Source organism: Capnocytophaga sputigena (genome assembly GCF_900446695.1).
Classification (GTDB): Bacteria; Bacteroidota; Bacteroidia; order Flavobacteriales; family Flavobacteriaceae; genus Capnocytophaga; species Capnocytophaga sputigena.
This window is the reverse complement of record NZ_UAVP01000003.1, coordinates 115344-173014: the sequence shown is the minus strand read 5'-3', so window position 1 is coordinate 173014 and position 57671 is coordinate 115344. Positions and strand designations below refer to the sequence as shown.

At 35.1% G+C, this 57671-nt stretch carries 62 protein-coding genes and 5 tRNA genes (2 of these 67 cut by a window edge); 42 read left to right on the top strand and 25 right to left on the bottom strand.

Annotated elements, in window-relative coordinates:
- From DR017_RS00985 to DR017_RS00945, 9 genes are all read left to right on the top strand, one after another.
- Positions 1–357, top strand: partial view of a DKNYY domain-containing protein gene (locus tag DR017_RS00985; RefSeq protein ID WP_002681214.1) — the 3' portion only. It extends 1308 nt beyond the left edge of the window; 357 of the gene's 1665 nt are visible here — the last part of the coding sequence; its start codon lies off the left edge, out of view; it ends in the stop codon at positions 355–357.
- Between the two features lie 99 nt (positions 358–456).
- A complete protein-coding gene (gene lpdA / locus DR017_RS00980; protein ID WP_002681140.1) occupies positions 457–1854 on the top strand; it encodes a dihydrolipoyl dehydrogenase in 1398 nt (465 codons plus the stop codon).
- Between the two features lie 82 nt (positions 1855–1936).
- Entirely contained in the window at positions 1937–2638 is a 702-nt protein-coding gene (locus tag DR017_RS00975) for a hypothetical protein (protein ID WP_002681123.1), read from the top strand.
- A gap of 175 nt (positions 2639–2813) precedes the next feature.
- Positions 2814–2897 (top strand) — tRNA-Ser (locus DR017_RS00970).
- Between the two features lie 30 nt (positions 2898–2927).
- Positions 2928–3002: transfer RNA gene (locus tag DR017_RS00965), tRNA-Pro, on the top strand.
- A gap of 64 nt (positions 3003–3066) precedes the next feature.
- A tRNA-Arg gene (locus tag DR017_RS00960) sits at positions 3067–3140 on the top strand.
- A gap of 167 nt (positions 3141–3307) precedes the next feature.
- On the top strand, positions 3308–4240 hold the full coding sequence (locus DR017_RS00955; protein ID WP_172458393.1) for a phospholipase A: 933 nt from the start codon (positions 3308–3310) through the stop codon (positions 4238–4240).
- Positions 4241–4380: 140 nt separating this feature from the next.
- Positions 4381–4998 (top strand): TetR/AcrR family transcriptional regulator, encoded by a 618-nt coding sequence (locus tag DR017_RS00950; protein WP_002681163.1) that lies wholly within the window; start codon positions 4381–4383, stop codon positions 4996–4998.
- Between the two features lie 39 nt (positions 4999–5037).
- Positions 5038–6384: a TolC family protein gene (locus DR017_RS00945; protein WP_002681158.1), complete on the top strand. Its 1347-nt coding sequence runs from the start codon at positions 5038–5040 to the stop codon at positions 6382–6384.
- 74 nt (positions 6385–6458) lie between these two features.
- On the opposite strand, the gene DR017_RS00940 is transcribed toward DR017_RS00945, so the two are convergent.
- The 3 genes from DR017_RS00940 to DR017_RS00930 are packed head-to-tail and all read right to left on the bottom strand — an operon-like array spanning position 6459 to position 8587.
- The gene (locus tag DR017_RS00940) at positions 6459–6902 is read right to left on the bottom strand and encodes a retropepsin-like aspartic protease (RefSeq protein ID WP_002681146.1); all 444 of its coding nucleotides are present in this window, start codon (positions 6900–6902) and stop codon (positions 6459–6461) included.
- Complete coding sequence (locus DR017_RS00935; RefSeq protein ID WP_002681226.1) at positions 6887–7960, bottom strand: mannose-1-phosphate guanylyltransferase; 1074 nt, start codon at positions 7958–7960, stop codon at positions 6887–6889. Before DR017_RS00935 ends, DR017_RS00940 begins: the two co-directional genes overlap by 16 nt.
- A 27-nt stretch (positions 7961–7987) precedes the next feature.
- The gene (locus DR017_RS00930; RefSeq protein WP_002681131.1) at positions 7988–8587 is read right to left on the bottom strand and encodes a SprT-like domain-containing protein; all 600 of its coding nucleotides are present in this window, start codon (positions 8585–8587) and stop codon (positions 7988–7990) included.
- Positions 8588–8700: 113 nt separating this feature from the next.
- On the opposite strand from DR017_RS00930, the gene DR017_RS00925 reads away from it, so the two are divergent.
- Complete coding sequence (locus tag DR017_RS00925; protein WP_002681224.1) at positions 8701–9210, top strand: hypothetical protein; 510 nt, start codon at positions 8701–8703, stop codon at positions 9208–9210.
- 40 nt (positions 9211–9250) lie between these two features.
- Here the strand turns inward: DR017_RS00925 and DR017_RS00920 are convergent, their stop codons facing one another.
- Positions 9251–10225, bottom strand: a complete 975-nt coding sequence (locus DR017_RS00920) for a deoxyhypusine synthase family protein (protein WP_002681113.1) — start codon at positions 10223–10225, stop codon at positions 9251–9253.
- A 222-nt stretch (positions 10226–10447) separates the two neighbouring features.
- On the opposite strand from DR017_RS00920, the gene rho reads away from it, so the two are divergent.
- Together rho and DR017_RS00910 are read left to right on the top strand one after the other, a co-directional pair.
- Positions 10448–12124 carry a transcription termination factor Rho gene (gene rho, locus DR017_RS00915; RefSeq protein WP_002681125.1) on the top strand — a complete coding sequence of 559 codons (1677 nt, stop codon included), beginning with the start codon at positions 10448–10450 and terminating at the stop codon, positions 12122–12124.
- A 157-nt stretch (positions 12125–12281) separates the two neighbouring features.
- Positions 12282–12366: transfer RNA gene (locus DR017_RS00910), tRNA-Ser, on the top strand.
- 65 nt (positions 12367–12431) lie between these two features.
- On the opposite strand, the gene DR017_RS00905 is transcribed toward DR017_RS00910, so the two are convergent.
- Together DR017_RS00905 and DR017_RS00900 are read right to left on the bottom strand one after the other, a co-directional pair.
- Positions 12432–13199 carry a hypothetical protein gene (locus tag DR017_RS00905; RefSeq protein WP_002679000.1) on the bottom strand — a complete coding sequence of 256 codons (768 nt, stop codon included), beginning with the start codon at positions 13197–13199 and terminating at the stop codon, positions 12432–12434.
- Positions 13196–13621, bottom strand: a complete 426-nt coding sequence (locus tag DR017_RS00900; RefSeq protein WP_002679092.1) for a hypothetical protein — start codon at positions 13619–13621, stop codon at positions 13196–13198. Before DR017_RS00900 ends, DR017_RS00905 begins: the two co-directional genes overlap by 4 nt.
- Positions 13622–13720: 99 nt before the next feature.
- Between DR017_RS00900 and bshA the strand changes: the two genes are divergently transcribed.
- The 21 genes from bshA (at position 13721) to DR017_RS00795 (ending at position 34038) form a co-directional block, all read left to right on the top strand.
- On the top strand, positions 13721–14845 hold the full coding sequence (gene bshA / locus DR017_RS00895) for an N-acetyl-alpha-D-glucosaminyl L-malate synthase BshA (RefSeq protein WP_002678930.1): 1125 nt from the start codon (positions 13721–13723) through the stop codon (positions 14843–14845).
- 6 nt (positions 14846–14851) lie between these two features.
- Positions 14852–15766 carry an NTF2 fold immunity protein gene (locus DR017_RS00890; RefSeq protein WP_002679091.1) on the top strand — a complete coding sequence of 305 codons (915 nt, stop codon included), beginning with the start codon at positions 14852–14854 and terminating at the stop codon, positions 15764–15766.
- Positions 15767–15768: 2 nt separating this feature from the next.
- Positions 15769–16332 carry a DUF1697 domain-containing protein gene (locus DR017_RS00885; protein ID WP_002679090.1) on the top strand — a complete coding sequence of 188 codons (564 nt, stop codon included), beginning with the start codon at positions 15769–15771 and terminating at the stop codon, positions 16330–16332.
- Positions 16329–16664, top strand: a complete 336-nt coding sequence (locus tag DR017_RS00880) for a hypothetical protein (protein ID WP_002679204.1) — start codon at positions 16329–16331, stop codon at positions 16662–16664. The genes DR017_RS00885 and DR017_RS00880 overlap by 4 nt, the downstream gene beginning before the upstream one ends.
- An 18-nt stretch (positions 16665–16682) precedes the next feature.
- On the top strand, positions 16683–17411 hold the full coding sequence (locus DR017_RS00875; protein ID WP_002679031.1) for a class I SAM-dependent methyltransferase: 729 nt from the start codon (positions 16683–16685) through the stop codon (positions 17409–17411).
- Positions 17408–17851 (top strand): hypothetical protein, encoded by a 444-nt coding sequence (locus DR017_RS00870; RefSeq protein ID WP_002678940.1) that lies wholly within the window; start codon positions 17408–17410, stop codon positions 17849–17851. The genes DR017_RS00875 and DR017_RS00870 overlap by 4 nt, the downstream gene beginning before the upstream one ends.
- A complete protein-coding gene (locus DR017_RS00865) occupies positions 17852–18784 on the top strand; it encodes a leucine-rich repeat domain-containing protein (protein ID WP_002679157.1) in 933 nt (310 codons plus the stop codon).
- A complete protein-coding gene (locus tag DR017_RS00860; RefSeq protein WP_002679053.1) occupies positions 18781–19329 on the top strand; it encodes a hypothetical protein in 549 nt (182 codons plus the stop codon). The genes DR017_RS00865 and DR017_RS00860 overlap by 4 nt, the downstream gene beginning before the upstream one ends.
- A 122-nt stretch (positions 19330–19451) precedes the next feature.
- Positions 19452–19793: a 30S ribosomal protein S6 gene (gene rpsF, locus DR017_RS00855; RefSeq protein ID WP_002679068.1), complete on the top strand. Its 342-nt coding sequence runs from the start codon at positions 19452–19454 to the stop codon at positions 19791–19793.
- A 4-nt stretch (positions 19794–19797) separates the two neighbouring features.
- Entirely contained in the window at positions 19798–20076 is a 279-nt protein-coding gene (gene rpsR, locus DR017_RS00850) for a 30S ribosomal protein S18 (RefSeq protein ID WP_002671374.1), read from the top strand.
- Positions 20077–20094: 18 nt separating this feature from the next.
- Positions 20095–20622, top strand: coding sequence for a 50S ribosomal protein L9 (gene rplI, locus DR017_RS00845; protein ID WP_002679071.1), 528 nt, complete (start codon positions 20095–20097; stop codon positions 20620–20622).
- Positions 20623–20777: 155 nt separating this feature from the next.
- A complete protein-coding gene (locus tag DR017_RS00840) occupies positions 20778–23528 on the top strand; it encodes a hypothetical protein (RefSeq protein ID WP_002679025.1) in 2751 nt (916 codons plus the stop codon).
- 21 nt (positions 23529–23549) lie between these two features.
- Complete coding sequence (locus tag DR017_RS00835; RefSeq protein WP_002679085.1) at positions 23550–24116, top strand: NfeD family protein; 567 nt, start codon at positions 23550–23552, stop codon at positions 24114–24116.
- Between the two features lie 54 nt (positions 24117–24170).
- On the top strand, positions 24171–26849 hold the full coding sequence (locus DR017_RS00830; protein ID WP_002678924.1) for an AsmA family protein: 2679 nt from the start codon (positions 24171–24173) through the stop codon (positions 26847–26849).
- 23 nt (positions 26850–26872) lie between these two features.
- Entirely contained in the window at positions 26873–27619 is a 747-nt protein-coding gene (gene gpmA, locus DR017_RS00825) for a 2,3-diphosphoglycerate-dependent phosphoglycerate mutase (protein ID WP_002679206.1), read from the top strand.
- A 449-nt stretch (positions 27620–28068) separates the two neighbouring features.
- Positions 28069–29460 carry a type III PLP-dependent enzyme domain-containing protein gene (locus tag DR017_RS00820; RefSeq protein WP_002678986.1) on the top strand — a complete coding sequence of 464 codons (1392 nt, stop codon included), beginning with the start codon at positions 28069–28071 and terminating at the stop codon, positions 29458–29460.
- Between the two features lie 84 nt (positions 29461–29544).
- Positions 29545–30492: a DUF4421 family protein gene (locus DR017_RS00815; protein WP_002679022.1), complete on the top strand. Its 948-nt coding sequence runs from the start codon at positions 29545–29547 to the stop codon at positions 30490–30492.
- A gap of 172 nt (positions 30493–30664) precedes the next feature.
- Entirely contained in the window at positions 30665–31921 is a 1257-nt protein-coding gene (locus tag DR017_RS00810) for a tetratricopeptide repeat protein (protein ID WP_040361137.1), read from the top strand.
- Positions 31922–32015: 94 nt separating this feature from the next.
- Positions 32016–32768 (top strand): tRNA pseudouridine(38-40) synthase TruA, encoded by a 753-nt coding sequence (truA, locus tag DR017_RS00805; protein WP_002678982.1) that lies wholly within the window; start codon positions 32016–32018, stop codon positions 32766–32768.
- Between the two features lie 61 nt (positions 32769–32829).
- The gene (locus tag DR017_RS00800) at positions 32830–33354 is read left to right on the top strand and encodes a tetratricopeptide repeat protein (protein ID WP_002678966.1); all 525 of its coding nucleotides are present in this window, start codon (positions 32830–32832) and stop codon (positions 33352–33354) included.
- A gap of 111 nt (positions 33355–33465) precedes the next feature.
- The gene (locus DR017_RS00795; RefSeq protein WP_002679093.1) at positions 33466–34038 is read left to right on the top strand and encodes a DUF3109 family protein; all 573 of its coding nucleotides are present in this window, start codon (positions 33466–33468) and stop codon (positions 34036–34038) included.
- Positions 34039–34129: 91 nt separating this feature from the next.
- Here the strand turns inward: DR017_RS00795 and DR017_RS00790 are convergent.
- From DR017_RS00790 to pyrE, 11 genes are all read right to left on the bottom strand, one after another.
- Positions 34130–34203: transfer RNA gene (locus DR017_RS00790), tRNA-Met, on the bottom strand.
- Positions 34204–34332: 129 nt separating this feature from the next.
- On the bottom strand, positions 34333–35211 hold the full coding sequence (locus DR017_RS00785; protein WP_002678946.1) for a CPBP family intramembrane glutamic endopeptidase: 879 nt from the start codon (positions 35209–35211) through the stop codon (positions 34333–34335).
- Positions 35212–35220: 9 nt separating this feature from the next.
- Positions 35221–37290 (bottom strand): alpha-L-fucosidase, encoded by a 2070-nt coding sequence (locus tag DR017_RS00780; RefSeq protein ID WP_002679088.1) that lies wholly within the window; start codon positions 37288–37290, stop codon positions 35221–35223.
- A gap of 22 nt (positions 37291–37312) precedes the next feature.
- Positions 37313–38401 carry a CapA family protein gene (locus tag DR017_RS00775; protein ID WP_002678991.1) on the bottom strand — a complete coding sequence of 363 codons (1089 nt, stop codon included), beginning with the start codon at positions 38399–38401 and terminating at the stop codon, positions 37313–37315.
- A complete protein-coding gene (locus DR017_RS00770; protein ID WP_002679001.1) occupies positions 38398–39537 on the bottom strand; it encodes an AAA family ATPase in 1140 nt (379 codons plus the stop codon). Before DR017_RS00770 ends, DR017_RS00775 begins: the two co-directional genes overlap by 4 nt.
- A 151-nt stretch (positions 39538–39688) precedes the next feature.
- Positions 39689–40474: a Bax inhibitor-1/YccA family protein gene (locus DR017_RS00765; RefSeq protein WP_002679138.1), complete on the bottom strand. Its 786-nt coding sequence runs from the start codon at positions 40472–40474 to the stop codon at positions 39689–39691.
- 107 nt (positions 40475–40581) lie between these two features.
- Positions 40582–41649 carry a class II fructose-bisphosphate aldolase gene (gene fbaA, locus DR017_RS00760; RefSeq protein ID WP_002678943.1) on the bottom strand — a complete coding sequence of 356 codons (1068 nt, stop codon included), beginning with the start codon at positions 41647–41649 and terminating at the stop codon, positions 40582–40584.
- A 76-nt stretch (positions 41650–41725) separates the two neighbouring features.
- Complete coding sequence (aroC, locus tag DR017_RS00755) at positions 41726–42784, bottom strand: chorismate synthase (RefSeq protein ID WP_002679140.1); 1059 nt, start codon at positions 42782–42784, stop codon at positions 41726–41728.
- On the bottom strand, positions 42784–43176 hold the full coding sequence (locus DR017_RS00750; protein WP_002678944.1) for a hypothetical protein: 393 nt from the start codon (positions 43174–43176) through the stop codon (positions 42784–42786). Before DR017_RS00750 ends, aroC begins: the two co-directional genes overlap by 1 nt.
- Before the next feature lie 42 nt (positions 43177–43218).
- On the bottom strand, positions 43219–43995 hold the full coding sequence (locus DR017_RS00745; protein WP_002679107.1) for a DUF695 domain-containing protein: 777 nt from the start codon (positions 43993–43995) through the stop codon (positions 43219–43221).
- A gap of 25 nt (positions 43996–44020) precedes the next feature.
- On the bottom strand, positions 44021–44662 hold the full coding sequence (gene pyrE / locus DR017_RS00740) for an orotate phosphoribosyltransferase (RefSeq protein WP_002678999.1): 642 nt from the start codon (positions 44660–44662) through the stop codon (positions 44021–44023).
- A gap of 6 nt (positions 44663–44668) precedes the next feature.
- Between pyrE and DR017_RS00735 the strand changes: the two genes are divergently transcribed.
- The 4 genes from DR017_RS00735 to DR017_RS00720 are packed head-to-tail and all read left to right on the top strand — an operon-like array spanning position 44669 to position 46684.
- On the top strand, positions 44669–45277 hold the full coding sequence (locus tag DR017_RS00735) for an NUDIX hydrolase (protein WP_002679148.1): 609 nt from the start codon (positions 44669–44671) through the stop codon (positions 45275–45277).
- Positions 45258–45686, top strand: a complete 429-nt coding sequence (locus tag DR017_RS00730; protein WP_002678997.1) for a hypothetical protein — start codon at positions 45258–45260, stop codon at positions 45684–45686. The genes DR017_RS00735 and DR017_RS00730 overlap by 20 nt, the downstream gene beginning before the upstream one ends.
- Entirely contained in the window at positions 45683–46057 is a 375-nt protein-coding gene (gene crcB, locus DR017_RS00725; protein ID WP_002678937.1) for a fluoride efflux transporter CrcB, read from the top strand. The genes DR017_RS00730 and crcB overlap by 4 nt, the downstream gene beginning before the upstream one ends.
- Before the next feature lie 12 nt (positions 46058–46069).
- Positions 46070–46684 carry a DUF4230 domain-containing protein gene (locus DR017_RS00720; protein ID WP_002679023.1) on the top strand — a complete coding sequence of 205 codons (615 nt, stop codon included), beginning with the start codon at positions 46070–46072 and terminating at the stop codon, positions 46682–46684.
- Between the two features lie 16 nt (positions 46685–46700).
- Here DR017_RS00720 and DR017_RS00715 read toward each other — a convergent pair whose 3' ends face one another.
- Positions 46701–47360 carry a class I SAM-dependent methyltransferase gene (locus DR017_RS00715; RefSeq protein ID WP_002679128.1) on the bottom strand — a complete coding sequence of 220 codons (660 nt, stop codon included), beginning with the start codon at positions 47358–47360 and terminating at the stop codon, positions 46701–46703.
- Positions 47361–47504: 144 nt separating this feature from the next.
- Between DR017_RS00715 and DR017_RS00710 the strand changes: the two genes are divergently transcribed.
- Both DR017_RS00710 and DR017_RS00705 read left to right on the top strand, forming a co-directional pair.
- Positions 47505–48251, top strand: coding sequence for an electron transfer flavoprotein subunit beta/FixA family protein (locus DR017_RS00710; RefSeq protein ID WP_002678950.1), 747 nt, complete (start codon positions 47505–47507; stop codon positions 48249–48251).
- A gap of 6 nt (positions 48252–48257) precedes the next feature.
- Positions 48258–49208 carry an electron transfer flavoprotein subunit alpha/FixB family protein gene (locus DR017_RS00705; protein ID WP_002679145.1) on the top strand — a complete coding sequence of 317 codons (951 nt, stop codon included), beginning with the start codon at positions 48258–48260 and terminating at the stop codon, positions 49206–49208.
- A gap of 80 nt (positions 49209–49288) precedes the next feature.
- Here DR017_RS00705 and mnmE read toward each other — a convergent pair whose 3' ends face one another.
- Positions 49289–50704, bottom strand: coding sequence for a tRNA uridine-5-carboxymethylaminomethyl(34) synthesis GTPase MnmE (mnmE, locus tag DR017_RS00700; RefSeq protein ID WP_002679083.1), 1416 nt, complete (start codon positions 50702–50704; stop codon positions 49289–49291).
- Positions 50705–50945: 241 nt separating this feature from the next.
- Between mnmE and rplS the strand changes: the two genes are divergently transcribed.
- The 3 genes from rplS to DR017_RS00685 all read left to right on the top strand — a co-directional run bounded on the left by rplS (position 50946) and on the right by DR017_RS00685 (position 53184).
- Positions 50946–51293 carry a 50S ribosomal protein L19 gene (gene rplS, locus DR017_RS00695; protein WP_002678925.1) on the top strand — a complete coding sequence of 116 codons (348 nt, stop codon included), beginning with the start codon at positions 50946–50948 and terminating at the stop codon, positions 51291–51293.
- A 105-nt stretch (positions 51294–51398) separates the two neighbouring features.
- Positions 51399–52727, top strand: a complete 1329-nt coding sequence (locus DR017_RS00690; RefSeq protein ID WP_002679069.1) for an exonuclease domain-containing protein — start codon at positions 51399–51401, stop codon at positions 52725–52727.
- Positions 52720–53184, top strand: a complete 465-nt coding sequence (locus tag DR017_RS00685) for a hypothetical protein (protein ID WP_002679179.1) — start codon at positions 52720–52722, stop codon at positions 53182–53184. Before DR017_RS00690 ends, DR017_RS00685 begins: the two co-directional genes overlap by 8 nt.
- Here DR017_RS00685 and hemW read toward each other — a convergent pair.
- The 6 genes from hemW to DR017_RS00655 all read right to left on the bottom strand — a co-directional run.
- The gene (hemW, locus tag DR017_RS00680) at positions 53158–54309 is read right to left on the bottom strand and encodes a radical SAM family heme chaperone HemW (RefSeq protein ID WP_081450863.1); all 1152 of its coding nucleotides are present in this window, start codon (positions 54307–54309) and stop codon (positions 53158–53160) included. The genes DR017_RS00685 and hemW overlap by 27 nt on opposite strands.
- Positions 54310–54323: 14 nt before the next feature.
- Positions 54324–54869 carry a crossover junction endodeoxyribonuclease RuvC gene (gene ruvC, locus DR017_RS00675; RefSeq protein ID WP_002678957.1) on the bottom strand — a complete coding sequence of 182 codons (546 nt, stop codon included), beginning with the start codon at positions 54867–54869 and terminating at the stop codon, positions 54324–54326.
- 13 nt (positions 54870–54882) lie between these two features.
- Positions 54883–55416 (bottom strand): hypothetical protein, encoded by a 534-nt coding sequence (locus tag DR017_RS00670; protein ID WP_002679099.1) that lies wholly within the window; start codon positions 55414–55416, stop codon positions 54883–54885.
- Positions 55417–55573: 157 nt separating this feature from the next.
- Complete coding sequence (locus tag DR017_RS00665; protein WP_002678932.1) at positions 55574–56473, bottom strand: Ppx/GppA phosphatase family protein; 900 nt, start codon at positions 56471–56473, stop codon at positions 55574–55576.
- Between the two features lie 7 nt (positions 56474–56480).
- Positions 56481–57539: a 4-hydroxythreonine-4-phosphate dehydrogenase PdxA gene (gene pdxA / locus DR017_RS00660; protein ID WP_002679087.1), complete on the bottom strand. Its 1059-nt coding sequence runs from the start codon at positions 57537–57539 to the stop codon at positions 56481–56483.
- A 24-nt stretch (positions 57540–57563) separates the two neighbouring features.
- On the bottom strand, positions 57564–57671 hold the 3' portion of the coding sequence (locus DR017_RS00655; protein ID WP_002679185.1) for a leucine-rich repeat domain-containing protein. It continues 804 nt past the right edge of the window; only the last 108 of its 912 coding nucleotides appear in the window; its start codon lies off the right edge, out of view; its stop codon occupies positions 57564–57566.

Genomic DNA, 57671 nt, shown 5'->3' with positions numbered 1-57671 from the left:
TATAAAGATAAAAATAATGTTTACTATTATGATATTTGGGACGATAAAGAAAAACTTATTATTTTCAAAGGTTATGACGATATCTCTACCCTAAAAAGTATTGGTAATAATCTTCTAGCAGATAAAAACTATCTGTATTTTGGTAGGAGAAAACTTATCAAGAATCAAAATGTAGAAATATTGGCTATTTACACAGGGTATCGTCCATCTTGTAGTCACGATGATCCTTATACCAATTACTATTTGTTGAAAAATAGTGAGGGGTATTGGCTTGCTGAATTAGGAGGTGATGCTAAAATTCGCTTCTTAGGGAATAAACTCAATGAGCTATTTTTCAGAGATTTAAAGGATAAATAATAATGAAAAATATCAAAAAAAAGAAAATAATAGGTGGCTATTCAAAAAAATATTTGTAACTTTGTAGCCTAATATCAAAATTGATAAATTTTAAAAGAAATGAGTAAATACGACGTTATTGTATTAGGAAGTGGTCCTGGTGGTTATGTTACTGCTATTCGCGCTTCTCAGTTAGGTTTTAAAACCGCTGTTATCGAAAAAGAAAATCTTGGTGGTATCTGCCTTAACTGGGGTTGTATCCCTACTAAAGCTTTGCTAAAATCAGCACAAGTATTTGAATACTTAAAACACGCTGAAAATTATGGTATTACAGTAAAAAAAGGGTCTTTCGATAAAGACTTTTCTGCAGTAATCAAACGTAGCCGCGATGTAGCATCTACAATGAGCAAAGGTGTACAGTTCTTAATGAAAAAGAACAAAATAGATGTTATTATGGGCTATGGTACACTTAAACCAGGTAAAAAAGTAGATGTAAAAGATAAAGATGGTAAAGTAACTGAATACAGTGCCGACCATATCATTATCGCTACTGGAGCTCGTTCACGTGAGTTACCTGCTCTTCCCCAAGACGGTAAAAAAATCATTGGTTATCGTCAAGCACTTACTCTTCCAGAGCAACCTAAAAAAATGATTGTAGTAGGTAGTGGTGCTATTGGTATTGAGTTCGCTTACTTCTACAATGCTATGGGTACCGAAGTAACTATTGTAGAGTTTATGCCTAATATAGTTCCTGTAGAAGATGAGGATATTTCAAAACAACTTGAAAAGAGCCTCAAAAAATCAGGTATCAATATTATGACTTCTGCAGAAGTAACCAAAGTTGATACTTCAGGTAAAGGTGTAAAAGCATTCGTGAAAACTGCTAAAGGAGAAGAAGTGCTCGAAGCTGATATTTTGCTCTCTGCTGTAGGTATCAAAACGAATATAGAAAATATTGGTTTAGAAGCAGTTGGTATCAAAACTGAACGTGATAAAATTCAAGTAAATGAATTCTATCAAACTAACGTTCCTGGTTATTATGCTATTGGTGACGTAGTACCAGGACAAGCCTTAGCACACGTAGCTTCTGCTGAAGGTATCATCTGTGTAGAAAAAATCAAAGGTATGCACGTAGAACCTCTTAACTATGGCAACATACCTGGTTGTACTTATTGTACTCCTGAAATAGCTTCAGTAGGTCTTACTGAAAAACAAGCTAAAGAAAAAGGCTATGAAATAAAAGTAGGTAAATTCCCATTCACAGCCTCTGGTAAAGCTAATGCCGCAGGAACTACCGAAGGTTTCATCAAAGTAATCTTCGATGCTAAATATGGTGAATGGTTAGGCTGCCATATGATTGGAGCTGGTGTTACCGATATGATTGCTGAAGCCGTAGTAGCCCGCAAGTTAGAAACTACAGGTCACGAAATTATCAAAGCTGTGCACCCTCACCCTACTATGAGCGAAGGCGTAAAAGAAGCTGTAGCCGCTGCTTATGGTGAAGCTATTGATATTTAATCAGTACTTACAAATTTAAACAAATATCTAAAAACTCCAAGTAACACAATTGCTTGGAGTTTTTTTAAAAAAAAACTTTATTATGTTAGAATACATTGATTATAAAGAAGTCTTTCTAAAGCTATTTTTTAGCTATCGAACTTTTCTATATGCATTTTTAATCTACTATCTAATTAAAAATAGAAGCGATTGGAAACGAATGAGTTATCAACTATTTGCTGTTAATATTTTTTTATCCATAATAAGCTTAGTAGTAAATATATATCCATTAAACCTAAAAGGTTTAGAGTTTTTTTACTTTTTTGGATATGCTTCAGGTATTTATTTTTTCTATGGGTTGGTAGCTTATTTTTTAGAAACAGATAAAGCACCACGTTACGATATGAATATATGGGTATTGTTGCTGGTAAGCGTATTCTCATTAGGTGCTTATGTACCTATTTGGATAATGAAAAAATACAAACAATACAATATCAACACCAAATACTTCTGGATAGTATTGGTATATTTATATCTATACCACCTGCGCTTTAACTTTATAGGTATTACCGATTGGAATAATTCCCAAATTGGAAATCTAAATATATTGTATATTATTAGTATTTTCTCACTGATTATTTGGACAATAGTAATACTATTTTTTTTACAAGAACAGATTGAAAAGAAGAGTAAAATTATACAATTTAGAAATTGGTATTTCACCTTGCTGTTTGGTATCTTCTACATTCAATATAAAATAAATGACGAAGTACAATTTTGGAAGAGAAAAGGTATAGAAAAATAAGTGATATATTCTTTCTAAAATAAAAATATATAAATACTATGTATTTGATAAATAACTGTTTACTAAATATTTTATAAAAAATATTAAAAAAAGTTTGCGAAAAACTTGCAAGAAATGAAAAATCGTTATACCTTTGCAACCGCAAAACAGAAATAATAAGTTCATATACATAAACGGAGAGGTGCCGGAGTGGTAACGGAGCAGATTGCTAATCTGTCGGCGGGTAACCGTCGCCTGGGTTCGAGTCCCAGTCTCTCCGCATCTAAATGTACTCATTAGATAAGTTTATCGGGGCGTAGCGTAGTCCGGTCATCGCGCCTGGTTTGGGACCAGGAGGTCGCAGGTTCGAATCCTGCCGCCCCGACAATAAAATATTTCATTAATGTTCCTTTTAGTGACATTTTTGAAATATTTTTTTTGAAATATAGGGTCACGTAGCTCAGCTGGATAGAGCATCTGCCTTCTAAGCAGACGGTCACAGGTTCGAATCCTGTCGTGATCACGAGAATTTGTTTCATTTTGTATTAAAATTTATGTTCGAAATAACGCAGAGTTTCCGCTCTGCGTTATTTTGTTTTAAAGAGCAAGTCTCCCTTTTTATTTTAGAAAACTTTTTTTGTTTATAAAGTTTTTTGTCAGTACCTTTGCACCCGCAAAACAAAGAACAGAATAATGAAACACTCCTTATTTATACTATTTTTAGCAGCATCACCTTTTATTTTTTCCCAAGATACAATAAAAGATTCTCTACAGGAACTCCCTAAAGTAGATCAGAAAGCTTATAGAAAAGCGCAATTAGAACGCACTTTGTCAAAAATGTGGGAACTCGACCGCGAAGACCAACGCGGTACTTTTAAACTCGTAGAATACCTCCCTATGTATGTAATGCCTTTCCGTTTTACTGATAAACCCACAGAACAACCTGTAAGTCTTAACCCTAATCGTCCAATACCTGAATGGAGAGATTATCAACACATAGAAACAAAATTTCAAGTAAGCCTAAAAGCTAAAATTATGCAAGACGCTTTTGGTAAAGGCGATGTCTGGGTTGCTTTTACTCAACAATCCTATTGGCAGATGTATAATGGCGAACTCTCACGTCCATTTAGAGAATTGAATTATGAACCCGAACTCATCTTTACCTATCCACTCAACTTCTCAGCAGGGAACCTAAAAATGAAAATGATAGGCTTATCCGTAAATCACCAGTCAAATGGTAAAGAAGCGGCACATTCCCGCAGTTGGAACAGGATTATTTTATCAGGTATTTTCCTATGGAATGATTTAATGGTTAATAGCCGTTTCTGGTGGCGTTTCTCAGAAAAGGCAAGAGAAGATGACAATCCCGATATTGAGAATTATATAGGACGTTGTGAATTGAGCATTGCTTACCCCTTCCGTAAAAATGTTTTTAATTTGAGAGTGAGGAATAATTTAAATTTTAATAATAATCGTGGACACGTAGAGCTGAACTGGATATACCCGCTCAGTCGCGATCTTCGTATTCTCTTGCAGGCATCCCACGGTTATGGCGATTCCCTTATCGATTATAATTATAAACAAACAGTTGTAGGCGTAGGATTTACCTTCTTAAGCCTTTAAGTAAAACAATCTTACCCTTTACCTCTTACTTCTTATCTAAAATAAAGGAAACTTTTTTTGTTTATTAAGTTTTTTCATTGTATCTTTGCCCCCGAAAACAAGATGATTAATAAATCAGTAAATCAACAAATTAATATAGTATGAAAGAGGATATTGTAAAGCGCGCTTTAAATGACTTTATGCAGTACGGGTTTAAAACCTTTACTATGGATGATTTGGCTAACAAAATGGGGATGTCTAAAAAGACACTTTATGAGTATTTTCCCTCTAAAAACGACTTGGTAGAAGCTACATTAGATTACGCTTTAGAGATCAGTTGTAAAAATGCAGATACTTTTGTACAAGGAGAAGGTTCTGTGATAGAAAATGTATACCGCAACCAAAAAAAGGTTCAGGAAGTTTTTAACATCAATAGCGACCGCCCTATTTGGGAGCTACAAAAATACTATCCTAAAACATACGAACGTATGGAAGGCGAGTTTGCTAAAACTGATGCACTTTTTATAGATAAACTCTTAGAAAAGGGTTGGCAAGAAGGTCTTTTTAGAAAAGATATCAATGTGAACTTCTATAAAGTTTTCTATACTAGTGTACAACGTCTCCGTTCCATAACACATACTTTCCCTGAAAGAGAATTTCCCTTCTGGGAAACTATCTATACCATTTTAGAGTACTTTTTCAGGATACTTGTCAATGAAAAAGGACTTAAAGAATTAGAGCGAGTATTAGAACAAGAAAGAAAACAAAAAATAAACTAATTTCAGTTGCTAACAACTAATGACTAAAAACAAATATCAATGAAAAAAATCATTACGAGTGCTTTGTTGTGCCTCAGTTTTGTGAGCTTTGCACAACAAAAAGAGTTGACTTTAAAAGAGGCTATTCGTTATGCTTTAGAAAATAAAGCAGATGCTGAGAAAGCGCGATTAGAAGTAACCAAAGCCAATTATAAGATACAAGAAGTACGTGCTAATGCATTGCCTAATATTTCGGCTTCAGGCGGTATGGTATACAATCCTAAATTACAAGCCACTTATATTGATGGTAGTACCTTTGCTTTTCCAGGTATGCCAGCAAGTGATGAACCATTAAAAATGGAAATGGGACAAAAATGGTCTGCTAATGCTGAAGCTAAACTTACCCAAGTACTCTTCAATCAATCGGTATTTATGGGACTAAAAGCAGCGCGTACTACCCGTGAATTCTATATACTCAATCAACAACTTACTGAAAATGATATTATAGAAAAGGTAGCCAAAGCTTACTATCAAGTATATCAAACCCGGCAAACATTGGAAAATATAGAAAGTAATTTGGCACTTACCGAGAAAACAGCTAATGTAGTAAAAGGATTAAACCAATCTGGTTTATCTAAAAAAATAGATCTCGATCGCACCACAGTGGCTGTAAATAATCTCAAATCGGCACGTCAGCAAGCACTTAACGGATTACAACTCTCCGAAAATGCACTTAAATATATGATAGGTATGCCTATGAATGAAGCGATTACATTGCCTAAAGAAGGATTTGAAGCTAATTATGATTTGGCTTTCGATAAAGGAAATACCAATAATCGTATAGAGTTGCAAGTGCTTGAAAAACAAAAACAACTTTTAGATATTAATGTAAAGGTACAACGCGCAGCACTTTATCCGTCATTAGCTTTGCAAGCTACCTATGGATATTTGAGTATGGGACCTAAAACGCCTATTTTTTACGGTAAAAAAGATAAAGTATATGGTTCTGATTATTCAGCTATCACTTTAGGATTGAACATACCTATTTTCTCAGGTTTTGGTACACGTGCCAAAATACGTCAAGCTCAGATAGAAAGTCAAGCGCTTGAAGCTACGCTCAAAGATACTCGTTTGGCAATGGATTTGGCTTATGAAAATGCTCGTAGCCAGCTCACTAATAACCTCCTTACTATTGATTCACAAAAAGAAAACGTAAAACTCGCTGAAGAGGTGTTACTCAATACTCAAAACAATTATCGACAAGGATTAGCTTCTCTCACTGATTTATTAGAAGCTGAACGCTCACTATCTGATGCTAAAAATAACTATACTACTGCCTTGTTAGACTATAAGTTGGCAGAAATTGAACTGCTAAAATCACAAGGGAAGTTAGAGACGATGAAGTAAGAAATTCCATATCAAATCATAGAAGAAAAAAAAGGCTACCTAAACAAAATTTTGGTAGCCTCTTTTTATAAGTTTTAACGAAGTAAATACAACTTCTTTTTGGAGTAATCTATCACAGCTTTCTTCTTCAGGAGTAAATCAGCTCCTATAACACCATGTACGGGAAGTAAATTAAATTGTTGTAATGCTTCGTTTACGTGAGTCAAATTAAATAAAACTAAAGGAATCCTGCGAATACTTAACGAACCTATTTCTAAGTGATTTTTTATAGCGACTTGTGTTTCCATAGCACTTGCTCCTGCACCAGCAGCTTTTATTTCTGAATCTTCAGCTTCTAAATTGAAATAGGTTATCCATTCTATTCCTACACACGTATTAGAAGCTCCTGAGTCTAAAATAAAACGTCCTTCAATACCATTGATTTTGGCTTGCACTATAAGATGTTGATTAAGAGTAAGTTCAAGAGGGATGGTGATATATCCTTTCTCTAGGAGTAATTTGTTTAATGTAAGTCCCATTTGCTTTTTACTTCATTTACTATTTCCTTAATATTCTGTTCTTTTGCTTTTGGGTAGATGAGCAAAACATCATCTCTGTCTACTACAATGTAGTCTTTAAGTCCATCTATTACTACACATTTAGCCCCTTCAGTACGGATAATATTGTTTTCAGCATCTTTGAGTAATACTCTTGCATTGATAACGGCATTTTGAGCACTATCTTTTGGTGATTTCTCGTGTAAAGACCCCCAAGAACCTAAGTCATTCCAATCAAAATTAGCAGGAAGTACGTAAATATTAGTAGAAGGTTCTAAAATAGCATAGTCTACCGATATATTTTCAGCTTCAGGGTAGGCTTTAGCTATAAAGTCTACTTCATTTTCAGTATTATAAGTATCTTCTCCTTTTTCAAAGAGTTTATACATAGTAGGTTGATAGACTTTATAAGCGTTGAGTACAGTTTGGGTACTCCATATAAAAATACCTGCATTCCACAAAAAGTTACCTTGTTTTAAAAACTCTTTAGCAGTAGTGTAATCGGGTTTTTCACGAAACTGATTTACTTTTTTGATATTGGTTTTGTCATCTTTATCGTATTGTATATAGCCGTAACCCGTGTTAGGGAAGGTAGGTACAATTCCTAAAGTGAAGATATTATCAGCCTTTTGAGCAGCATTAAAACACGTAATCACATTGTGCATAAAAGCCTTTTCGTCTTCAATCCATGCATCACTGGGGGCTACAATCATTACTCCATTAGGGTTGCGCTTGTTCACCTTCATTGCGGCATAGAGTATACAAGGAGCTGTATTGCGCATACAAGGCTCTAAAACCAAATTTTTAGGTAAAATATTAGGAATTTGTTCTTCTACAATTTCTTTGTATCGTTCGTTTGTAAGAATAAGAATATTTTCCTGTGGAATAAACTTCTGTAAGCGAGAATAAGTACGTTGTAAGAGCGTTTGCCCTGTACCGAGCATATCGTGGAATTGTTTAGGGTATTCAGTAGTACTTACAGGCCAAAAGCGCGAACCTACTCCGCCAGCCATAATCACTGCATAATAATTGTTCACCATATATTTGTAATATTTTAATTCAGTTTTTTAACTTTTAATAAGTTCAACCTCAGCGTGAGGTTGAAAAATGTATTTTTTGCCAGAACTTATTTCTACACAATCATAACATTTCACGCGGCGTTGCCCTTTGCGAAATACGCGTCCATCCTTGATGCGAAATGTACTTCCTATCGGAATTTCATAAACAAAACTTACATTTTCACTCGTGTCAAATTGCTTGAGAGCTATAGCCAATACGGGGTCAACATCACTGCTGGACATAGGGTTTAAAAAATGTCGTTGCAATACACGTAATAATTGTTGGGGAAATATTTCTGGAGTGATAAAAGGTATCATTAGCTGTTGGAAAGTGTATTTCCATTCGTTGCCGTGTGGCTTGATAAGTCTGCCAAACCGTTCAAAAGCTATCAAATGTGCTACTTCGTGAATAAAGGTTATCAAAAAGCGGTATTTATTAGCAGTAGCATTCATTGTAATGAGATGTTGCCCGTTAGGAAGTTGCCGATAATCTCCGTGCCTTGTTTTTCGCTCGTTTACAATACGCAAATAAATATTATTTGCCTTAATGAGCTCAAAACAAGGAGTTACAGCGTTTTCGGGTAAATATTTAAATAAAATTTCTCTCATAGTCTGCAAATGTACAAATAATATTTTACATCTGCAAAAAAAATAATCAATTGTAAATTTATAAACTCGTGAATTTTCTTTATCTTTGCCGTGCTTGTAAATTATAGAAAAATATGTCGTTCATAAGTTATTTAAAATTTCTTATAAAATCAACAAATCAACACGGAGTGCATTCTCCTTTTATCTACAACTTTGTAACTCGTTGTTTGTACAATAAACAGTTAGTAAAACCAAAAGAATTTGCTAATTATCCATCAATGATATCTAGAAAACAATTTATTTCATTGCTGAAGATAATTCGTTATTTGGAAGTGAAAACTATTTTTACAGATGAAAAGGAACTCTCTGTAAACGAAAATTGTAGTCTTGTAACCCAATTACAAACTGTAACGACTTACGATCTTATTTTTATCAATTATCCGAAAGAAAATTTGGATTTTTATTTGAATTATATGCACAATGATAGTATTTTCATCATCAATAATATTCACCGAAAAGAAAATGAACCTTTATGGAGAAAACTTATAGAAAATGAAAAAGTTACTGCTTGTATAAATGTATATTATCAAGGGTATATTTTTATAAGAAGAGAACAGCCTAAAGAGGTTTTTTATATAAGATAAGAGGTAAGAAAAATAAAATCTTACCTCTTATTTCTATTTCTTATTTGCCAAGAAGATAGGCAAAAATAAGTGGAGCTACAATAGTAGCATCCGATTCTACAATAAATTTAGGGGTGTCAATATCTAATTTACCCCAAGTGATTTTCTCATTAGGTACAGCTCCTGAGTATGAGCCATAGCTAGTAGTTGAGTCAGAAATCTGACAGAAGTATGACCAAAATGGTACATCTTCCCATTCTAAGTCTTGATACATCATAGGTACTACGCAAATAGGAAAATCTCCAGCAATACCACCTCCTATTTGGAAGAAACCTACACCTTTACCTCCTGAATTTGCACGATACCACTCAGTAAGGTAAATCATATACTCAATACCAGTTTTTACAGTAGAGGCTTTTAAATTCCCTTTGATTACATTGGCTGCAAAAATATTACCAGTGGTTGAATCTTCCCAACCTGGGCAAACGATAGGTAAATTCTTTTCGGCAGCTGCTAATATCCAAGAATTTTTAGGGTCAATTTCGTAATATTGCTCTAATACACCTGATTTTACTACTTGGTATAAAAATTCGTGAGGGAAATAGCGTTCACCTTTACTTTCGGCTGCATGCCATACATCTTCCAAGTGTTTTTGTAAACGACGAAAAGCTTCTTCCTCAGGAATACAAGTATCAGTTACACGATTGTAATGTCCATCAAGAAGCTCTCTTTCTTGCTCAGGAGTGAGGTCACGATAGTGTGGTACACGTTTGTAATGAGAGTGTGCCACAAGGTTCATTACATCCTCTTCAAGGTTAGCCCCTGTACACGAGATGATATCTACTTTGCCCGCACGAATCATCTCAGCAAGTGAAATTCCTAATTCTGCCGTACTCATTGCTCCAGCAAGTGCCACGAGCATTTTTCCGCCTTCAGTAATATGGGTTTCATACCCTTTAGCTGCATCTACTAAAGCTGCTGCATTGAAGTGTAAAAAGTTTTTCTCAATGAATTGAGAAATAGGTCCTTTACTCATCTTTGATTAGTTTAAAAATCTAAATTATTCGGCAAAGATATAAATAATCTATCAATTTAGCAAATTAATATTTTGTATATCAAAAATATTTCGTATCTTTGCCGCGTTTTCAGTACCTCTACAAAATTCTATTCAATAATATCTTAATTTAAAAAGAGGAAAAAAACACTATCTTATTCTACTGAAAAAAATCATTTACTTTATTAACAACTATTTTATAAAATGTCTAACATTACAGATTTAAAATCTAAAAAGCTACCTGAATTACAGGAAATAGCAAAGGGGCTAAATGTGCCTAAGTATCGTTACTTAAACAAGCCCGAACTTATCAATCAAATTATTGATTTTCAAGAAAAACAAACCAATCAAACCAATCAAACTAATCAAACTAATCAAATTCCTCAAGAACTTCCTAAAAAAACTGCTGCTATAACAGCTAAAAACTCTAACTCACCATCTAAAAAAGAACGAAAGAAAAAAATAGATGCCCCTCAAAAAGTAGGAAGCTCTAAACAAGAAAATCTACCCAAAAATGCAATAAATAAAGAAACTACGGAAGACAATAAAGTAGAGATAAAAACAGACACCAAACCTAATTTTCAACGAAAAAATAATACTCCTACACCTCCTTCTACTAACAATAATCAATCTAAAACACCTCTCCCTTCAAATAATAACAATAATGGTAATATTGCAAATAATAGTAGTTATAACTATGTGAATATCAATAATGAAAACTTTGATAAGGAGAAAAAAAATCGCTATAGAGCTCCTGATTTTGAGTTTGATAGTATTGTAGATTGTGAAGGTGTTTTGGATATTACCCCAGAAGGCTACGGTTTCTTGCGCTCTTCTGATTATAACTACTTGGCTTCTCCTGATGATATCTATGTATCAGCTTCTCAAATCCGTTTGTTTGGTTTGCAAACAGGAGATACAGTTCACGGAGAAGTACGTCCACCTAAAGATGGAGAAAAATATTATCCACTTCTTAAAGTGATTAAAATTAATGGTTTAGATCCTCAAGTAGTGCGTGATCGCGTACTTTTTGAACACCTCACTCCACTTTTTCCTACCGAAAAATTTGAATTAGCAGGTAAAGGAGCAACGATTTCTACACGTCTTATCGACCTTTTTGCACCTATAGGAAAAGGACAGCGTGGAATGATTGTAGCACAACCTAAAACGGGGAAAACAATGTTGTTGAAGGATATTGCTAATGCTATCAGCAAAAATCACCCTGAAGTATATTTGATGGTGCTTCTCATTGACGAACGTCCTGAAGAGGTAACAGATATGCAACGTAGTGTACGTGGAGAAATTATTTCCTCTACCTTTGATAAAGAAGCTTCTGAACATGTGAAAATAGCCAATATAGTCCTTGAAAAAGCTAAACGATTAGTAGAATGTGGTCACGATGTGGTGATACTATTAGATTCTATTACACGATTGGCTCGAGCTTATAACACTGTACAGCCAGCTTCAGGGAAAGTGCTTACAGGTGGGGTAGATGCCAATGCACTTCATAAACCTAAACGTTTCTTTGGGGCTGCCCGCAATATAGAAAATGGTGGTTCTCTTTCTATTATAGCTACCGCACTTACTGAAACAGGTTCTAAAATGGATGAGGTAATATTTGAAGAGTTTAAAGGAACCGGTAATATGGAGTTGCAGTTAGACCGCCGTATTGCTAACCGCCGTGTCTTCCCTGCTATAGATCTAATGGCATCATCTACTCGTCGTGACGATTTGCTTTTAGAGGAAAATACGCTCAATCGCATCTGGGTATTGCGTAAATATTTAGCTGATATGAACCCTATAGAAGCAATGGAGTTTATGGAAAAACAAATCAAACAAACTCGAAATAACGAAGAGTTTTTAGCGACAATGAATAACTAATCATTTAAAAGTTGTTTTTTGTATTTCTTGTAAAACAATAAGTTATAAAATAAGTTAAAAAAACATCGCAATTTTTTACCTCAAAAATTTGCAAGTAATAAAAATAGTTGTACCTTTGCACCCGCATAATTGAAATGACAATAGCAGTTGTGCAATTGGAGAGATGGCAGAGCGGTCGAATGCGGCGGTCTTGAAAACCGTTGAGGGTAACACCTCCGGGGGTTCGAATCCCTCTCTCTCCGCAAAAAAAATCCATTATAACAAAATAAAGTGTTATAATGGATTTTTTATTATTATCAATTGATGATTAGCGATTTTTTAATTCAAATTCTAATATATTATACATATTCTCAAGTTGATATACAACCTTTTCATTTAAAACTATATCTGATAATAATAATTTTTCTATAGCTTCATAAAAAATCTTTAATGTTTTACTGTTGTTAAGCCATTCTGTAATTTGTATATTCAGTTCTCTATGTTCGTCTTTAAAATAGGTATGATGATACTCTATTCCTCTAGCTTGTAAGCTATACATAAAAATTTCTTCAAAATAACGAATTGCATTTATTTTATAAGCATTAGCTATCCAACAGTCTAATAAAGGTTGAATGGGCAATCCTGCTAATCCAAAACAAACCAACCAATCTTCAGCCGTGGTGATTTCGGAGTATTTTTCACTGAGAACTTCTTCAAAAAAAACGAGAGAAAACCGCTTTAAAAAATCTATTTCGGGAGTTTTCCACAAGTCAAGACGTTCAAAATGACATTTAGAGAGCGAGAACCCCTCATCTATATAAAATACTTTACCCTCACAAAGGAACTCGAGCATACGTGGTAGAAAATAATGAACTTCTACAATAGCCTTATCTGTACTTACTAACATAGCTTCTATGTAGGTACTAATTTGTTGAAGTGAGAGCTCCCTAAGGGGAATACGGCATAAATCATCTATTTCAGTAGGAGTAATGCAATTACCACAATCACATACCGATAGATGTTTATCTATCGAATAAGTAGAAAAAAGCTGATAGGCTTCTTCTATATAAGGGCTTAATTTGTTTGAATATTTCATCTTTTATAACTTAACCAAATAGCTGTACGTCCTCCTTTACGGTCATAAAGAGCCTCAATTTCTCCCCATTCAAAAGAATGATTATCACCAATATGGGCTGTGATCCATTGTTTGTAATATTTTTCAGTTTTCAATTCATATTCCTCACTCCAATCTTCCCACGAAGTCTGCCGTTCGTTCATCGCAAAACATAAACATTCTAGTAGCTCTCCTTTAAAACAAAGAGAAACATCAAAGAGTTTTCCTTCAAAAGAACAATTGTAAAAATATAGCCAATAGTATCCTGTACCTACCTCCCATATTTCATTATTTGGAAAACGTTCTCTAAGATTAGAAAAAGTTGTATTAGTTGTGATGATTTCACTTTCTATGAGAAGGAAATCTCCATTATGAGTGTCTAAAAAAGAAGTTGTTTTTTTCATTTTATCTCTTGTTATCCAACCGCAAAGATATAATTTTTTGTTAATATTTTTTATACCCAACAGAAAAATAGTACTTTTGCCTATCTAATACATAAAAAAATGAATATAGCCATAGTGTGTTATCCTACCTTTGGAGGTAGCGGTGTCGTTGCTACCGAATTAGGGCTCGCTTTAGCCCGTAAAGGTCATCAAGTACACTTTATTACTTATAGTTATCCTGTGCGTTTAGACTTCTTGGAAATGAACATTCACTTTCACGAGGTACACGTAGAGGAATACCCCTTGTTTCATTATCAGCCTTACGAATTAGCGTTATCAAGCAAAATGGCTTATGTGGTAAAGACTTACAATATCGATATTTTACACGTGCATTATGCTATTCCGCATGCTTATGCAGGTTATATGGCAAAGCAAATGCTCAAACGTGAAGGAATAGAAGTACCTATGATTACAACCCTGCACGGCACTGATATTACTCTTGTAGGTAATCACCCCACTTATAAAGAAGCGGTAACGTTTAGCATTAACGAATCGGATGTAGTAACCTCAGTTTCAGAGAGTTTGAAACGAGATACATTGCGTCTTTTTAATGTAGATAAAGATATAAAAGTTATTCCTAACTTTATTGGATTACAAAAAACAGAGAGTGTTTCTCCTTGTAAAAGAAGTGTAATGGCAAGTGCTGATGAACTTATCGTTACTCATATTAGTAATTTCAGGAAAGTGAAGCGTGTAGATGATGTAGTAAGGGTGTTCTATGGCATTCAGCAACAACTTCCTGCTAAATTGATAATGGTAGGTGACGGACCTGAGCGTGAGATAGCCGACCAGCTATGTAAGGATTTAGGTATCAAGAAAAAGGTACTCTTCTTGGGAAACACATCTGATATAGACCGTATATTATGTTTTACAGATTTGTTTTTACTCCCCTCAGAATCCGAAAGCTTTGGACTTTCAGCCTTAGAGGCAATGGCTGCGGGCGTTCCGGTAGTGTCTAGTAACGCAGGAGGCTTATCGGAGGTAAATGAAGAAGGTGTATCAGGCTACTTATGCCCCATAGGAGATGTGCAAACAATGGCTGAAAAAGCTATTTATATTTTAAGTGATAAAAACCGCTTGGCGCAATTCAAACAGAATGCTCGCAAAGTAGCAGCTCGTTTTGATGAAGAGAAAATTATACCGATGTATGAAGCTCTTTACTACAATGCTATAAAAGAAAAATAAAATATTATGGCAACATACAAACGCCCCATAACCTTAGAAACCGCGCTCAAGGAAGTAACCGAGGAGCGTTTTTGCAAAGGACATCATTACAAGGATGTCGCCCTAACAGATGAGATGGTTGAACAGATCGTACAAGTAAAGTCGTTGGTCAATATGGGCTTTATCAATACCGCGATTACTGATGAAGCCCTCCAGTACTTGGCGACTTTGCCCAAACTAAAACTTCTTTTCTTAGAGGATAATAAGCAAGTTACAGGCGAAGGCTTTAAGTACTTTGCCAACAAACCTATTGACCATATCTCGCTGGACGGTTGTCCCGTAACTGATGAGACACTAAAAATCGTCTTGCAAGTACCACGCCTGAAGTCTCTTTCGCTAAAGAGAACACGAGTTACTTTTGAAGGGCTAATGGCAGTAGCACATTATAACAAGGTGAGTTTCTACCTTGATAAACCTTTCACTGAGGAGCAGATAAAAGCCTTTGAACAAGCCCAACGCATAGCAGGCAAGAAGAAACCAGCGGCAATCCCTACTGATGATTTACCCATAGTAAAGCAACTGCTTTTGGACTTTTTTGCGGCAATGACTGAGTGGGAGGCTTTTGCTGCCAAGAATGATGATACAGAAGAGGGTGAGCTTTTGGTAGAGGAAAAATGCAAAGCCCTCTTCCAAAAGTATTGTACCGATAAGCGCAGGGCGGGCTATCGTCCTGAGGGAATTCATTTTTCACTAAACGAGGGAGGTACTTATAGAGCGCATCAAATCATTGATAGCGAGACCGTAACTAAAAATAAAATATACCTCTATACCCAAAATGATCGTGATGATCAGTTTCGCTTTCTTATCATTAGAAAAGATGGTGAGTGGAAGATAGATGACTGTCAAAGGCACGATGGGGGGTGGACTAAATACGGATTATAATAATGAAAACAAAAGACAAAAAACCTTATATAGCTTTATTGCGAGGAGTAATGCCTACGGGGAAAAACAGAATCCCCAAAATGGCAGAGCTACAAGAATTACTCTCCTCAGAATTTGAAGGGGTACGCACTTATATCCAAAGCGGAAATATAGTGTTCTTATCTGACAAAATACGTGATGAAATAGCCCCCAAAGTCTCCCAATTAATAAAAGAACATATAGGTCCTGACTTACCAACTGTTGTAGCAACTCGTAAGGAAGTACAGGAAATGCTTGATATGAATCCTTTTATAGGAGAAAATTATGATATAGCTCGGGTATTTTTTACGCTCACAAATAGTGTTTTAGCACCTGATTTAGTAGAAAAGTTGAAGAAAGAAACTTTTGATGGAGAAGAATTGGCTATAGTGGGTGATAAAATATATCTATATCTTCCTAAGGATGCTTCAAGGTCTAAATTGAATAACAATTATGTGGAAAAGAGACTTAAAATAGTAGCTACAACGCGTAATTTTAATACTTTGAGCAAACTTATTACAATGGTTGATGAACTTACTAAAGAATGAAAACAGCAAAACAACTCATAGAAGACGAACTTCACAAAACAATTCATCAGCTTAAAGAAGTTTCTCTTTTGCAAGAGGAGAAACAAGCACTTGTAAGCTATAAAAAGGAGTTGGAGCAATTATTGTTTCTCAAAAAACTTTCGGATACTTATCATTTAGAACCTAAAGAGATAGAGCATATTGTTGTATTGCCTCCGCCTCGTACAGATTTTGCTAATTTTCGTATTGTAGATGATGCTGAAACAGAAGAAAAACAATGGTGGGAGGAGTTAAAGATAGAAAATGAACCTCTTTGGCTTTGTGAAGGAGATATTTTGATTAAGAAAAGATAATTTAAAAATATAAATACAATGAAGGATATATCCCAAATATTAAAAGCTGATATAAAAATAGAAGATGGTATTTTTTGCTGTATGAATGACCATTTTGTCAGTGGAGATAATCAAAAATATATGAAAATGTATGATTGGATGTCTTTCTTTTATGATTTTGGAGAAAAATGGATAGGAAAACTCAAGTATGGAAATGGCATTGACCGCCTGCGTACGGAATTGATGAGCCGCTTGGAATGGAAGAATGCTATTTCGGTACTTTATGTTTCCATAGGTACAGGGGCAGACTTGCGTTATCTACCGCAAGGGATTGATCTGAAAACAATAGACCTTGTAGGAGCTGATATTTCTATGGGAATGCTCAAAAGATGTAAGAAACAGTGGCAAAAGAAAACAAACCTTACTCTTGTGCAATGTCCCGCTGAAGAGTTACCTTTTGCTGATAATATGTTTGATATTGTTTTTCACAACGGTGGTATCAATTTTTTCAACGATAAAGCTCTTGCTATGAGCGAAATGCTCCGAGTTGCCAAACCAGGAAGCAAGTTGCTTATCGCCGATGAGACAGCCGACTTTGTGGAGACCCAATACAAGAAAAGCGTCTTTTCTAAATCCTATTTTGAAGGCAAAACGGTTGATTTGAACGCCATAGAACAATGTATCCCAACGTCAGTGGTTGAAAAGAAAACAGAATTATTCTGGAATAACAAGTTTTATGGAATCACTTTTAGAAAAATAACTAAATGAATGTCTTACAAAAACGATTAGCACAAATAGGAACTGAGCCTCACGAAAATGGCTTGTGTGACGGAATAGTATATGAAGATACAGAAGACCGATATTATTGGATTTATAACCACTATTCTTATTGCGAATGGCTCAAGCACTATATGATGCACTATGCAGGGCTTAGCAGGGAAGAAGCTACTGAGAAATTAGCTCAAAATAGTCTTTTTGCAACCCCACCTAAAGATATTGAGGCTTTGTTTTGTATTACACACGAGCTTACCTATCACAACGCAATGGAGATAGCCAAAGGAGATATGTATTGGAAGGATGGAACGCCCTCTGATACTAATGGTTTTCAGGAAGAACACGACGTTTGGTACAGACAAACCAAAGAAAAATATCACTTGAACGAAGAATACGAGATACTTAGTTTTGAAGAAATATTAAAATTAAACTAAATGAGTTACATTACCTTTAAAAGCAAGCTCATAGAGCAGAAAGTAAAGCAATATCTGAAAAAGAAACACGCTGACCTTCTTGTAAAAGAGGGGAGGAGGGTGTTAGTCAAAGAAGAAGGAGCGCCTTTGATTACCAAAATGCTCATTCATAACGATGATTTGCACTCGGAGGACTTAGCCGACTTGCAAATGTTTCCTAATATAAAGGAATTAGAGTTGCTATCGGAGAATATTACTGATTTAGAATCCTTACCACCCTTGGAGAAGCTACAAAAACTCTATTTGAATGTCAAGGCAACAGATTATACGCCTCTTGCCAAGTATAAAAAACTGAAAAAAGTAGAGGTTTATGACAGTGGAGTGAGCGATATAACTCCTTTTTGCGAACTATCCAAGCTAAAAGAATTAAAACTATCGTGCAATAAACTCATTTCTTTCGAGGGCATACAACGATTACAAAACCTTACCGAACTTTGGTTGGATAGAAACCAAATCACCGATATATCCCCTTTAACGTGGTTGTCCAATCTTGAATATTTGCAATTAGATAGGAACCAAATTAGCGATTTATCTCCATTGAAAGCCCTCAAGAAGCTCAATACTTTATATTTGTATCACAATGAAGTAAAAGACCTTTCTCCTTTGAAGCATTTATCTTTAGAGGAATTGAACTTAGAGCAAAACAAGATAGAAGACCTTAGCGATTTGGTAGGTATAGAAACACTTAGAAACCTAAAGATATGTTTTAATCCTATAAAAGATGCTTCTCCTTTGCTAAAAATGCCTTATTTAGAGTTTGTTTGTACAGATGCTGAGGATATATACTTACCTTTAGAACGTTACCTCGGTAAAATTGTAGTAAGAGAAGTATTTGGAGGGCAATACCCTAATTTTCAAGAAGCAGATACCTATATATTTAGTAAAAAAGAATGAAAAAAATATCCTTATTAGCCTCTTTGTTAGCCTTATTCTCTTGCAAAAAAATGCCAGAAGAGCGAAAAGCTACCGAAGCCTTTCCCTTGCAATCCTTATTTACTTATGAGTATTGTGGAGAAAAGGATGGTTTTCAGTATTTCTTATTGGGGAATAGTTGGGAGCGTAAAGTGTTCAAAATAAAAAGCTCAGAAATATACATTGATCCTCAATATGCTTTCCACGCTGATCCCTCTTTTGAGCCTAAAATACCTATTACCCCCGTTGAACAAGAAAAGGTTTTTGCCGAAATTCCTATGAATGGACAAAAGCTCTATTTGTATAAGGGAGATATCGTACTGCGTTATTTCCTTAGCTGTTCTGATGTGCACAAACAAAAGACGAATCGCTCTACCTACCTATATGATGAAATAAGCCAGCAGGAAGCTGAGGCACACCAAGAAGAACGTGCCTACTATATAGGTTATTACAAAGGTGAAAAACTAACTCGTTACCAAAAAATATATAGGGGAGAGATGTTAATAGAGAAAGAAATAGAATATTAATATATTTATTATCAGTTAATTAATTTGATTTATTGCAAAAAAAATGTATTTTATTTTGTTACTTCAAATAAATATACTACTTTTGCGCCCTGAATTAAAAATCATTTAATCATTTTATTTTTATGAATCAATACGAAACTGTTTTCATTTTGAATCCCGTTTTATCTGAAACTCAGATAAAGGAAGCAGTAGAAAAGTTTGAAAATTTTCTTACTTCAAGGGGTGCAGAATTTGTAGCAAAAGAGAATTGGGGCTTGAAAAAATTAGCTTACCCAATCCAAAACAAAAAAAGCGGATTTTATCACCTCTTTGAATTTAAAGTAGCTGGTGAAGTAATCGACGCTTTCGAATTGGAATTCCGTCGTGACGAACGTGTTATGCGTTACCTCACTGTGAAATTAGACAAGCACGCCATCGAGTGGGCTGAAAAAAGAAGAGCTAAGTTAAACACTAAAAAAGCGTAAGAAAATGGCAGTAGAACAAAAAAAAGGAGATATCAAATACCTCACTCCACTAAACATCGACACTTCTAAACAAAAGAAATATTGTCGCTTTAAAAAATCAGGTATTAAATACATTGATTACAAAGATGCTGACTTCCTCTTGAAGTTTGTGAACGAACAAGGTAAATTGCTACCTCGTCGCCTTACTGGTACTTCATTGAAGTTCCAACGCAAAGTGGCTACCGCCGTAAAAAGAGCTCGCCACTTGGCTTTAATGCCTTATGTAGCCGATTTATTAAAATAATAACAAGGAGTAGAAACTATGGAAATTATACTTAAACAAGACGTACATAATTTAGGTTTTAAAGACGATGTCGTTACTGTAAAGAATGGCTATGGTCGTAATTACCTCATTCCGCAAGGATTCGCAATTTTAGCTACTCCCTCAGCAAAAAAGGTATTAGCTGAAAACTTAAAACAAAAAGCTTATAAAGAGCAACACATCATTGAAGAAGCTAAGAAAACTGCTAAAGCTCTAGCTAACTTAGCAGTGAAAATTGTAGCCAAAGTAGGTGCTGGTGATAAACTCTTTGGTTCTGTTAATCACGCTGATGTTGCTCAAGAATTAGCTAAAGCTGGTCACAATATCGATAAAAAATTTATCTCTATCGCAGGTAACACTATCAAACGTACAGGTAAATACAACGCTGCTATCCGTTTACACCGTGAAGTAATCGTTGATTTCCCATTCGAAATTGTAGCAGAAGTAGCCAAAGTTGAAGCTAAACCTACTGAAAAAGTAGAAGAACCTAAAGTAGAAGTGTCTGCTGAGCAATCTACTGAAAACTAATAAATTATAAGTAGTAAATAGTTCATATCAATTATAATTTTTGATACCTATTAAAGAAGTGAAATCTTTAATAGGTATTTTTTTTACAAATATATTTTTTTTTCTCAAAAATAATATCTACTTTTGCCTCGTTTTTTAGCAAGTTTCTTATTACAATGGAATCAAAAATTAATACAGTCGGCCTAACTATATGGGGCTACAAGCAAGGTTGTAAAGTTTTAGCTTCTCAAGGAGTTAATTTTCAACTTAAAGAAATAAAGGACAGATTAAAGGACCTTAGTGCTTTTATTCGTATCCATATTCCTCGTGTAGATTTTTACACACTTCAATTTACGCAAAATTATAAAATATACACCCAATATCGCTCTTCTCGTGAGGTGAATGGTCAAACAGGAGTGTATATAGCTATTTCTTTGTATATTCCTCATTCTTTGCAATGGCGTGGAGTTCGGCAAGTACTCAACTTGTTGATGGATATGTACTTTGCAGAACATATAAACTACGAAAATGGGGCGCCATTGCTTAATGAAAAAGAAGATATCTTCCCTTATTTCAATCTCCTACGAGGTTATGAAAAACAACTTACTGAAGAGCTAGATGCAAAACCTTGCACTTTAGAAATGCCCTATGCACCTAAGGTTTTTTCTTACAGAGATATTTATGAAGTAGATAAATACTTCAATACACCATATCGTCCTGAGTTTAGCAACCTTCAGGATATCTTATTCTTGCGAAATGAATTCGTCGAAAATCCTTTTGCTTATAGTATAGAGCTTCTTTTCCCCGAATATAGAACTCTCTCAAATACAGCTGCAAGTACAGCAAGTAATAGCGGAACATCTCACTTTACTATCTCTGATAAAAGAATAAAAGTTTTAGCTTTTATGAGAAATGGTAGAGATGTAAGTTCTACTTATAGAAGTGAGATTTTTTCAGATGATGATACTATAGAATTACTCCTTGAAAAATCTAAGTATCACCAAATGTTCTCTTATAATGATACTATTAAAAAAGCAATTAAAAAAGGTTATATCAAACGTACTGATAATAGTTATAGTTTAGAGTATGTCCCTTTTGTAGAAAAAGAAACAAAACTCTATGTCGAAACTCCTCAGTATGATTTTCAAAAATATATTACTTTCTTAACTTTAGAAAGTGGTAGCTTCAAAATTAAACCTCATAGTGATAGCAAAGGCTTTTATTTCCTTTTTAAAGGTGAAGAGGCTCAAAAGATATTCAATATCAGTTATAATGGAATTGTTTTTAGAAGTAATTATGTAGTAGATGAAAAAGTCCCTCTATCTATTCCTTTTGAACAATATCATTTTACAGTTGTTTCCAATAAAATAGTATCTGTAGCTCTGAAAATCAATGGGATTTTATTTAGCAACTCCTTGCGTAGTGACTCTCCTATAGAGATAGTTCTTCCTGAACACTTGTATCACTTTGAGTTTGAGAATCAAGATACAAAGAGGGTGATAAGTATTTCTAAAAGTGGTGAGATAAACTATGAAATTGAGGGTAATGTACACAATCCTCAAATGCTTGCTTCTGAAAGCCCTCAAGCAAAAAATCAACTTGCTGTAGTGAATAATAATAGCTTGGCTATTATTGGAGATGACAAGAATAAGCCTGTACACAAATCTCGCTTCTTCTGGCTAAAAATAGCATCTATTGTAGTATTTGTTTTGGCATTAGTAGGTATAGGTTATTGGTTTATATTTCCTATGCTCAAAGATCCTACCAAGGCTTACATTGCTTTTAATTCTGAAAGCAAAATTGAAGATATTCATTTCTTAACAAATATAGATGAACGTACTTATGAGATTGACAGTGCTTGTATCCGCTTAAAAAAAGGATTACCTGAAACTGAAACTAAACTGGTAATTACTTTTGCTGAAGAAGGAAAAGATACTGTTGTTTTTAATAGAGAACAACTATCTAAATTGGCGACAATGGTACAACAAGGTAATAAAGATACTCTTAAAATTGATATAGTATCTCCTGCTCGTTTCTTTCTTGCTGAAGTGCAAAATTGGAAAAATACTCACGCCGATCCTAAAGGAGCTCTTTTCTTAGCTGAAGCAAAAAAACGAAACTATCTTACTGAGAAATTACGTCCTGAGTTTGAAAAAGCAGTATGGGAGAATTTCTTGAAAGATTTTGATTATTCAGCTTATAATAGTGAACAAGTAGATAGTCTTTTGCGTCCTTATTTAAGAGGAGGGGCTTCCGAATTAAAATCCTATCAAAAAGATTTGGAACAAATTATTTCTCAAACTAAAAGTCGCGAGAATCAGGAAGATAATATAGTAGAAGTAGCAACCCCTATGCCTGTTGATACTCCTGCACCTATAAGAGAATCTAAACCTGTTGCAACAACACCTAAAAGCAACCCTAAACCTAAGAAGAATATTCCTACTTCTCATCCTATTGAGACTACTACAGTTATAGTAGAGGGAGGAGATTCTAAAACAGTAGTGAGACGTACTAGAACAGGGGCAAGACCTCACGCTACTAATGTAAGCCTCACAGAGGAGTTTATTGCTGATTTAAAACGTTTCAACTCTCCTTCTTGCTCTGAAGAAGTGGTGGATAAAGTAAAAATTAATGCAAAACGTCTAAGTAATAGTGATTGGGAAGTTGTATCTTACGATTTTAATCAAAACAAAAATGAAATTGAGGAACGTGTGAGACAATATGTAGCATTCTTTACTGCCGTAAAAACAGGAGGTTCCATAGAAAATCTTAAACCGCCCTATTTTGGAGGACAATCAAATATAATCTATTTTCTTAAGAGAGGGGATAATTTTAAAATTGTAAAAGGAAAAACAAATCTCAAAACTTTTACTGATATTCGTCAGGCAATTATCAATACAGGTGTAGAACCTAAATCAATACGATAATAACCATAAAAACTATATACTATGTTAGAAGTTTTCAATAACTTTGATACTCTTTTAAAAGGATTTTGGATGGTAGCAATCCCTAGTTCTGTGATTTTTATTATCCAAATGATACTTACATTTATAGGAAGTGACGCCTCCGATGGTACTTCCGCCGATTTCGATGGTGATCTCAACGGAGGCGACACACCTTTCCAGCTTTTCTCTTTTCGTAATTTGATGAACTTCTTGTTAGGATTTAGCTGGACTGGTATTTCATTTTATAAAATTATTAACAATCAACTCCTACTCATAACTTTAGCTATTGTAGTAGGAGTTTTGTTTGTATACTTATTTTTCCTTATTATCAGAGCTCTAATGAGACTTTCAGAAGACAATACTTTCAAACTCTCAGAAACTATAGGAAAAACGGCTGAAGTTTATATTCCTATACCTGAATATAAACAGGGGAGGGGTAAAGTAACCATTAGTGTACGCGGAACTATACACGAATTAGACGCTATGACCACTGGTGAGCGGCTTCCTTCTAACACCATCGTGAAAATAATTTCTATAGACGATGCCGTTTTATTTGTAGAACGATTGTAACAATTCAAAATTATTTCGTACCTTTGCCCTCTATAAAATATAATTGTAAACACAATGAAAATAGCTAAAAAAATATTTAAGTGGGGAGGTATTACACTTTTGCTCCTCATCATTGCAATGATTGCTATTCCTTTTTTCTTTAAAGATACTATTAAAGAAAAGGTGATTGAGATGGCAAATAAGAATTTAAAAGCAAATCTTGCTTTGCAAGATGTAGATATCAGTCTATTTAAAAACTTTCCTAAAGCTCAAGTAACCCTAAATGATTTTGTATTAGTAAATAAAGAACCCTTTGTAGGTGATACTCTTTTTGCTGCTAAACATATTGATGTAACTTTGAGTATAAAAGATTTATTAGCGGGTAACTACAATTTGTTAGGTGCTAATGTGAAAGATGCTTCTGTATACATACACCTTAATAAAGAAGGAGTTGGTAACTTTGATATCGCCATCCCTTCCGATAAACCTGAAGAAGAATCTGCTCCTATCAAACTCGATATTCAACAATATAACGTTGAAAATTTAAAATTTACTTTTAAAATGGATGACGGTAACCTCTTTATGGAAGTAGCCGACATCTATCATAGCGGAAAAGGTAACTTTGCTGAAGAAGTGTTGGATTTAGATACACAAACTAAAGCCAACGTAACTTTTGCAATGGATAAAAGTACTTTTATGAAACAAGTACCTATTACACTTCAAGCTATTTTAGGTATTGACCTAAAAAATCAAAAGTACACTTTCAAACAAAATAAAGCTACTGTAAACCGCTTAGATTTGGTGTTTGATGGATTTATTCAGCTATTAGAAGAAGGACAACGTTACGATCTTACTTTTAGCACTCCTACTAATTCATTTCAAAACTTCTTAGCTCTTATTCCTGAAGAGTACTCCAAAAGTATTGAAAATGTAAAAACTACAGGTAATCTCACTCTCAAAGGTTTTGCAAAAGGAGATATGGTAGGTGATAAAATTCCTACTTTCGGACTTGAAATGTATGCAGACAATGCTTCTTTTAAATATCCGAACCTGCCTAAAACGGTGCGTGACATCACTATCGACCTAAAAGTAAACAACACTACGGGTATTACCAACGATACCAAAGTAAATCTCAATAAATTTACAATGAGTATCGACCAAGATCACTTCTCAGCTCGTGCCAATGTGAGTAATATAGTAGTAAATCCATTTGTTGATTTAGCAGTAAAAGGTACTATCAATTTAGCTAATTTATCTCAAGCTTATCCAATTTCGTTAGATAAGAAGTTCTCAGGTATTCTTCGTGCTGATATCGCTACACAGCTGGATATGAAATCAGTAGAAACTAAAAACTATCAAAATATTAAAGCACAAGGTAATTTATCCCTTTCTCAATTTGTATATGCAGGCGAAGAGTTTGTGAAGCCTTTTCATATTGATAATTTGAATGTAGCATTTAGTCCTTCACACATTGGGCTATCTCAATTCGATGCCCGTACAGGTGAAACCGATTTGCATCTTACTGGAACAATTGATAATCTATACGGATTTGCTTTTAGAAAAGAAATTCTCAAAGGAAACTTCAATCTTTCTTCTAATAAATTGGTAGTAAACGATTTTATGCAACCTGCTACTGCCGAAACAACAACTCCTAAAAAAGAAACTAAAGAAGCTCCCAAAACAACTACTAAGGCTACTGATCAAGCAGCTATAAAAGTACCTGCTTTCTTGGATTGTACTCTTGCAGCTAAAGCTAATACAGTGTTATACGACAATTTGAAGTTGAGTAATGTATCAGGAAAACTGATAATAAAAGATGAAAAAGTAGCTTTAGAAAACCTAAAATCAGATATTTTTGGAGGTAACATAGCCCTCTCAGGTGATGTCTCTACCAAAGAGAAAACACCTACTTTTGATGTAGATTTAAACCTCAATCGTGTCAATATTCCCGAAGCGTTCTCTCAAATCACGATGTTAGAAAAAATTGCGCCTATTGCTAAAGTAGTACAAGGTAAAGTAAATACTGTTATCAATGTGAAAGGTTCTTTGAAAAACGATTTAACTCCTGAAATCAATAGTGTCTCAGGTGATTTATTTGCAGCTCTCATCGACTCTAAGATTGATAGTCACGGTTCAGCCTTACTTTCAGCCTTAGATAGCCAATTTACAGGATTGAATTTAAATAATCTTAACCTCAAAGATGTGAAAGCAGCAGTTGATTTTGAGGATGGAAAAGTAAAAATAAAACCTTTTACTATTAAATATAAAGATGTAGCTATAGAGGTAGCGGGGTCTCATGGATTCGACCAACAGATGAATTACAAACTCACTTTCAATGTTCCCCCTCAAATGTTAGGTAAAGAAGCCGAAGGTTTGTTATCAAAACTCACTCCTGAAAATCAGAAAAAAATAACCAACTTACCTGTAGTTGCAACCGTTGGAGGAACTTTTAAAAAACCTCAAGTAAGCACTGATGCCAAAACCGTAGTAAAAGATTTAGCTACTCAAATAGCTAAAAACCAAATTAATAATCTTACTGCTAAAGGTACTGATGCACTACAACAAGCGTTAGGAAGTAAAACCAGTTCAGGTACAGCAGGCGAAATAACCAAAACTGTTGGTGGACTGATGAAAAATAGAGACAGCACAATGACTAAAGTGAAAGAAAAAGCTAAAGAGGAGGCTAAAAAAGAAGCTAAAAAACAATTAGGTAACTTCCTTAAAGGCTTAGGCGGAAAAAATGAAGGCGAATAAAAATAAAATTAATTGAATTATATATGTATAAAGTAGTACTTTTACGCCACGGACAAAGTGAATGGAACAAGCTCAACCTATTCACAGGGTGGCAAGATGTAGATTTAACTGAGCAAGGAGTACAAGAAGCTCGCGAAGCAGGACGTGTAATGAAAGAAGAAGGTTTCAAATTCGATGTTGCCTACACATCTGTACTTAAAAGAGCTATCAAAACTTTGAACAATGCTTTAGAAGCAATGGGTGACCTTTGGGTACCTACTCACAAAAGCTGGAGACTCAATGAAAAAAGTTATGGAGCACTACAAGGTTTAAACAAAGCTGAAACAGCTGCTAAATATGGTGAAGACCAAGTGCTTTTATGGCGTCGCTCTTATGATGTACGTCCTCCATTTATTGAAGAATCCGATGAACGTCACCCATCACACGACCGTCGCTATGCTGCCCTTACTAAAGAAGAAAAAACAGCTGGTGAAAGTTTGAAAGATTGCTATGATCGTATGTTGCCTATATGGTTCAATGAAATAGCTCCTGATATTAAAGCTGGTAAAAGTGTAATCATTGCAGCTCACGGTAATAGTTTGCGCTCATTAGTTCAATACCTCGACGGACTTTCTGAGGATGAAATCCTTAAACTCAACATCCCTACAGGGGTGCCTTTGGTGTATGAACTCGATGCTAACTTAAAACCTATCAAGCACTATTACTTAGGTGACCAAGAAGCAATTGCTGCTGCTATTAATAGCGTTGCAAATCAAGGAAAATCAAAATAGTATTTGTTTTTATAAAAAATACCTCCAAGAAATTTTATCCTTTCTGGAGGTATTTTTGTACTCTATAAAATGAGTATATTCCACAACTTGAACCTTAAAAATATTTAGATTAATGTTCTAGACAATAAAATATTCCTCACTTTTTTCTATTCAATGTGTTTGTAATTCAAAAATAATAATTATTTTTGCACTCGAATAGTAATATACTATTTCTGAAGTATAAGATAATTTAATTACTAAAACCTTTGGTCGCTGAAAATGAACATTTTATTTTTAAGTTATTTTCACTCTGCACGCACTCATTCTCTACAAATTAAATTTAAGGCTAAAAGTCTTTCACCACTTCGTATTTGAATCAGGTGTAGTTAGGTAATAAATAGGTGACAAATTAAGGTTACCTCAAATGTTTTTTACTAAAAATCACTCATTATTTAATTTACACTGTACAAATGAAAAATAAATATATTGACCTAATTGACCAAACCTACTATTTTCCACAAGATGAATTTACTTTAGATGGCGATGAACTTCGCTTTCACAATATTGATTTGATGGAACTTGTACGCAAGTATGGAGCTCCCCTCAAATTTATGTATCTACCCAGAATATCCGAGAATATTCAACGTGCCAAAAAATGGTTTGAAAAAGCTATTAAAAAACACAAATATAAAGGGGCTTATAACTATTGTTATTGCACCAAAAGTTCTCATTTCAAACACGTAATGGTAGAAGCTTTGAAGAATGATATCCACATGGAAACCTCTTCAGCTTTTGATATCAATATTATCAACAACCTTATCAGCGAAGGATTGATTACCAAAGAGAACTATATTTTGTGTAATGGTTTCAAACGTGATGCTTATATTGATGGCATTGCCGATCTTATCAATCGTGGCTATCAAAATTGTATTCCAATTATTGATAACTATGAGGAAATCAATTTGTTTGAAGAAAAAATAGAAGGATCGTACAATATTGGTATTCGTATTGCCTCTGAAGAAGATCCTCGTTCAGAGTTTTACACTAGCCGTTTAGGAATTGGTTATAAAAATATTGTACCTTTCTACAATCGTGAAATTAAGGACAATCCAAAAGTGCGCCTCAAAATGTTGCACTTCTTTATCAATACAGGTATTAAAGATAATGCCTACTATTGGAATGAACTTTTGAAGTGTTTGCGTGTATATATCCAGCTCAAAAAAGTAGCTCCTGAACTTGATAGCCTTAATATAGGTGGTGGTTTTCCAATCAAAAGTTCATTAGCTTTTGAGTATGATTATGCCTATATGGTTGATGAGATTATCCGCCAGATAAAAATTACTTGCGATCAAGAAAAAGTACCTGTGCCTAATATCTTTACTGAATTTGGAAGTTTCACAGTGGGAGAAGCTGGAGGCGCTATCTACGAGATAATGTACCAAAAACAACAAAACGACCGTGAAAAATGGAATATGATTAATTCCTCTTTCATTACTACTTTGCCTGATTCTTGGGCTATTAATAAACGTTTTGTATTATTGCCTATCAACCGTTGGAATGATGAGTATGAACGCGTACTCCTTGGTGGGCTTACTTGTGATGGTGATGATTATTACAATAGCGAACAAAATATGAACGCTATCTATTTACCTAAATATAACAAAAATAAACCACTCTATATAGGTTTCTTCAATACAGGGGCATATCAGGATAGTATTGGTGGGGTAGGGGGATTGCAACACTGCCTCATTCCACAACCTAAAATAGTACTTATTGATAAAGATAAAAATGGTAACCTCACCTCTCGTCTCTTTATGGAACAGCAAAAAGCTGACGAAATGTTAAAAATCTTAGGTTACTAAAATTTAAGGTATAAACTTTGCTAAAGTCTCTTACGAGACTTTAGCAAAGTTCAACAAAACCTTTCCTTTTTAACTTCTAACAGGATGAAATATATAGTTCTTTTTTTCTTATCAATCACTACTTTATGGGCACAAGATACCACTACTACTAAAAGGTATCAATATAAAGTGTGGATAAAACCGTCATTGAGTATTAATTATCTCGCAGTTGATATAGAAGATTCTCCTATAAATATAAATCTAAAAAATAAAACAATATTGCCCAACTATCCTCTTACAATGGGGTTGGGTTTAGGAGTGCATAATACCTATGTAAACCTAGACTATGCCAGAGGTTTAATGCCTTTGCGCAATGAAAATAAATATGGAAAAACGAGCTATTTTGATTTTCAAATACATTCTTTTATTAGCAATAAGTTTTTGTTAGACCTTTATTACCAAAGTTATAAAGGTTTCTATTATGAAAATGGTCAAAATATACATCTTCTCAAAGATGCTCGTGTACAACAGATAGGAAGTGAATTTTTATACTTCACCAAATGGAGAGAAACCTCTTTAAAAAATATTTTTAATCCAGAAGGTAATCAATTAAAACCTTTATTTAGTTTTTATGTTGGAGGAGGCGTTTTCTATCATAAACTCAGTTTGCCTCTTATAGATCCAGATAGAACTGACGATTTCAAGCATATACAAACTGGGTTAAGTGGAGGGGTAGCCAATCTTTGGCAAATTGCCCCTAATCTCACCTTTAGTGGTTTAGTAGGATTAGGATTCTATTTTGGGGGAGAAACAGCTCCTATAAGTAAAATGAAAATTAATCAATATGTAAATTTTAGATACAATATTGCTCTTACTTACAAAATTAAAAACTCAACAATAGATTTTTCAATACTACATAATAATAAACGAGTATATTTTAATAATTCCGACCTTGTAAGTATTAAAAACTCTACTTTTAGAATTAGTTTTACACAACAACTCAATGTAACTACTCGCCATAACAACAAAGTGATGAGGTTCTTAGGAATGTAATCTATTCCTTTTGAGAAAACAATAATCTAATAATCAAAATAATACAATTGGTATAATATTTGTTTCTAAATAAAAAGTTAAAAATATTTGGTATTTTTAAAATAAAGCACTACATTTGCGAATTATAAATAAATACATAAAACAAAAAACTGTTTTAAAATTGCAAAACAATATGAGAAAACCATTATTAATGGCTGCTGCGCTACTTATTTCGGCAGTCGCATTCGGACAAAAAAAAGAACTTAAAGAGATTGAAAAACAAATCCGTAAAGGTGATTTAACATCAGCTCAAAGTGGTTTAAATGCCATCAAAGGAAGTGTAGAAGGCACTGAATTTGCTCCTCAGTTTTATTTTTTAGAAGCTCAAGCTAATATCGAGCTAACTAAGAAAAACAAAAGTTTGGCTTCTTTGCAAAACGCTACCGCTGCTTTTGCTAAAGTAAAACAATTAGAAGGCGGTAAAGGAAAATATACTAATCAGTTACAATCATTAGCTGATGAAGCTATAAACTTTGCAGTAGGACAAGCTCAAGAAAAGTACAAAGCTAAGGATTACAAAAATGCTTCAGTAGCTTTTGAACAAGTATATCGCCTTAGCGCTCGCGATACTGTGTTCTTGTACAATGCTGCTGTAGTAGCAGTAGAAGGCAAAGACTATGATAAAGCCGTGAAATTGTACTCAGAACTTAAAGACCTTGGTTATGATGGAGCTGAAACACTTTATATCGCAACCAATAAACAAACTAAACAAGATGAGACTTTCTCTGATAAAAACCAAGCTGAACTAATGGTAAAAGCAGGGACTCACGAAAAAGCAAGAGTTGAAAAAACACCTTCTAAACGCGCCGATATCATAAAAAACATAGCCTTTATCTATGTAGAACAAAAGAAAGTTGATGAGGCTATCAAAGCATTTGAAGATGCTAAAAAAGCATATCCTAAAGATGCAAACATCATCCTTGCTGAAGCTAATGTATACTTGCAGTTAGATAATAAAGAAAAATTCAAACAACTAATGCAAGAAGCTGCTCAATTAGATCCAAATAATGCTGACCTTCACTACAATATTGGAGTAATCAATATGCAACAAGGTAATATTTTGGAAGCACGCAAAGGTTTTGAACAAGCACTTAAAATTAAACCTAACTACGCTGATGCAGCTTTGAATATCTCTACTACCTACATCAATGAAGGTAATGGTTTGATTGAGCAAATGAACAAATTAGGAAATTCTAAAGCAGATATTGCTAAATTTGAAGCATTAAGAGACCAAAAAGATGGTTTATTCAAAAAAGGTGCTGAAGTATTAGAGAATTATACTAAAGCAAATGGTAATGTTGAAAACATCTTAGAACAATTGAAAAACATCTATGGAGCTTTAGGAGATAGTGCTAATTTCCAACGTGTAAAAAAACTTTTAGGACAATAATTGAATCCTATGAAAATGAAAAATAGGAATTAGAGAGAAAAGTCTAATTCCTATTTTTTTATTCCTATTCAATAAAATATTTTATTTTGTCGAAATGCGTTATTTTATAGAACTCTCTTTCTTTGGTAAAAATTATCACGGTTGGCAATCTCAACCAAAGGCTATTTCTGTGCAAGAAGTTTTAGAGCAAGGACTTTCAACAATACTTCGAACTCCTATAAGTGTAGTAGGAGCAGGGCGTACTGATAGTGGTGTACATGCTTCACAAATGTTTGCTCATTTTGATGTAACCGAACCTTTACCTACCAACTTTGTACATAGATTAAACGCTTTCTTACCAAAAGATATTGCTGTTCATAACATATATGAGATGAAACCAAATGCTCATACCCGATTTGATGCCCTCAAACGTACCTATCAGTATCATATTAGTACTCAAAAAGATGTGTTTGCTTATGATTATGCAATGTTTTTCACTCATACATTAAATATAGCAATAATGAATGAAGCTGCTCAAATTCTTCTTGATTATAGCGATTTTCAATGTTTTTCTAAAACTCATACCGATGTAAAGACTTTTATATGCAAAATTTATAAAGCACATTGGGAGAAAATAGACAAACAACTAGTCTTTACCATCATAGCCGATCGTTTCTTGCGCAATATGGTGCGTGCTATTGTAGGAACTCTTATAGATGTTGGATTACAAAAGCTATCACTCACAGACTTTGAAGATATTATTCTCAGTAAGAATAGAAGTAAAGCAGGAGCTTCAGTGCCAGCTTGTGGATTGTTTCTCACTCATATAGAATATCCTGAAGAGCTCTTTATTCAAAAAATCAATTAAATTATTAGTATTATTCAGTGAAATTCATTACTTTTGCAAACTTTTTTAAATAAAACTAGAAATGAAATATCTACAAAACAAATACTTAAAAATAGTTGTAGCTGTCCTTATTGTAGCTTGGGCAGTATACCAATTCACTCGAGGAAATATAGGAAATGGCATTGCTCTCATTTTTCTATCACTTATTCCTATTTTATTGTATTTTCGCAATGAGTTTATATTACTTACCTTTTTGCGTTTGCGAAAACAAGATTTCGCAGGAATGGAAAAATGGCTTGGCAAAATCGTAGACCCTGAAACAGCCTTATTACGTAAACAACAAGGCTATTACAACTATATGTACGGAATTATTTATTCACAAAAAAATCTTACACAAGCTGAAAAATACTTTCGTAAAGCCTTGCAATTAGGGCTTACAATGAGTTACGATGTAGCAATGGCAAAATTGAGTTTAGCAGGTATAATGATGCAAAAACGCAAAAAACGCGAAGCCCAAGAACTTCTTACAGAAGCTAAAAAATTAGACAAACAAAACCTTATGACCGAACAGATAAAAATGATGCAACAACAACTTAAGAAAATCTAAATTAAGAGTAGGTCAGTATATTGATTTTAAAAATTTTAAAACAGATAAAAGAGTTAAAAGTAACATTTTGCTCTTTTATTTTTTTATTGTTAACATAGTAACTTAATAAAAATGATACAAATAGCTAATACCATTATTTCAGAAGATATAGTAGAAAGAGATTTTGTTTGCAACCTCAGTGCTTGTAAAGGAGCTTGTTGTATAGAAGGAGATGCGGGAGCACCTATAGAAGAGCGAGAACTCAATATAATGAAACGTATTTATCCAGAAGTAGCACCATACCTTACAGAAGAAGGAAAGAGAGCCATAGAGGAACAAGGAATATATGTAAAAGGAGAAGATGGAGATTGGGAAACCCCATTGATAAATGGGGGAGAATGTGCTTATGTAGTACGAAATGAAAAAGGTTGGGCACTTTGTGCTATTGAACAAGCATATAATGATAAAAAAATAGAATGGAAAAAACCTATATCTTGTCATTTATATCCCATACGTTTGCAAGAGTATAGTTCATTTACAGCGGTAAATTATCATCGTTGGAGTCCTATATGTGATGAAGCTTGTACTTTAGGGAAAGAGTTAGAGATGCCAATCTATAAATTTGTAAAAGAAGCCCTTATTAGAAAATTTGGAGAAGAATGGTATAAAAAATTAGAACTTATAGCAGAACATTTGAAAAAGTGATAATGAACATAGAGAAAACTAAAAACTGACACAGCTATTTTAAGAAGTTAGGCGTAATTAGTTGATTATCAAACTAATTACGCCTATTTTGTAGCGAAGACGGGATTTGAACCCGTGACCTTTGGGTTATGAATCCAACGCTCTAACCACCTGAGCTACCTCGCCATTTTTCGTTTATCATTTCTTTGCGGGTGCAAATGTACTACTTTTTTTTATATCGACAAATTTTTATTCAACTTTTTTAATTGTAATATGTATAGATTTATAAAAGTATCTGATTATCAAATATAGTATTTAATTTAATAATCGTTCTTTCCATTCTTTCCAACTGTATTTCTTAGCATAGATATACAATAAAAGGGGGAAACACAATATTAAAGGCATCCAAATACTGAAACCTAAGGTTGGTTCTGAAATATCGCGTAGTATGGAAGGTACTTGAAATACTGTCCAATCGGAGGTGACTAAAAGGGCAGTAAAAAGGTTATTAGCGGCGTGAAATCCTAAGGCTAATTCTAAACCGTCATCCATTAGGGTTGTGATACCTAAAAACAGACCTGTACCGATGTAATAAATAAGTAAATTGTAGCCTAATTTTTCTACCTCGGGATTGGCTATATGCATTAAACCAAAAGTAATAGAGGTAAAAAGCAATGGAAACCACGCACTTCGCGTTGCAAGTCCTAAGCCTTGCATTAAATAGCCTCTAAAGAATATTTCTTCAAAACTTGTTTGTAAAGGGATGAACAATACTACTATTACAAGTAATTTCAAGAAAGGTATCCATTGGAAGTTCCAAATATAATCATTGGGACTGATGAATAAATAGTCTATACAAGTCATTGCTATGGTTATGCTTCCCCATAGCCCAAAAGCAAACCAAAATCGTTTCCAACTGATGCTTGGTCGGGCGGTGATGAGGGCTACTAACGGCTGACGATGAACGTATTTTACCCATAACAATAATAATCCTAAGAAAATAGCAAAGATTACTAAATTTTCAAATAAGAATTGTAATTCTCCTTTTTGAGAAATTTCTTGCTGGATAAGTGCTGTAGTGTCTAAAAATTGTGCTACAAAAAAGTTCAACCCTGTAAAGGCAAAGAACAGGGTTGAAACTATAATATAAAGCCATTTTGGGCTTTGTGATAATCTTCCGTTTGTAAGATACATAACTTTACTTTATTGTGTAATGATTCCTATTTCGGCATACGATACTCTATTGGTATCATCGACTGTTTTTACAGCTGTGAGTTTGATGTAACGAGCTTTTTCTTCAGCAAATGTAATACGTTGTTCAATAGGATTGTTTTTTATATTACCAAACTCTCCTTCGCTTACTTTCTTCCAATGAATATTATCAGTACTTACTTCAAAAATATAATGGCTGATAGTTCCTTCTGCCCAACGGTCTTGTGAAGGTAAATAGATAAATCCTTTTAGGTTTAAAAGTTCTCCTAAATCAATAGTAACAGCTGTAGGTGTTTTGCTTTTTTCTTGGATAAACCAAGAAATGGGGTCTTCATCTACTATTTTTTGAATATCATTGATAGTAGAGAGTACTTTCCATTTTGTTTTAGGAATATCTAACGAATAAGAAGCTACTTCACTATACAATTTTTTACTTTGGTCGTAGGCTACAAACTTGAGAGTTGTAGGATGAGTAACAGAAAAAGGAGTAGTGTAACGCAACGATTTATCGGTAGGATTACTGCCGTCTAAAGTGTAGAAAATTTCGGTAGATTCATCGGCAGGGGTAAGCGTTACTTGTCCGTTTTTATCACGGCTAAACTTAGGTGTTACTAATAAGGCAGGAGCATTATACAACCCTATGTTGCTAATGAGAGGAGAGGCTTTGGCGTCTAATATTGTAAAGCGTACTTTAGTAGCTGTTACAGGGGGAAAACGCAATAAGCGCTTGTAGCCAATAGTAGTTTGTTCATCTATAGTTTCCCATTTTCCATCTTTTTGGTATTCTAATTTGAATTTTTTTATGCGTTGTCCTAAAGGGATGTATTCTTGAGCCATAAAGCGATTGAAGGTTGTAGGCTTGGTAAAGTTTATATCAATGGAAGCTTCGGTTAGGCCTTCATCGGTTGCCCAATAGGTATTTTTATCGTTGTCAATAGTTTTTTCAGCGCTGAAAAACTTGTGATTTTCGCGAATATTAGAAGCCGTTATAGAGGCATCAGTTACGAGGTTATGTGCAAAATCTGCTTCTATAACTTTTTTGAGTTCCATTAATCTCTTGATGTCGTTTTCGTGTACTAAACCGTGTCTATCTATAGGTAGATTCAGCAATAAATTGTAACCACGACCTACTGAAGCGTAGTATATATCAACCATTTTTTCTAAGGGGCGCACTTGGTGGTCTTCACGTGCGTGGTAATACCAACCTGGACGGATAGATACATCGGCTTCAGCGGGAATCCAATTGATGCCATTTTCATCGCCTTCGCCTAAGTGATGTAGATGCTCTTTTCCTTGTAAGGAAGGGTTAGAGGTAAAAGGATTCCAATTAGTAGGTGTACCATAGCCTAATTCATTGCCTATCCATCGGATATTAGGACCTTCATCGCCAAAAATAGTGGCATTGGGCTGTAATTCGCGTACTATAGCGAATGTTTTATCCCATTGGTAATATGTATGAGCATCGATAGTGCGGGTTTCGTTAGCACCACCATAATAGCCAGAACCGCCATTAGCTCCATCGAACCATACTTCAAATATTTCGCCATAATTGGTGAGTAATTCTCGGAGTTGATTATGGAAATAGGTTACATATTCGGGTCTGCCATACTCGGCGTGGTTTCTATCCCAAGGGGAGAGGTATACACCGAACTTGAGTCCTGCTTTTTTGCAAGCATCGGAAAGTTCTCTAATTACATCGCCTTTACCGTTTTTCCAAGGGGAGTTTTTTACAGAATGTTCTGTGTATTTTGATGGCCATAAGCAGAAGCCATCGTGGTGTTTAGCGGTAATAATTACCCCTTTCATACCAGCATCTTTAATTACTTTCACCCATTGATTTACATCTAACTCAGTGGGGTTAAACAAGGCAGGATCTTCACCACCCGTACCCCATTCCATATCGGTGAAAGAGTTCATATTGAAATGGATAAAAGCGTAGTACTCCATTTCGTGCCAAGGTAATTGATATGAAGGAGGAAGAGCTCCCACAGGTTTTGGAGCTTCAGGATTTTTACAAGTTATCAAGCAAAGTGCTGATGCTAAAAATAAAAATTTTTTCATAATTGTGAATGATTGATGATGATTATTCTTTTTCGTTGATAAAAATATTCTTTTTAAATAGTTTACGCGAGTTGTCTATAAAGATATTCATACTATCTTTGGCAGTCTCGGAGAGCTCTTTGTAGGAAGCTGTTTCATATTCTTTGCAAGGCAATATTTCAAAAAGGTATTTTTTATTAGTTTTAAGGGTACGATTCACCCAAACTAAATAATATCCTTTATCGGCGATATGAGTGCCTCGCGCGTCCTTAAAGAGAGTTAGTTCTACCATAGCGCCTCCATCGGAAGGGGATTTACGTTGGTTAGATATAAAATTACCGAGAGAATAGACAACAAGCTGTTCCTTATGAAGTCCTGTTTGTGGATAATAGTACATAGGTTGTAGCACGTGAGGGTGTCCACCTATAATGATATCTACACCATTATCAAAAAGAAATTGAGCTACATCTTCCTGTTTTTTGTTTTGTTTTTGTTGGTATTCTATTCCCCAATGTATTACTACTATCAACTTGTCGAGATGTGTTTTTTTAGCTTTCTCGATATCTTCTTTCATTAGATTAAAGTCTATACGGTTTACTATAGTAGGTTCAGGGACGGGTAAGCCATTAGTTCCATAGGTATAATTGAGAATACCAACTGAAATTCCATTTTTAGAAAGCACTAAAAGATTTTTTTTATCAAACTCTGCTTTGTTGCGGAAAGTGCCTGTATGAGCTATTTTAAGAGAGTCGAGCACATCTAAAGTGCGGATGATTCCTTTTTTACCTCTATCACAGGTGTGATTGTTAGCAGTTACTAACACATCTATCCCGCTATCTCTACAAGCGGCAGCCAAGGCATCGGGAGAGGAGAATTGAGGGTATCCTTTGTAAGGTTTTCCTGCTAAAGTAACTTCCAGATTGGCAATTGCAAAATCTACTTGAGCGAATTTGTGTTTAATTTTGTCAAACACAGGCATATAGTCATATTGCTTAGTATCAGCGTTGTAAGCTCCTTCTACTTGAGGGATATGCCCCATTACATCCCCCATAAAGAGCAACGACATTCGGCTACTAGTTTCTTGAGCAAAGCTTATTGAAAAGAAGAGAAAAGTGAGTAATATGCGTATCATTTAAAACCTATTTTAGTTTGTTTGTTTTGTTCTTTTAGTTCTTTTACATCTATATTGGTGAGTTCAGCCAAAGAATAAGGTTTATCTACAATGAATTCTCTATCAGTAGATTGTAAATACTTATTGCATTTTTCGACTGTTAGTTCTTTAAACTTATATTCGGCTATTAATCTTCCTTTGCGCAATAGGGCAGAGTCTATTTTAGAAATATCGGAATTGAAAGTACATATCAATTGGCATTCCAAGACATCAGAGAGCATACCATCGGCTATGTTTAGGATAGAGGATACAACATCGGTATTGCTGTTGAGAGCAGTACGTTCGGCTATGTAGTTTTCACAGTCTTCGAGTACTAATACTGAATTTTTATTGTCTATTAGTAAACCGATAAAGGTAGGGTCGGTAAGAGAGCCAATCATTGAGGTAGGCACAAAGATAAATTTCTTATTAGGGATTTGACTTGTAAGCCATTTGATATAATTAGTTTTTCCTGATCCTGCAATTCCGTGAAAGAGCACGACACCTTTATTTTCATTGGTAAGGGCATTCTTCACTCTATTGTGTACCTCAAAGAAATCATCATTATACATTGTCTCGAAATCAATGCGATAAGGCTTGATAGTATGCGTCCTAACCTCAAGCCCTACTTGTGTCTTCAACAAAATAGAAACCTTAGAATCTTTAGAAACATACTTCTCTATATACTCTGAAAACAAAGTAGTAAGATGTTCCTTAGCCTTAGGATTGGTATTCTGATAATGTACACAACTCACTCTGTAAAGTCCATCTTCAAAAATCTGATTGTCATACTCATTAGAAAGATTTTTATCTATTAATATAAAAACCTCTAAAGCAGGATGATAATAGCATTCTTCCGATTCATATAATTCATTTTGTTTAGAAGCATAATCTACAGTATAATAATCTGTGCATTTTTCAAAATGTTTCAGTTTATCACGTTGGATTACCAAATCATCACTTCCCAGATAGATGTGAGCCATCAAATCGTCAAGTAAAGAGCGAAACGGGTTTGAAAAAGTAAGGAGGCGATATTTATCATATACATCTATATGGTCATCACTATCAAGTTGTAGGATATTAACAGGGTGATAATATTTAGATTCTTTTATTTTCATAAGCAAAATAATAAGTTGCAAAAGTAGTATATAATTTATAAATTAGCAAACTTTATAAAATAAAAAACTTTGCCAAAGGACGACCTTCAGCAAAGTTTCAATATGTTGTTTTTCATTAGCAAATTAACTAATTAGAAAATTTGGCTAATTCTTAGTTTCTTCTTGATAGTAAGATTCTCAATACGTACCAGAATAGTAACATTACTGATGAGAACAATTGTAAGGCTGCAGCTACATATTGGTCGGTGCTATATACGTTTTTGATGTTATAGGTTTCGTATAGAATTCCTCCAGCAGCTAAAGCTACCATTGCTACTGAAAACCAAAGTCCTAAGTCAAAACTAAAGATAGCCCCTGCAACGATCAATCCTAATGCAACGAAACCTCCTATTACTAATACACTACGCAAGAATGAGAAATCTACACGAGTGAGAAACACTACAGCAGTAAGTCCCGCAAACAATGATAAGGTAATGATACCCGCTTGAGAAATGATAGCTAAACCTTCACTAAGATCCATTGCTATGTAAATCATCGGTAAGAAGATGATTGCTTCTAAAAGTACATAAATACCTAAGCCTCTATATTGGGTACTTCTATCTTGGGCTTGTGTCCATTTATTAGCAAGCATAGAGCCCAACCAGAACCCGCCCAAGATAAGCAACCATACGAAAGGACTACTTACCATAGAGATAATTAATTTTGGGGGTACTATATTTATCAAAATAGCTTCTACTACTATAAAAGCCAAAAGTGCTATTGCTACGTGAGAGTAGGTTTTACGGTAGAAAGTAGCTTGTTCTATATTAGTTGCATACGATACTAATTCAGGAGCATTGTTGTTCTGATAGTTAGTATTGTAGTTGTTGTTGAAATTCAAGTTATAGCTATTGTTGCTATTACTATTGTTGTTTAGATTGTAATTGTTGTTGCTCATAAAAAATTATTTTAAAAGTATTTGTTTTTTTTAGTAAATCAAAAACTTTGCCAAAAGATCTACCCTGATACTGAGTAGCCTTTTGGCAAAGTTTATCAAGGGGAATACTATAAAGTATTTACGTTGTTAAGATCTTCGAAAGCTTTTTTCAAGCGGGTAACGAAAGTTTTTTCACCTTCACGAAGCCATACACGAGGATCGTAGTATTTTTTGTTAGGAGCTTCAGGACCTTCAGGGTTACCTATTTGACCTTGCAAGTAAGCAGCTTTGGCTTTCATATAGTCGCGAACACCTTCGGTGAAAGCGTATTGCAAGTCGGTATCAATGTTCATTTTGATAACACCGTAAGAAATAGCCTCGCGGATTTCTTCGAGAGTAGATCCAGAACCGCCGTGGAATACGAGGTCAAGAGCATTATGACCTAAGTTGTATTTTTTAGAAACGTAGTCTTGAGAATCTCTTAAGATTTTAGGAGTTAATTTTACGTTACCAGGTTTGTACACTCCGTGAACGTTACCAAAAGCGGCAGCGATAGTGAATTGAGAGCTTACTTTAGAAAGTTCTTCATAAGCGAAAGCTACATCTTCAGGTTGTGTAAAGAGTTTGTTGCTATCAACGTGAGAGTTATCCACTCCATCTTCTTCACCACCAGTCATACCGAGTTCGATTTCCAAAGTCATATCCATTTTGCTCATACGTTCGAGGTAACGTTTGCAAGTTTCGATATTTTCTTTGATAGGCTCTTCAGAGAGGTCAATCATATGAGAGCTAAAAAGAGGTTTTCCTGTTTCTTTGAAGTGTTTTTCAGAAGCTTCGAGCATACCGTCTAACCAAGGAAGTAATTTTTTAGCACAGTGGTCAGTATGCAAGATGATAGAAGCGCCGTAAGCTTCGGCTAGTTGGTGAACGTGTTTTGCTCCAGCTACAGCTCCAAGAACTGAAGCACGTTGGTTGTCGTTAGAAAGACCTTTACCAGCCATAAACTGAGCGCCGCCATTAGAGAATTGGATAATCATTGGGGCGTTTACTGCTACAGCAGTTTCTAAAGCAGCATTGATAGAGTTAGAACTGATAACGTTGGCTGCAGGAAGAGCAAAGCCTTTTTCTTTGGCGTATTTGAATACTTCTTGTACTTCTTTTCCAAGAATTACGCCTTTTTTAATGTTATGTGCCATTTCTTTATTAAGATATAATTAGTTTTCAAATTGAGACCGCAAAGATATAAAAAATCTATTGAACTATCAAAATAATTTAGTGTTTTTTATTTAACAAACAAAAATCTAATAGTACCATTGCTGTCATTGCCTCAACAATAGGTACAGCGCGGGGTACTACACAGGGGTCGTGTCTGCCTTTACCTTGCATAGTTACTATGTTGCCTTTGCTATCGAGGGCAGGTTGTTCTTGCATAAGGGTAGCTACAGGCTTGAAAGCTACTCTAAAATAAATATCCATACTATTGCTGATACCCCCTTGTATACCGCCTGAATAGTTGGTTTGTGTAGAGCCATCGGGGTTGAAAAGGTCGTTGTGCTGACTACCACGCATTGTAGTACCCGCAAAGCCACTACCATATTCAAAGCCTTTTACGGCATTGATAGAGAGCATCGCCTTGCCGAGTTGTGCGTGGAGCTTGTCGAACACAGGTTCGCCCCAACCTATAGGCACACCTTTTACTACACAGCTTACTACTCCGCCCACTGTGTCGCCTTCTTTACGAATAGCTTTGATATAGGCTTCCATTTGTTCTGCTAAGATAGGATCGGGACAGCGCACGGCATTGGTTTCGGCTATGGCTAAATCGAGGTCGGTATAGGGTTTAGTAAGGGAAAGCTCGCCTACACTTGATACATAAGCGTTGATTTGTATTCCTTTGAGTACTTGTTTGGCAATAGATCCTGCTACCACACGGCTTACGGTCTCGCGTGCTGATGAGCGTCCGCCTCCACGAACATCACGAATACCGTATTTCTGTTGATATACATAATCGGCGTGGCTGGGACGGTATACCTCGGCTATATGGGCATAATCGGCTGAATGCTGATTTTCGTTTTCAATGATAAAGCCAATAGGGGTGCCTGTAGTCTTGCCGTTTAAAATACCCGAAAGGAAGCGTACTTTGTCGCCCTCTTTGCGCTGGGTAACAATAGCCGACTGCCCTGGACGGCGCCGATCAAGCTCGTGCTGTATGGCTTCAAAATCTAAAAGAATATTGGGGGGACAGCCATCAATGATGCCTCCTAATGCCTCGCCGTGTGACTCGCCAAAGGAGGTGAGCCTAAAAAGAGTGCCAAAGCTATTGCCTGCCATTATAAGTCTTTCATTTTTGTTACTAATACCTCTATAAACTTGCTGATGGGCGTTTTGACCATCATTGCCATTATGGGATTAAAATCCCCTTTGAAGAGTAGTTGCACTTCGCTTTCTTTATCTGATATTTCAGCAATATTGGTAGTGAGCTGAAAGGGGATTTTACCATTTGCTTCTCCTAATACTAGCTGGCTATGGGGGGTACTACTTTTCTTTTCTAAATAAATCTCAGGCATTCCTTTTAAGGCAAACACAAAAGAAGTGTCGCTGAGTTTTTCAAATTTGCTGATGTTTTCGGGCATCAAGCGTTCAAAGGTTTCTACTTTTTCTAAGAGAGTAAAGAGGTCTTTAGCACTCTTGGGGATGATTGTTTTTTGGGTTTCTAAATTCATTGGATAATTTGTCAATTTGGTACGAGCCGCACGGGCAATTTGTTATTTTACTAAAACGGTTTCCCAGCCGTCGTACTGGCCATTGGTATCGAGAGCTACATCTATCAAGTCCCAAGTATCGGGGTCGATAGCCTCTATGGTATTTACTTTGGTAATTATCAATTGGTAGCCTAAATCTTCGTTAGGGTCATCACCTTCTTCGGGTTCTATTTTGCCACTTTCTTGTATTTCATAGCCTAAGGCTTTCACCTTATCGATAGCTTCAGCCATATCCTTTTCAGTGTTGAAATACAACCAATGGTCTATAGGGCGCTCTTGGTCAGTATGGTCGCCAGACTGCTCGCAATGGTGTCGTACAGCACTGTTTTTGATGCTTTGATGTTCGTAGATATTTGGGTAAAGAAATTCTGTATAGGTTTTCCATTCGGGGTCGTTGGCTACTTCTACTTCAGGAGTATAATTGCTTGTATTAAAAGCCTCTTCTAACGAGGGAGCTAAGGCAGCCGCATTTTGAGAGTAGAAATACCAAGTAACCGCCCCATCAAAAGTTAAAACCCCAGCTAATAGGTCGGTTTCCTTGAGTAGAGGCATTAGGCGTGTATCTTCTATATCATAGAGAAGCTCGCGTTCTTGGTCGGATGAAAAGCCGTGTTCATCAGGATTTTTTAGCACGATGTTTACTCTCACACAATGAGTGAATTGAGGGAGCGGTAAATCAGTTTCGCCTAAACCTAAATTAAGGCGAAATACGGCGGGTTTATCTTCTACTCTACCGATGTAGACAGCCCAGTTTTCAGGGATTTCTGTTTTTTGAGTCATATTAATTTACTGATTTTTCAATTTGTTAATTCTTCCAAGTGTCGGGGCTTTTGCGCCATTCTTTAAGAGTATCGAGTTCATACTCGCTGATGTAGCCTATTTCTAAAGCTTTAACCAGCAGATGGTCGTAGTCACTGAGGGTATGAAGGGAGAGTTTTTCGGAAGCAAAATTGGCATTTGCCACCTGAAAGTTATACGAGAAGATAGCCACCATACCTAAAACTTCAGCGCCGAAGTCGCGAAGGGCTTTTACAGCATTGAGGCTACTCATACCTGTGCTGATGAGGTCTTCTATAACAATTACTTGTTGTCCTGCAGAGAGTAATCCCTCTATTTGGTTTTGACGACCGTGTTTTTTAGGTTCAGGACGCACATAGACAAAGGGCAATTTGAGTGCATTAGCTACTAACATTCCCATTCCGATAGCTCCTGTAGCAACCCCTGCTACCACCTCGGTAGAGGGATAATGGTTTTTGATATAGGTGGCCATAGTGTTAGCAATGTAATTGCGAATCTCTGGGAATGAGAGGATTATGCGATTGTCGCAATAAATAGGCGACTTCCAACCACTTGCCCACGTAAAATAATTTTCAGAATTCAATTTTATTGCGTTAATTTGCAGTAAAAATTCGGCAGTACGTTGTGCCGTAATGTTATCTAAAATCATAAGCTTATGTATGAAATATTTTTAGACGATAAGTCGATTATTTTGACAAATGTACGAGAAAATATTGAGAACGTCAAATATTTTCCATTAAAAGATGTAACCTTTGATGAAATCATCAAGGAATTAGGTCGTAAAGAGGTAAGTAGAATATATCTCTATCACCCTAAGGAAGAGAAACTTATAAAGAAATTTAAGAAGCTTGTACCCACTATAAAAGCGGGAGGAGGCGTGGTGTATAATGAGGAAGGAAAAGTACTACTTATCAAGCGACACGGCAATTGGGATTTGCCCAAAGGGAAGAAAGAAAAGGGTGAAAATATAGCCACTTGTGCCTTGCGTGAAGTAGAGGAAGAAACAGGGGTAAAAAAACTCTTGATACAGCGTTTTAGGACAATTACTTACCACCTGTTTAAGCGCGATGGACACTACTTTTTGAAAGAAACCTATTGGTATGATATGACCACTACTTACAAGAAGAAGTTAGTCCCCCAAACAGAGGAAGGTATAGAGAAAGTATGTTGGAAAGATGAGGCAGAGGCAAAAGAATTGGTGAAGAACTCGTATAAGAATATTCAATTGGTATTAGGCGTTAGAGATGGAAAAGAATTTTTATGATTTAGAGCTTATCAAAATATTAGAAGAGCATATAGAAGATGGAGATTTTCAAATAATAAGCTCTGATATTTATGTAGATAAGGTGAATGCTAACTTACCTTTTGTGGGGAGTAGGGTAGATTTTGAGCTATTGGATGAGTATCAAAGAATGTTTTTTGATGAGAATGAAGCCATTGTAGCTTTTGTAAAGAGTATTGCAATGGAGGCGGGGATAGCACCAGATGAAAAAGTGGTGTATTTAGGAGATAATGTATCGAACCTAACCTATATATTCTCATTTAAATATTTAGAAAAAGTCATAGTAGATATATTGGATAATATACCTGAACATCATTACTTTTTATCTGAAAGAATGAAGTGGATTCTATATATATCGTATGAGGATTGTGCAGAGTTTGCGTTGATATGATAAAAGATATACTAATAGTTGGACTTGGTAGCTTTGTAGGAGGCACATTGCGTTATATGCTTTCAATAGCCTTTAACAAGATAGCACGTACTTGTACATTCCCAATAGGCATTTTGGTAGTAAATGTATTAGGATGCTTTCTTATAGGTGTATTGTATAGCTATTTTAAGAATAGAGTAGGGGAGAGCTTTTTACCCTTATTGCTGATGACAGGTGTTTTGGGAGGTTTTACAACATTCTCTACTTTTTCATTGGAGGTACTGCAGTTATATCAACAAAATGAACTACTAAAAGCCATTCTTTATGTAATAGTTAGTGTAGGAATTGGTATTTTGGCGTGCTTTTTGGGGTGTATTGTAGGTAATAAATAAAGTATAAAAATAATGAAGAAATTTTTATTAGGAGTAGTCGTAGCGGTCGCCGTATTGCTACTTATAAAATATTTTAGCGATAAAAAAGAAAGTCAAGAACGATTAGAAGCTGATACAGCCCTAATACAAACACAAATCGCAAATGTGAGCAAACTGGTAGTTACTGAAGGTCATTTTGCTGAAGTACTCTCGTATACCGATACTCAAAAGTACTTTATGGATTTGCTATCGTTTGATAAGAAAATCCTCACAGTAGTAAATGCTGATGTAACAGTAGCTTATGATTTGCACAAAATCGACTATGAAGTAAACGAAGAACAAAAGAAAGTTATCATTAAATCGTTACCAGAAGCTGAGGTGAAGATTTACCCTACAATGAAGTATTACGATGTAAGTCAGAGTCAGGTAAACCCATTTACCCCAGCCGATGTAGAGAAAATACAGAAAAAAGTAAAAGCAGAATTACAACGCAAGGTAGATGCTTCTACTTTGAAGAGCAATGCTCAAAACAGATTACTTACTGAGCTTTCTAACCTTATCTTTGCCACTCGTGCCGTAGGTTGGACATTAGAATACCAAAACACACCTATTGAGAACAAAGATGATTTTAAACTTCTGAAACCATAGAGATAAGATATTTTTTCTACTTATCACCTATTACCACCCAATATTTTCGTTGGATATTTTTGCCTTTTGCTGAAACAAGAGTTTCTTCAAAAGGCAATTTTGTTATATGTTCAAAACCAGCTGCTTTAAGTATTTCAGCTACTTCTTCAGCAGTATAAAACCTAAAACCTTCCTGTGCAAAAGGCGCTTTCTCTCCTGTACTTTTATCTATAAAACCAATCGCTACTTTACCTTGTGAATTGAGTAAAGCGTGAATCTTTTTGTAATAATATAATGGGTTTTCTAAAAAATAAAGAGTATTTACTGAAAAACATACATCAAAAGAATAATCAAAATTAGGGAGCTCATCAGCAGCTACTTCTAAAAAATGTACTTTTTGTAGACCAACTAAAACGTTGTTGTACTCAGTTGCTTCAGTTATCATTGCGGAAGAAGTTTCTACTCCTATATATTGTAGGGAACTTTCCTTTTTAAATAAATATGGGAGATGTTTGCCATTACCAAAACCTATCTCTAAAACTTTTTGATGAGGTTGCAGTGCTAAACAATCAATAGTACAATTTATCATAGCACTATTGGAAGCAAAAATAAAATCGCCTACTTCTTTGGCGTAGTCTCCTTCAGGATAACGAAATAGTTGTCCTAATAGGCGCATATCAGTAATGGGAGGAGTCATTATTTCTTATAGTATTTCAATTAATTAGAACGGCAAAATTACGATTTTTTGTATAATAATTTGTGTAGTTAGTAAAAACATAGTACTTTTACGCCTTTAAAATTAAAACATTAAGTTCAATTTAATCCTATTATCTATAAGATTATGAAGATATTAGTATGTATCAGTAGTGTTCCCGACACTACTTCTAAAATAAACTTTACGGAAGATAACAAACAGTTTAACCCTTCAGGGGTACAGTTTATTATCAATCCTAATGATGAGTTTTGCCTCACTAAAGCTATTATGCTTAAAGAACAATTAGGGGCAAATGTTACCCTTGTGAATGTGGGAACACAAGAAACAGAACCAGTACTAAGAAAAGCTTCAGCTATAGGAGCTGACGATATCATTCGTATAGATGCCGCCCCTACTGATGCTTTTTTTGTAGCTACTCAACTTGCAAGAGTTGCCAAAGAAGGTAATTATGACCTTATCATTACTGGTAAGGAATCTATTGACTACAATGGAGGAATGGTAGGAGGTTATTTATCTTCGCTTTTAAATCTTCCTTTTATAAACAAATGTATAGGTTTAGAAATTGAAGGCAACAAAGTAACTGCCCAACGAGAAATAGATGGCGGCAGAGAAAAACTAACTGCTACACTTCCTTTGGTAATTGCAGGGCAAAAAGGTCTTACTCAAGAGAAAGATCTCCGCATCCCCAATATGCGTAACTTAATGGCAGCACGCACTAAAGCAATCACGGTATTACCTGCTGAGGCTACCGATGTGAGGGTAACAACTGTAGGATTTGAGAAACTTCCTGCAAAACAACCTGTGAAAATAGTATCTGCCGATGATTTAGATACCCTTATTGATTTATTACATAACGAAGCAAAAGTAATTTAATTAAAAATGTCAGTACTCATATATATAGATTCCGAAAATGGAAAAGTGAAAAAAAGCGCTTTTGAAGTAGCTACTTATGCTCGTGCAATTGCCGATAAACAACAAACAAAAGTAGTAGCTGTAACTATAAATGTACCTCAACCTGAAGTATTAGCTGCTTATGGGGTAAATAAAGTGCTTAGCATTACCAATGACCAACTACAACATATTTCTGCCAATACACTTAATCATCTATTGCAACAAGCAGTAGCAAAAGAAAGTAGTACGATAGTGGTATTTAGCACTTCTTCACAAGCCAAAGAAGTAGCTCCTTTATTAGCTAATAGCTTGCAAGCGGGGTATGTATCTAATGTCATTTCTTTACCTACTGAAGATTTTATTGTAAAAAGTAATGTGTTCTCAAACAAAGCGATTAGTCTTAGTCAAATCAATACCCCTATAAAAATATTAGGATTAGCTCCTAATGCTTTTAAAACAGAAGAAAAAAATGTTGAACTTACAGTAGAACCTTTTGCTCCTACACTTCCTGATAGTGATTGGGGGATACAAGTAATCACTACAGAGAAAACCTCGGGTAAAGTGTCGTTAGACGATGCTACTATAGTGGTTTCAGGAGGAAGAGGGTTGAAAGCTGCCGAGAATTGGCAGATAGTGGAAGGACTTGCTGAAGTATTAGGTGCAGCAACCGCTTGTTCTAAACCTGTTGCTGATATGGGATGGCGACCTCATTCTGAACACGTAGGACAAACGGGTAAACCTGTAGCGCCTAATCTCTATATAGCTATAGGTATTTCAGGAGCTATACAGCACTTGGCAGGCGTAAATGCCTCTAAAGTGAAATTAGTTATCAATTCTGATCCTGAAGCACCTTTTTTCAAAGCTGCCGATTATGGTGTTGTAGGTGATGCTTTTGAGGTAGTTCCTAAACTCATTGAAAAACTTAAAGCAAGACAATAACAAATAGCACAAACATTATAAACTTTGCCAAAGGTTTCTGTCAGTACAGTTCGCACCTTTGGCAAAGTTTTTATTTTCACTTATTTCCCGATACAGAAGCGGGAAAATATGTTTCCTAAAACCTCCTCATTACTTACTTCTCCAGTGATACTGCCCAAATGATAGAGTGTTTCGCGTATATCAATAGCTAATAAATCACCCGATAAATGCATTTGCATTCCTTCTTCTACTTTTTCAATAGCTTGTAAGGCATTGGAAAGAGCTTCGTAATGGCGGATATTCGTTACTACAGTTGCTTTGCCAATATGACTAAGCGTTTGGGCATAATCAGCGAGAAATCTTTTTAACTCAGTGATGTTTTGCCCTTCTTTAGCTGATATTCTTAATAAAGTATCAGTATAGCCTTTGAGAGATTGTAGAATCTCATCATCAAAAGCAGTTGTTTCTTCTGGTGATAAGTCTGTTTTGTTGTGTAGTAAAACATATTTAGTACCCTCTCGGTAGTTTTCCTTTACAAAAGTAGTAATTTCACTCACTGTATTATCTTTGTCATCAAATAGAAATAATATCACTGAGGCTTTTTCTATTTTTTCTTTGGCTTTCTGTACCCCTATTGCTTCTATTTGATCTTGTGTGTCACGAATACCTGCAGTATCAATAAAACGAAAAGCAATACCTCCTATATGCAAGGTTTCTTCAATGGTATCACGAGTCGTGCCTGCAATATCCGATACAATAGCACGCTCTTCATTTAGTAAAGCATTTAGCAAGGTTGATTTGCCTGCATTGGGTTTTCCTACAATTGCCACTGGAATACCATTTTTCAAAACATTTCCTACTGAAAACGATTGGATAAGTGATGATAAAGTAGTTTTAATAGTTTTTAAAAGGCTTTTAAACTGACTTCTATCAGCAAATTCTACATCTTCTTCCGAAAAATCTAACTCAAGTTCTATTAGTGAGGCAAAATTGAGTAATTCTTGTCGTAATGCTTCTATTTCAGAAGTAAAGCCTCCACGCATTTGTTGCAAGGCTACTTGATGAGAGGCTTTACTATCAGAGGCAATTAGGTCGGCTACCGCTTCTGCTTGGTTGAGGGCTAACTTCCCATTTAAGAAAGCTCGTTTGGTAAATTCTCCAGCTTCAGCTAAACGAGTGCCATTGGCTAAACACAATTTAATAACTTCTTCTACAATGTAATTACTTCCGTGACAAGAAAACTCTACTACGGGTTCTCCGGTATATGATTTTGTACCTTTGAAAATAGTAGCTAAACATTCATCAATTACTTGATTTTTAGCTTCTAAAATTCCTAAATGTACTGTGTGAGAGGGAGCGTCAACTAAAGACTTTTTGCTGTAGCTCTTGAATATTTGGTCTGCAATTTCTATAGCATTTGCGCCTGATAATCGGATAACAGCAATGGCACCCATTCCTGAAGCAGTTGCTAAAGCAACAATAGTATCGCTATTATATATTGTATTTTTCTTATTCATAATAAGTGATATTTGTTTTTGATGTATAACAATCGGTTATAACTTCTTCAAGCAAATTTTATACCCTAAAAACAATAAAAAAGTTTATTAAAAAATATAACTATCATATTCGTTAGGCGACAAAAGTACGAAAAAACTTGCTAATTCAAAAAAAAATAGTACCTTTGCCCCCGATTTGGAGTAACCTCTGGCGAGAGTCGTGAATGTTACCCAATGATAACATAATTATTTTATATTTTTTATGGAACCATTATTAAAGTACGTACAAGACAACTTTATTGAGAAAAAAGAATTCCCCGAATTTTCAGCAGGTGATACTATCACTGTGTATTATGAAATCAAAGAGGGGGACAAAAAACGTACTCAGTTTTTTAAAGGTGTTGTAATACAACGCAAAGGTCACGGCGTAACTGCTACATTTACCATTCGCAAAATGTCTGGTACAGTAGGGGTAGAACGTATCTTCCCTATCAATATGCCTGCCCTTCAAAAAATTGAAGTAAACAAAAAAGGTAAAGTTAGACGTGCTCGCATCTATTACTTTAGAGGACTTACAGGTAAAAAAGCCCGTATTAAAGAAGTTCGCTAAAATAAAATTGATGAACAACATAAAAGCAAAGAGTAAAGTATGCCTTTCTCTTTGCTTTTTTTCATTTACTAATGAATAAATGTCTAATCCCTAACACTTAAACATTTGTACGCAATACTCGACATAGAAACTACGGGAGGTAAATACGATGAAGAAGGTATTACCGAAATTGCTATTTATCAATTTGATGGACATACTATTACCGATCAGTTTATCTCTCTTATCAATCCCGAACGCCCTATACAAGACTATGTTACTAAACTTACAGGCATTAACAACAAGATGTTGCGCAATGCACCAAAGTTTTATGAGATAGCCAAACGCATAGTGGAAATTACAGAGGGGTGTATCATCGTTGGGCATAATGCTGCCTTTGATTATCGCATTTTACAAACTGAATTTCGCCGTTTAGGGTATGAGTACATCAAAACCACACTCTGTACAGTAGAACTTTCACAACAACTCATTCCTGATAAAGAATCGTATAGCTTAGGAAAATTAGTACGTTCTTTAGGTATCCCGATGAGTGAACGCCATCGTGCTTCGGGCGATGCTATGGCTACCCTCAATCTTTTTAAATATTTACTTGAAAAAGACACTAAAAAGAGTATTATAACTGCTTCAGTGAAGAATGATGTGCGTTTAGAAATGGCTTCACGACACCTAAAAATACTCGATGCACTCCCTGAAACCTTAGGCGTATTCTATATCCACAACAAAGAAGGTAAAATTATCTATGTAGGAAAACATAAAAACATCAAAGGACGGGTGAACCAATTGCTCACCTCTCCCTCTAAACGCGATAGATATTTGCAACGCCATACTTATAAGGTAACTTATGAAGAAATGGGAAATGAACTCATTGCAACCCTTAAAGAATTAGAACTTATACAACTTAACAATCCTAAATGCAACAACCGGAGTATTGATAAATTAAAGAATATCAACTATATACTTACTTCTCATTACAACAAAAGAGGATACCTCTGTTTTTCTATAGAATTGTTGCAATCGCAAAACAATTTTATCACTACTTTTGAAACACTAAAAGAAGGATTGTTTTTTTTGAAGCGCATAGAAAAAGAATTTCAACTCAACGAAGTAGATTTCAATAACGAATCTCCTGAAATATATAATAAACGAGTTAAAGAGATTTTTGCTAAATACGGACTACAAAATGAAGATGTAGCAATTGTAGATAAAGGCAGAGTAGTAGGTGAAAAAAGTATGATTTTAGTAATAGATGGCAATATCAAAGGGTATGGATTTTTAAATCTGAACTACCAACTCACACAACGTTCTATTTTAGAAACCCTTATCACTCCTTTAGCTAACTCTTTACTCAACCAACACCTTTTACACTCTTATCTCCGCAAGAACTCCAAGGTGAAGGTACTCAAACTAAGCGAACAAAAACCTTATCATAATGAATAAACATTTTTTTATTACACTCTTAGGAACTGCTGTTTTGGCAAGTTGTAACTCAACGAACAATGAAAGTGCCACAGCATTAAAGGAATCGGCTGAAAAGATTTCAAAACTTACTGATTCTATAAAAAAGATTGACGAACAACGCCTTGAAGCATTGAATTTCAGTCTTGAAACTAATGAATTAGCACAACAATATTTTGAAGATTTAAAAATTGACAATCCTTCACAAATTGTTATAAATGCGCTAATGGAAATGAATGTAAAGGATCATAACCCTTATATCAAATCAGAGTCTAACGGCAAATTCTTATTTAATAAAATAAGAATACTCAATGAAAAATGGGTGATTTGTGAATTTACTGATGGTGAATTGTGGGGCGACCTACTTTTGGAATACCACATTGATGGCAACCAAAATGTTACCTTTAAAGCCTTAGATGAGGTCATCCACCCTAAATAAATCGGAAGCTATACCATCTGAAAGAAACTTACCCTTGTGCGTTACTTTCAGGTGGTTTTCTTCTATTGTTAAAAGCTCATCGGCAAGGTACTTCTGTGCTTGCTGTAATAAATATTGACGGTAATCATCCCCAAATACTATTCTCACTTCTTCTAAATCAATTCCTACAATCGTGCGTATACGTGTGATGATGAGTTCGTTATATCGGTTGTTGAGGGTAAGTTCTTCTTTTTCCTGAGGTAATATTCCCTGTTGTATCTGTTGTATATACTTAATGTTGTGAGCAATATTCCAACTGCGTTCTTTTCCATTAAAACTATGAGCTGAAGGACCTATTCCCATATAAGGTTTGCCAAACCAATACGCTGTGTTATTCTTACTAAAATACCCCTCTTTACCAAAATTTGAAAACTCATATTGTATAAACCCTTCTTTTTCAAGAGTGTCTATCAGTATTTGAAAGTGTGTATAGGCTTGCTCATCGTTTATAGGTGGTATTTTTCCCGTAGCTATAAACTTGTGCAAAGCTGTTTTTTCTTCAACTGTAAGAGCATAGGCTGAGATATGTGGAATATCAAAAGACAGCGCCTTATTGATATTTTCCTGCCAACGTTCCTTACTCATTTGAGGAATGCCATAAATTAAATCAATAGTGATGTTATCAAAATATTGTGGAGTTATCTGCAATAAAGTTTCTACTTGAGCTACACTATGTACTCTGTTCATCAATTGTAAGTCCTCTTCAAAAAACGATTGTACACCCAAACTTAACCTATTGATACCTAAAGAGCGCAATTGTTCTAACATTTGTTGGGGAGAGGAGTCTCTAAAAAAGTCATCAGGATTAGCTTCCAAGGTAATTTCGGCTGAGGGACTTACCTTGTAATATGTGAAGATTGTATGAAAAAGTTGTTGTAATTCGTCATACGAAAGGATACTGGGTGTCCCTCCTCCTAAGTAGACTGTTTGTAATTCACTATTTATAGCTTCATCCTTGCGCAAAATGAGTTCCTTACAAAGGGCATTCACCATTTCTCCTTTTCTTTTTAGAGTAGTTGAAAAATGGAAATCACAATAATGACAAGCACGCCTACAAAAAGGAATATGAATGTATAAGCTATACAAAGTGAAGTGTTTTTTTAACCTATACGGTCTTGGTTTTGTTTTACAAAAGCATCCCAACCACTATAGCTTTGCTGTTTTTGTGCCTTACCACCATTAAAAAAGTGACAAACAGCTACAGCTAATCCATCGGTTGCATCGAAGTGTTTGGGAAGTTCTTTTATGTTTAGAAGTTGTTGAAGCATTTTGGCTACTTGTTCCTTAGAAGCACTACCATTGCCCGTAATAGCCATTTTTACCTTTTTAGGTTCGTATTCAGTAATAGGAATTTGGCGCGATAAGCCTGCGGCCATTGCTACCCCTTGTGCTCGTCCTAATTTCAACATTGATTGTACATTTTTACCAAAGAAAGGTGCTTCAATAGCTAATTCATCGGGTTTGTAAGTGTCAATTAGTTCTAAAGTACGATTGAAAATCACACTTAGTTTTAAGTAGTGATTGCTGTATTTACTGAGTTGAAGTTCATTCAGTTGTAAGAGTTTCATAGTATCTCTTTCCACCTGAATAAGTCCAAAGCCCATAATAGTAGTACCAGGGTCGATACCTAAAATAATACGTTCCAAAAGCTACTACAGATTATTTAACGTTAATTTTAATAGGGAGTTCAAATTGAGTGCTCACATTTTGTCCGTTTTTAGTAGCAGGGGCAATGGCATCATTATCAGATAACATTGATAGATTAGCGCGCAAAGAATCTTCAAAACTTTCGTTTTCGGTACTGAGTAATTTTTTAGTTTTCTCATCAGCTTTAATATCTATGAGCACTATTTTTCCGATATTATCTACTTTTATGTTGAGAATAACACTATCTTTAATAGGTTCAGACACTTCGTAAGGGTCTTTTCGCAAGCGTTCTTCAAAGAGAGCTGCAAAAGTTTTCTCAAAGCATTCTTTTTGAGTAGGTTTAGTAGTAGCGGTATCGCATACCCCTTTAAAAATAGGGTAAGTATCTACGTCTTCTTTTATTACTTCATCAAATTTAATCTTAGCAAGAGAGTCTAATTTTTTTTGTAACTCAGCTTCTTTCTGTTCAGGAGTGAGTTGAGAACCATTCTTTTTGCAAGAAGCAAAGGCTAAGAATAAAGCTAAAAAACAAAAGTAAAATTTCATAATTGAATGTGTATTAAATGTTTTTAGGGCTCAAAAGTATTACAAAAAAATGATTTATAAAAATAAATCGTTTATTTTTTGAGGTTTTAAAGTGTAATTTACAGAGTAGTTAAATTTACAAACTACTGATAATAAGATAAATATAATTATTTTGAGCTTATTTTATAACGTTGTTTTCTTTGTTGTAAATAGTCCTTACGATACCATCGGCGAGACCAATACGAGGTACGTGAACAATCTCAGCTCCCGACCATTTCATTGCATTAGTGAATACAGTGAGAGCATAGAGGATTACGTCGGCGCGATCGGGATTGAATCCTAAGAGCCTAATGCGTTCTTCATAAGAAAAACCAGAAACATAGTTGTGATAATCGGTGAGATACTGATAGCTAAGAGGTTCACCTTCTTTACTATTAGAGTTCTTATGGATTTTATTGATATTTCCGCCAGAGCCTATGGCTTCTATATGTTCACAATCTTTAGTGTGTTTTTTTATCCATTTTTCAACATCTTCCCACGTTTTGTTGCTCACCTTGTTATCTAATAAACGCACTGTACCAATAGGGAATGAACGCGATTTTTTTACTTTTCCTTTAGAAAAAACAGTGAACTCAGTACTACCTCCTCCCACATCTATATACAGATAATCTTTATCTTTTTGTATCAAACTTGAAATATCGGTAGAAGCAATGATGCTCGCCTCTTCAGCGCCATCTATAATTTCAATGCGTACGCCAGTGCGTTTATAAACCTCATCGGCTACTTCTTGTCCATTAGTAGATTCACGCATTGCCGAAGTAGCACAAGCGCGATAATTTTCTACTTGATTTATTTTCATCAGCAAGCTAAAGGCTTGCATAGCATCAGCTAATCTATCAGTATTTTCAGGAGAGATAAGTCCATCTAAAAACACATCAGCTCCCAAACGGATAGGCACACGCACTAAGCTCGCTTTGGTGAATTTTGGAGCTTCATTAGGTTCTTCTAAAACGTTAGAGATGAGCAATCTCACCCCATTAGACCCTATGTCTATAGCTCCTAACTTTTTGATATTCATATTGTAATTATTTATCTTTATCAGCTTCTAAAGTACGTACTTTCAGAGGGTTTTTAGTTAGCTCGGCATATTCTTCCCGATTTCTGAATACATCTAAGGCAGTGTAAATAGAGTGGCGGAATGACTCAGGTTCGGCAATACCCTTACCTGCTATCTCGTAAGCAGTACCGTGATCGGGGGAAGTGCGTACTTTGCTAAGTCCAGCTGTGTAGTTCACACCACTGCCAAAAGCAATGGTTTTGAAAGCTATAAGCCCTTGGTCGTGATAAGGAGCAAGTATAGCATCGTAGTTGCGATAAGTTTGAGAACCAAAGAAACTATCGGCAGCAAAAGGACCAAAAACTAATATATTTTCATCGAAATACAGTTTTTTTAAGGCAGGACGTAGCACTTCATCATCTTCATTGCCAATAACCCCTTTGTCTCCACAATGAGGATTGATACCTAATACAGCTATTTTAGGGCGTTGCAAGCGGAAATCTTTGATGAGAGATTCATTTATCAAACGAGCTTTCTCCATAATGAGTGATTCGGTAATGAGAGAGGATACGTTTTTTAGAGGCACGTGATCTGTAAGTAATCCTACCTTTAAGTCTTCACTTACCATAAACATTAGGCTGGTACCATTGAGTTCTTTAGCTAAGTAATCAGTGTGACCAGGGAAATGAAAATTATCCGATTGGATGTTGTTTTTATTGATAGGAGCAGTTACTAATACATCAATTTCGTTATTTTTAAGGGCTTCTACAGCAGCTTGTAACGATAGGAAAGCATATTTTCCACCTTCTTCAGTTTCCTGACCAAAGGTAACTGTAGGAGTTTCTTTCCAGCAGTTGAGTACATTTAGTTTACCTTCAATGGCGGCATCTACACTATCGATACCTTGAAAATTAGCCATTGTATTGAAATGTTTCTTTTGGAAAGAAACTAATTTATTAGAAGCAAAAATAATAGGGGTACACAATTCCAATATTTGGTGGTCTTCAAAGGTTTTGAGGATAATCTCAAGCCCTATTCCATTCATATCACCAATGGAAATACCTACTTTTATCAGTTTATCTTTCATAAAAATTGAGATGTTTTTAGAGTATTATTCTTCTTTTTGATTGTAGAATACGGTTATTTTAGGTAGGCGTTTTTCTACTTCTTCATATTGTTGGGTAGTAAAATTACGGTTGTTTATATACAAAACCCCTTT

Coding starts and splice junctions, on each gene's coding strand:
- DR017_RS00810 (WP_040361137.1), top strand. CDS start 30,665: ATGAGAAAACCATTATTAATGGCTGCTGCGCTACTTATTTCGGCAGTC.
- pyrE (WP_002678999.1), bottom strand. CDS start 44,662: ATGATTTTAGATAACATTACGGCACAACGTACTGCCGAATTTTTACTG.
- DR017_RS00835 (WP_002679085.1), top strand. CDS start 23,550: ATGTTAGAAGTTTTCAATAACTTTGATACTCTTTTAAAAGGATTTTGG.
- DR017_RS00935 (WP_002681226.1), bottom strand. CDS start 7,960: ATGGTGAACAATTATTATGCAGTGATTATGGCTGGCGGAGTAGGTTCG.
- DR017_RS00820 (WP_002678986.1), top strand. CDS start 28,069: ATGAAAAATAAATATATTGACCTAATTGACCAAACCTACTATTTTCCA.
- DR017_RS00870 (WP_002678940.1), top strand. CDS start 17,408: ATGAATGTCTTACAAAAACGATTAGCACAAATAGGAACTGAGCCTCAC.
- bshA (WP_002678930.1), top strand. CDS start 13,721: ATGAATATAGCCATAGTGTGTTATCCTACCTTTGGAGGTAGCGGTGTC.
- rho (WP_002681125.1), top strand. CDS start 10,448: ATGTCTAACATTACAGATTTAAAATCTAAAAAGCTACCTGAATTACAG.
- DR017_RS00705 (WP_002679145.1), top strand. CDS start 48,258: ATGTCAGTACTCATATATATAGATTCCGAAAATGGAAAAGTGAAAAAA.
- DR017_RS00925 (WP_002681224.1), top strand. CDS start 8,701: ATGTCGTTCATAAGTTATTTAAAATTTCTTATAAAATCAACAAATCAA.
- DR017_RS00795 (WP_002679093.1), top strand. CDS start 33,466: ATGATACAAATAGCTAATACCATTATTTCAGAAGATATAGTAGAAAGA.
- DR017_RS00780 (WP_002679088.1), bottom strand. CDS start 37,290: ATGAAAAAATTTTTATTTTTAGCATCAGCACTTTGCTTGATAACTTGT.
- DR017_RS00785 (WP_002678946.1), bottom strand. CDS start 35,211: ATGTATCTTACAAACGGAAGATTATCACAAAGCCCAAAATGGCTTTAT.
- truA (WP_002678982.1), top strand. CDS start 32,016: ATGCGTTATTTTATAGAACTCTCTTTCTTTGGTAAAAATTATCACGGT.
- DR017_RS00940 (WP_002681146.1), bottom strand. CDS start 6,902: ATGGGACTTACATTAAACAAATTACTCCTAGAGAAAGGATATATCACC.
- DR017_RS00730 (WP_002678997.1), top strand. CDS start 45,258: ATGGAAAAGAATTTTTATGATTTAGAGCTTATCAAAATATTAGAAGAG.
- DR017_RS00775 (WP_002678991.1), bottom strand. CDS start 38,401: ATGATACGCATATTACTCACTTTTCTCTTCTTTTCAATAAGCTTTGCT.
- DR017_RS00885 (WP_002679090.1), top strand. CDS start 15,769: ATGAAAACAAAAGACAAAAAACCTTATATAGCTTTATTGCGAGGAGTA.
- DR017_RS00840 (WP_002679025.1), top strand. CDS start 20,778: ATGGAATCAAAAATTAATACAGTCGGCCTAACTATATGGGGCTACAAG.
- rpsR (WP_002671374.1), top strand. CDS start 19,798: ATGGCAGTAGAACAAAAAAAAGGAGATATCAAATACCTCACTCCACTA.
- DR017_RS00750 (WP_002678944.1), bottom strand. CDS start 43,176: ATGAATTTAGAAACCCAAAAAACAATCATCCCCAAGAGTGCTAAAGAC.
- DR017_RS00665 (WP_002678932.1), bottom strand. CDS start 56,473: ATGAATATCAAAAAGTTAGGAGCTATAGACATAGGGTCTAATGGGGTG.
- DR017_RS00945 (WP_002681158.1), top strand. CDS start 5,038: ATGAAAAAAATCATTACGAGTGCTTTGTTGTGCCTCAGTTTTGTGAGC.
- DR017_RS00685 (WP_002679179.1), top strand. CDS start 52,720: ATGAATAAACATTTTTTTATTACACTCTTAGGAACTGCTGTTTTGGCA.
- fbaA (WP_002678943.1), bottom strand. CDS start 41,649: ATGGCACATAACATTAAAAAAGGCGTAATTCTTGGAAAAGAAGTACAA.
- DR017_RS00950 (WP_002681163.1), top strand. CDS start 4,381: ATGAAAGAGGATATTGTAAAGCGCGCTTTAAATGACTTTATGCAGTAC.
- DR017_RS00875 (WP_002679031.1), top strand. CDS start 16,683: ATGAAGGATATATCCCAAATATTAAAAGCTGATATAAAAATAGAAGAT.
- DR017_RS00715 (WP_002679128.1), bottom strand. CDS start 47,360: ATGACTCCTCCCATTACTGATATGCGCCTATTAGGACAACTATTTCGT.
- crcB (WP_002678937.1), top strand. CDS start 45,683: ATGATAAAAGATATACTAATAGTTGGACTTGGTAGCTTTGTAGGAGGC.
- DR017_RS00890 (WP_002679091.1), top strand. CDS start 14,852: ATGGCAACATACAAACGCCCCATAACCTTAGAAACCGCGCTCAAGGAA.
- DR017_RS00865 (WP_002679157.1), top strand. CDS start 17,852: ATGAGTTACATTACCTTTAAAAGCAAGCTCATAGAGCAGAAAGTAAAG.
- gpmA (WP_002679206.1), top strand. CDS start 26,873: ATGTATAAAGTAGTACTTTTACGCCACGGACAAAGTGAATGGAACAAG.
- rpsF (WP_002679068.1), top strand. CDS start 19,452: ATGAATCAATACGAAACTGTTTTCATTTTGAATCCCGTTTTATCTGAA.
- DR017_RS00830 (WP_002678924.1), top strand. CDS start 24,171: ATGAAAATAGCTAAAAAAATATTTAAGTGGGGAGGTATTACACTTTTG.
- lpdA (WP_002681140.1), top strand. CDS start 457: ATGAGTAAATACGACGTTATTGTATTAGGAAGTGGTCCTGGTGGTTAT.
- DR017_RS00860 (WP_002679053.1), top strand. CDS start 18,781: ATGAAAAAAATATCCTTATTAGCCTCTTTGTTAGCCTTATTCTCTTGC.
- aroC (WP_002679140.1), bottom strand. CDS start 42,784: ATGGCAGGCAATAGCTTTGGCACTCTTTTTAGGCTCACCTCCTTTGGC.
- DR017_RS00770 (WP_002679001.1), bottom strand. CDS start 39,537: ATGAAAATAAAAGAATCTAAATATTATCACCCTGTTAATATCCTACAA.
- DR017_RS00765 (WP_002679138.1), bottom strand. CDS start 40,474: ATGAGCAACAACAATTACAATCTAAACAACAATAGTAATAGCAACAAT.
- DR017_RS00920 (WP_002681113.1), bottom strand. CDS start 10,225: ATGAGTAAAGGACCTATTTCTCAATTCATTGAGAAAAACTTTTTACAC.
- DR017_RS00905 (WP_002679000.1), bottom strand. CDS start 13,199: ATGAAATATTCAAACAAATTAAGCCCTTATATAGAAGAAGCCTATCAG.
- DR017_RS00670 (WP_002679099.1), bottom strand. CDS start 55,416: ATGAAATTTTACTTTTGTTTTTTAGCTTTATTCTTAGCCTTTGCTTCT.
- rplI (WP_002679071.1), top strand. CDS start 20,095: ATGGAAATTATACTTAAACAAGACGTACATAATTTAGGTTTTAAAGAC.
- pdxA (WP_002679087.1), bottom strand. CDS start 57,539: ATGAAAGATAAACTGATAAAAGTAGGTATTTCCATTGGTGATATGAAT.
- DR017_RS00745 (WP_002679107.1), bottom strand. CDS start 43,995: ATGACTCAAAAAACAGAAATCCCTGAAAACTGGGCTGTCTACATCGGT.
- DR017_RS00800 (WP_002678966.1), top strand. CDS start 32,830: ATGAAATATCTACAAAACAAATACTTAAAAATAGTTGTAGCTGTCCTT.
- DR017_RS00735 (WP_002679148.1), top strand. CDS start 44,669: ATGTATGAAATATTTTTAGACGATAAGTCGATTATTTTGACAAATGTA.
- DR017_RS00930 (WP_002681131.1), bottom strand. CDS start 8,587: ATGAGAGAAATTTTATTTAAATATTTACCCGAAAACGCTGTAACTCCT.
- DR017_RS00900 (WP_002679092.1), bottom strand. CDS start 13,621: ATGAAAAAAACAACTTCTTTTTTAGACACTCATAATGGAGATTTCCTT.
- DR017_RS00975 (WP_002681123.1), top strand. CDS start 1,937: ATGTTAGAATACATTGATTATAAAGAAGTCTTTCTAAAGCTATTTTTT.
- DR017_RS00710 (WP_002678950.1), top strand. CDS start 47,505: ATGAAGATATTAGTATGTATCAGTAGTGTTCCCGACACTACTTCTAAA.
- DR017_RS00815 (WP_002679022.1), top strand. CDS start 29,545: ATGAAATATATAGTTCTTTTTTTCTTATCAATCACTACTTTATGGGCA.
- DR017_RS00880 (WP_002679204.1), top strand. CDS start 16,329: ATGAAAACAGCAAAACAACTCATAGAAGACGAACTTCACAAAACAATT.
- rplS (WP_002678925.1), top strand. CDS start 50,946: ATGGAACCATTATTAAAGTACGTACAAGACAACTTTATTGAGAAAAAA.
- mnmE (WP_002679083.1), bottom strand. CDS start 50,704: ATGAATAAGAAAAATACAATATATAATAGCGATACTATTGTTGCTTTA.
- DR017_RS00720 (WP_002679023.1), top strand. CDS start 46,070: ATGAAGAAATTTTTATTAGGAGTAGTCGTAGCGGTCGCCGTATTGCTA.